This window comes from Streptomyces spectabilis (assembly GCF_008704795.1).
GTDB classification, from domain to species: domain Bacteria; phylum Actinomycetota; class Actinomycetes; order Streptomycetales; family Streptomycetaceae; genus Streptomyces; species Streptomyces spectabilis.
The window spans coordinates 3,936,518-3,990,950 of record NZ_CP023690.1 but is presented as its reverse complement, the minus strand read 5'-3'; the positions used below and the strand labels follow the sequence as shown (position 1 = coordinate 3,990,950).

Annotated in this window: 55 protein-coding genes, 1 tRNA gene and 2 riboswitches (2 of these 58 cut by a window edge); of the genes, 30 read left to right on the top strand and 26 right to left on the bottom strand. The window is 71.2% G+C overall.

Annotated elements, in window-relative coordinates; all coding sequences use genetic code 11:
- Positions 1-631, bottom strand: the start of a protein-coding gene (locus CP982_RS17300; RefSeq protein WP_150511367.1) for a tetratricopeptide repeat protein. Its footprint begins 932 nt before the window's first position; the window shows 631 of its 1,563 coding nt (coding positions 1-631); its start codon is at positions 629-631; its stop codon lies off the left edge, out of view.
- 97 nt (positions 632-728) lie between these two features.
- On the opposite strand from CP982_RS17300, the gene CP982_RS17295 reads away from it, so the two are divergent.
- Complete coding sequence (locus CP982_RS17295; protein ID WP_150511366.1) at positions 729-2,099, top strand: FAD-binding oxidoreductase; 1,371 nt, start codon at positions 729-731, stop codon at positions 2,097-2,099.
- A gap of 52 nt (positions 2,100-2,151) precedes the next feature.
- Here the strand turns inward: CP982_RS17295 and CP982_RS17290 are convergent, their stop codons facing one another.
- Positions 2,152-2,631, bottom strand: a complete 480-nt coding sequence (locus CP982_RS17290) for an SsgA family sporulation/cell division regulator (RefSeq protein ID WP_144003692.1) — start codon at positions 2,629-2,631, stop codon at positions 2,152-2,154.
- Positions 2,632-2,948: 317 nt separating this feature from the next.
- Here CP982_RS17290 and CP982_RS17285 point away from each other — a divergent pair, with 317 nt between their 5' ends.
- Positions 2,949-4,367 carry an RDD family protein gene (locus CP982_RS17285; RefSeq protein WP_150511365.1) on the top strand — a complete coding sequence of 473 codons (1,419 nt, stop codon included), beginning with the start codon at positions 2,949-2,951 and terminating at the stop codon, positions 4,365-4,367.
- A gap of 150 nt (positions 4,368-4,517) precedes the next feature.
- Positions 4,518-5,168, top strand: a complete 651-nt coding sequence (locus tag CP982_RS17280; protein ID WP_150511364.1) for an RDD family protein — start codon at positions 4,518-4,520, stop codon at positions 5,166-5,168.
- Positions 5,169-5,312: 144 nt separating this feature from the next.
- Here the strand turns inward: CP982_RS17280 and CP982_RS17275 are convergent, their stop codons facing one another.
- Complete coding sequence (locus CP982_RS17275; RefSeq protein WP_150511363.1) at positions 5,313-5,621, bottom strand: hypothetical protein; 309 nt, start codon at positions 5,619-5,621, stop codon at positions 5,313-5,315.
- Between the two features lie 530 nt (positions 5,622-6,151).
- Between CP982_RS17275 and CP982_RS17270 the strand changes: the two genes are divergently transcribed.
- Positions 6,152-8,587, top strand: a complete 2,436-nt coding sequence (locus CP982_RS17270; protein WP_150511362.1) for an immune inhibitor A domain-containing protein — start codon at positions 6,152-6,154, stop codon at positions 8,585-8,587.
- 135 nt (positions 8,588-8,722) lie between these two features.
- Positions 8,723-9,043: a hypothetical protein gene (locus CP982_RS17265; RefSeq protein ID WP_150511361.1), complete on the top strand. Its 321-nt coding sequence runs from the start codon at positions 8,723-8,725 to the stop codon at positions 9,041-9,043.
- 101 nt (positions 9,044-9,144) lie between these two features.
- Here the strand turns inward: CP982_RS17265 and CP982_RS17260 are convergent, their stop codons facing one another.
- Positions 9,145-9,729 (bottom strand): isochorismatase family protein, encoded by a 585-nt coding sequence (locus tag CP982_RS17260; protein ID WP_150511360.1) that lies wholly within the window; start codon positions 9,727-9,729, stop codon positions 9,145-9,147.
- A gap of 86 nt (positions 9,730-9,815) precedes the next feature.
- Positions 9,816-11,150, bottom strand: coding sequence for a nicotinate phosphoribosyltransferase (locus CP982_RS17255; RefSeq protein ID WP_150511359.1), 1,335 nt, complete (start codon positions 11,148-11,150; stop codon positions 9,816-9,818).
- A gap of 80 nt (positions 11,151-11,230) precedes the next feature.
- On the opposite strand from CP982_RS17255, the gene clpS reads away from it, so the two are divergent.
- Both clpS and CP982_RS17245 read left to right on the top strand, forming a co-directional pair.
- Positions 11,231-11,548: an ATP-dependent Clp protease adapter ClpS gene (clpS, locus tag CP982_RS17250; RefSeq protein ID WP_150511358.1), complete on the top strand. Its 318-nt coding sequence runs from the start codon at positions 11,231-11,233 to the stop codon at positions 11,546-11,548.
- Positions 11,549-11,559: 11 nt separating this feature from the next.
- On the top strand, positions 11,560-12,168 hold the full coding sequence (locus CP982_RS17245) for a DUF2017 domain-containing protein (protein WP_150511357.1): 609 nt from the start codon (positions 11,560-11,562) through the stop codon (positions 12,166-12,168).
- Positions 12,169-12,426: 258 nt separating this feature from the next.
- Here CP982_RS17245 and CP982_RS41760 read toward each other — a convergent pair whose 3' ends face one another.
- On the bottom strand, positions 12,427-12,582 hold the full coding sequence (locus tag CP982_RS41760; protein WP_161624867.1) for a hypothetical protein: 156 nt from the start codon (positions 12,580-12,582) through the stop codon (positions 12,427-12,429).
- Here CP982_RS41760 and CP982_RS17240 point away from each other — a divergent pair.
- From CP982_RS17240 to CP982_RS17210, 8 genes are all read left to right on the top strand, one after another.
- On the top strand, positions 12,581-14,074 hold the full coding sequence (locus CP982_RS17240) for an amino acid permease (protein ID WP_150511356.1): 1,494 nt from the start codon (positions 12,581-12,583) through the stop codon (positions 14,072-14,074). The two genes, CP982_RS41760 and CP982_RS17240, sit on opposite strands and share 2 nt — an antisense overlap.
- Positions 14,075-14,254: 180 nt before the next feature.
- A complete protein-coding gene (locus CP982_RS17235) occupies positions 14,255-14,677 on the top strand; it encodes a M67 family metallopeptidase (protein ID WP_144003682.1) in 423 nt (140 codons plus the stop codon).
- A gap of 2 nt (positions 14,678-14,679) precedes the next feature.
- A riboswitch (cobalamin riboswitch) is annotated at positions 14,680-14,797 on the top strand.
- 45 nt (positions 14,798-14,842) lie between these two features.
- Positions 14,843-15,805: an ABC transporter substrate-binding protein gene (locus tag CP982_RS17230; protein WP_150511355.1), complete on the top strand. Its 963-nt coding sequence runs from the start codon at positions 14,843-14,845 to the stop codon at positions 15,803-15,805.
- Between the two features lie 53 nt (positions 15,806-15,858).
- Positions 15,859-16,860: a FecCD family ABC transporter permease gene (locus CP982_RS17225; protein ID WP_150515538.1), complete on the top strand. Its 1,002-nt coding sequence runs from the start codon at positions 15,859-15,861 to the stop codon at positions 16,858-16,860.
- Positions 16,857-17,702: an ABC transporter ATP-binding protein gene (locus tag CP982_RS17220; RefSeq protein ID WP_150511354.1), complete on the top strand. Its 846-nt coding sequence runs from the start codon at positions 16,857-16,859 to the stop codon at positions 17,700-17,702. The genes CP982_RS17225 and CP982_RS17220 overlap by 4 nt, the downstream gene beginning before the upstream one ends.
- Positions 17,703-17,794: 92 nt before the next feature.
- Positions 17,795-17,899: a putative leader peptide gene (locus CP982_RS43115; protein ID WP_311775236.1), complete on the top strand. Its 105-nt coding sequence runs from the start codon at positions 17,795-17,797 to the stop codon at positions 17,897-17,899.
- 169 nt (positions 17,900-18,068) lie between these two features.
- Entirely contained in the window at positions 18,069-18,356 is a 288-nt protein-coding gene (locus CP982_RS17215; RefSeq protein ID WP_150511353.1) for a MoaD/ThiS family protein, read from the top strand.
- A 16-nt stretch (positions 18,357-18,372) separates the two neighbouring features.
- Positions 18,373-19,323 (top strand): PLP-dependent cysteine synthase family protein, encoded by a 951-nt coding sequence (locus tag CP982_RS17210; protein ID WP_150511352.1) that lies wholly within the window; start codon positions 18,373-18,375, stop codon positions 19,321-19,323.
- 191 nt (positions 19,324-19,514) lie between these two features.
- On the opposite strand, the gene CP982_RS17205 is transcribed toward CP982_RS17210, so the two are convergent.
- The gene (locus CP982_RS17205; RefSeq protein ID WP_150511351.1) at positions 19,515-19,955 is read right to left on the bottom strand and encodes a type II toxin-antitoxin system PemK/MazF family toxin; all 441 of its coding nucleotides are present in this window, start codon (positions 19,953-19,955) and stop codon (positions 19,515-19,517) included.
- Positions 19,956-19,980: 25 nt separating this feature from the next.
- Complete coding sequence (locus tag CP982_RS17200) at positions 19,981-21,060, bottom strand: hypothetical protein (RefSeq protein WP_150511350.1); 1,080 nt, start codon at positions 21,058-21,060, stop codon at positions 19,981-19,983.
- Between the two features lie 219 nt (positions 21,061-21,279).
- Between CP982_RS17200 and CP982_RS17195 the strand changes: the two genes are divergently transcribed.
- Entirely contained in the window at positions 21,280-22,032 is a 753-nt protein-coding gene (locus CP982_RS17195; protein WP_150511349.1) for an MBL fold metallo-hydrolase, read from the top strand.
- A gap of 94 nt (positions 22,033-22,126) precedes the next feature.
- On the opposite strand, the gene CP982_RS17190 is transcribed toward CP982_RS17195, so the two are convergent.
- The gene (locus CP982_RS17190) at positions 22,127-23,377 is read right to left on the bottom strand and encodes a PTS transporter subunit EIIC (protein WP_150511348.1); all 1,251 of its coding nucleotides are present in this window, start codon (positions 23,375-23,377) and stop codon (positions 22,127-22,129) included.
- 229 nt (positions 23,378-23,606) lie between these two features.
- On the bottom strand, positions 23,607-24,920 hold the full coding sequence (locus CP982_RS17185) for a PTS transporter subunit EIIC (RefSeq protein WP_150511347.1): 1,314 nt from the start codon (positions 24,918-24,920) through the stop codon (positions 23,607-23,609).
- Positions 24,921-25,142: 222 nt separating this feature from the next.
- Between CP982_RS17185 and CP982_RS17180 the strand changes: the two genes are divergently transcribed.
- The 4 genes from CP982_RS17180 (at position 25,143) to rdgB (ending at position 27,447) form a co-directional block, all read left to right on the top strand.
- Positions 25,143-25,376 carry a PTS sugar transporter subunit IIB gene (locus CP982_RS17180; protein ID WP_107417711.1) on the top strand — a complete coding sequence of 78 codons (234 nt, stop codon included), beginning with the start codon at positions 25,143-25,145 and terminating at the stop codon, positions 25,374-25,376.
- A 144-nt stretch (positions 25,377-25,520) separates the two neighbouring features.
- Complete coding sequence (gene rph, locus CP982_RS17175; RefSeq protein ID WP_150511346.1) at positions 25,521-26,252, top strand: ribonuclease PH; 732 nt, start codon at positions 25,521-25,523, stop codon at positions 26,250-26,252.
- A gap of 124 nt (positions 26,253-26,376) precedes the next feature.
- On the top strand, positions 26,377-26,775 hold the full coding sequence (locus tag CP982_RS17170) for a hypothetical protein (protein WP_144003670.1): 399 nt from the start codon (positions 26,377-26,379) through the stop codon (positions 26,773-26,775).
- Between the two features lie 69 nt (positions 26,776-26,844).
- Positions 26,845-27,447 (top strand): RdgB/HAM1 family non-canonical purine NTP pyrophosphatase, encoded by a 603-nt coding sequence (gene rdgB / locus CP982_RS17165; RefSeq protein WP_150511345.1) that lies wholly within the window; start codon positions 26,845-26,847, stop codon positions 27,445-27,447.
- Between the two features lie 96 nt (positions 27,448-27,543).
- Here the strand turns inward: rdgB and CP982_RS17160 are convergent.
- From CP982_RS17160 to bcp, 3 genes are all read right to left on the bottom strand, one after another.
- Positions 27,544-27,627: transfer RNA gene (locus CP982_RS17160), tRNA-Leu, on the bottom strand.
- 47 nt (positions 27,628-27,674) lie between these two features.
- Positions 27,675-29,201, bottom strand: a complete 1,527-nt coding sequence (proP, locus tag CP982_RS17155; protein ID WP_150511344.1) for a glycine betaine/L-proline transporter ProP — start codon at positions 29,199-29,201, stop codon at positions 27,675-27,677.
- A 120-nt stretch (positions 29,202-29,321) separates the two neighbouring features.
- Positions 29,322-29,789, bottom strand: a complete 468-nt coding sequence (gene bcp / locus CP982_RS17150; RefSeq protein WP_150511343.1) for a thioredoxin-dependent thiol peroxidase — start codon at positions 29,787-29,789, stop codon at positions 29,322-29,324.
- Between the two features lie 143 nt (positions 29,790-29,932).
- On the opposite strand from bcp, the gene CP982_RS17145 reads away from it, so the two are divergent.
- From CP982_RS17145 to CP982_RS17135, 3 genes are all read left to right on the top strand, one after another.
- The gene (locus CP982_RS17145) at positions 29,933-30,259 is read left to right on the top strand and encodes a DUF3618 domain-containing protein (protein ID WP_150511342.1); all 327 of its coding nucleotides are present in this window, start codon (positions 29,933-29,935) and stop codon (positions 30,257-30,259) included.
- Positions 30,260-30,356: 97 nt separating this feature from the next.
- The gene (locus CP982_RS17140) at positions 30,357-30,659 is read left to right on the top strand and encodes a GroES family chaperonin (RefSeq protein ID WP_051707732.1); all 303 of its coding nucleotides are present in this window, start codon (positions 30,357-30,359) and stop codon (positions 30,657-30,659) included.
- Between the two features lie 42 nt (positions 30,660-30,701).
- Positions 30,702-30,772: riboswitch (guanidine-III (ykkC-III) riboswitch) on the top strand.
- 30 nt (positions 30,773-30,802) lie between these two features.
- Entirely contained in the window at positions 30,803-31,123 is a 321-nt protein-coding gene (locus CP982_RS17135) for a DMT family transporter (protein ID WP_150511341.1), read from the top strand.
- A gap of 75 nt (positions 31,124-31,198) precedes the next feature.
- On the opposite strand, the gene CP982_RS17130 is transcribed toward CP982_RS17135, so the two are convergent.
- On the bottom strand, positions 31,199-34,162 hold the full coding sequence (locus CP982_RS17130; protein ID WP_372503372.1) for a transglycosylase domain-containing protein: 2,964 nt from the start codon (positions 34,160-34,162) through the stop codon (positions 31,199-31,201).
- 203 nt (positions 34,163-34,365) lie between these two features.
- Here CP982_RS17130 and CP982_RS17125 point away from each other — a divergent pair, with 203 nt between their 5' ends.
- The 4 genes from CP982_RS17125 to CP982_RS17110 all read left to right on the top strand — a co-directional run bounded on the left by CP982_RS17125 (position 34,366) and on the right by CP982_RS17110 (position 37,923).
- On the top strand, positions 34,366-35,187 hold the full coding sequence (locus tag CP982_RS17125; RefSeq protein ID WP_150511340.1) for an ABC transporter permease: 822 nt from the start codon (positions 34,366-34,368) through the stop codon (positions 35,185-35,187).
- Between the two features lie 64 nt (positions 35,188-35,251).
- Positions 35,252-36,073, top strand: a complete 822-nt coding sequence (locus CP982_RS17120) for an ABC transporter permease (RefSeq protein ID WP_229879171.1) — start codon at positions 35,252-35,254, stop codon at positions 36,071-36,073.
- Between the two features lie 7 nt (positions 36,074-36,080).
- Positions 36,081-37,049, top strand: a complete 969-nt coding sequence (locus tag CP982_RS17115) for an ABC transporter ATP-binding protein (RefSeq protein WP_150511339.1) — start codon at positions 36,081-36,083, stop codon at positions 37,047-37,049.
- Between the two features lie 10 nt (positions 37,050-37,059).
- Entirely contained in the window at positions 37,060-37,923 is an 864-nt protein-coding gene (locus CP982_RS17110; protein WP_150511338.1) for a DUF1707 SHOCT-like domain-containing protein, read from the top strand.
- Positions 37,924-37,954: 31 nt separating this feature from the next.
- Here the strand turns inward: CP982_RS17110 and CP982_RS17105 are convergent, their stop codons facing one another.
- From CP982_RS17105 to CP982_RS17090, 4 genes are all read right to left on the bottom strand, one after another.
- Entirely contained in the window at positions 37,955-38,329 is a 375-nt protein-coding gene (locus CP982_RS17105) for a hypothetical protein (RefSeq protein ID WP_150511337.1), read from the bottom strand.
- Positions 38,330-38,385: 56 nt separating this feature from the next.
- Complete coding sequence (locus CP982_RS17100; protein ID WP_372503371.1) at positions 38,386-38,772, bottom strand: roadblock/LC7 domain-containing protein; 387 nt, start codon at positions 38,770-38,772, stop codon at positions 38,386-38,388.
- Between the two features lie 85 nt (positions 38,773-38,857).
- Complete coding sequence (locus tag CP982_RS17095; protein WP_229879150.1) at positions 38,858-39,685, bottom strand: transcriptional regulator; 828 nt, start codon at positions 39,683-39,685, stop codon at positions 38,858-38,860.
- The gene (locus tag CP982_RS17090) at positions 39,682-40,104 is read right to left on the bottom strand and encodes a hypothetical protein (RefSeq protein WP_150511336.1); all 423 of its coding nucleotides are present in this window, start codon (positions 40,102-40,104) and stop codon (positions 39,682-39,684) included. The genes CP982_RS17095 and CP982_RS17090 overlap by 4 nt, the downstream gene beginning before the upstream one ends.
- Positions 40,105-40,509: 405 nt before the next feature.
- On the opposite strand from CP982_RS17090, the gene CP982_RS17085 reads away from it, so the two are divergent.
- Complete coding sequence (locus CP982_RS17085; RefSeq protein ID WP_150511335.1) at positions 40,510-40,884, top strand: roadblock/LC7 domain-containing protein; 375 nt, start codon at positions 40,510-40,512, stop codon at positions 40,882-40,884.
- A gap of 30 nt (positions 40,885-40,914) precedes the next feature.
- Here CP982_RS17085 and CP982_RS17080 read toward each other — a convergent pair whose 3' ends face one another.
- The 3 genes from CP982_RS17080 to CP982_RS17070 all read right to left on the bottom strand — a co-directional run bounded on the left by CP982_RS17080 (position 40,915) and on the right by CP982_RS17070 (position 44,394).
- Positions 40,915-42,600, bottom strand: coding sequence for a DEAD/DEAH box helicase (locus tag CP982_RS17080; RefSeq protein WP_150511334.1), 1,686 nt, complete (start codon positions 42,598-42,600; stop codon positions 40,915-40,917).
- 89 nt (positions 42,601-42,689) lie between these two features.
- On the bottom strand, positions 42,690-42,893 hold the full coding sequence (locus CP982_RS17075; protein WP_007502648.1) for a cold-shock protein: 204 nt from the start codon (positions 42,891-42,893) through the stop codon (positions 42,690-42,692).
- A gap of 166 nt (positions 42,894-43,059) precedes the next feature.
- Positions 43,060-44,394 carry an SGNH/GDSL hydrolase family protein gene (locus CP982_RS17070; RefSeq protein ID WP_150511333.1) on the bottom strand — a complete coding sequence of 445 codons (1,335 nt, stop codon included), beginning with the start codon at positions 44,392-44,394 and terminating at the stop codon, positions 43,060-43,062.
- A gap of 237 nt (positions 44,395-44,631) precedes the next feature.
- Here CP982_RS17070 and CP982_RS17065 point away from each other — a divergent pair, with 237 nt between their 5' ends.
- Together CP982_RS17065 and CP982_RS17060 are read left to right on the top strand one after the other, a co-directional pair.
- Positions 44,632-45,996, top strand: coding sequence for a DUF445 domain-containing protein (locus CP982_RS17065; RefSeq protein WP_150511332.1), 1,365 nt, complete (start codon positions 44,632-44,634; stop codon positions 45,994-45,996).
- Positions 45,997-46,113: 117 nt separating this feature from the next.
- Positions 46,114-46,572, top strand: a complete 459-nt coding sequence (locus tag CP982_RS17060; RefSeq protein WP_150511331.1) for a hypothetical protein — start codon at positions 46,114-46,116, stop codon at positions 46,570-46,572.
- A 14-nt stretch (positions 46,573-46,586) separates the two neighbouring features.
- Here the strand turns inward: CP982_RS17060 and CP982_RS17055 are convergent, their stop codons facing one another.
- From CP982_RS17055 to CP982_RS17035, 5 genes are all read right to left on the bottom strand, one after another.
- Positions 46,587-46,895: a hypothetical protein gene (locus tag CP982_RS17055; protein WP_150511330.1), complete on the bottom strand. Its 309-nt coding sequence runs from the start codon at positions 46,893-46,895 to the stop codon at positions 46,587-46,589.
- Between the two features lie 133 nt (positions 46,896-47,028).
- The gene (drmB, locus tag CP982_RS17050; RefSeq protein WP_150511329.1) at positions 47,029-48,861 is read right to left on the bottom strand and encodes a DUF1998 domain-containing protein; all 1,833 of its coding nucleotides are present in this window, start codon (positions 48,859-48,861) and stop codon (positions 47,029-47,031) included.
- A complete protein-coding gene (locus CP982_RS17045) occupies positions 48,858-52,085 on the bottom strand; it encodes a helicase-related protein (protein WP_150511328.1) in 3,228 nt (1,075 codons plus the stop codon). Before CP982_RS17045 ends, drmB begins: the two co-directional genes overlap by 4 nt.
- The gene (locus tag CP982_RS17040) at positions 52,082-53,992 is read right to left on the bottom strand and encodes a UvrD-helicase domain-containing protein (protein WP_150511327.1); all 1,911 of its coding nucleotides are present in this window, start codon (positions 53,990-53,992) and stop codon (positions 52,082-52,084) included. The genes CP982_RS17045 and CP982_RS17040 overlap by 4 nt, the downstream gene beginning before the upstream one ends.
- Positions 53,989-54,433 carry the 3' portion of a DEAD/DEAH box helicase gene (locus tag CP982_RS17035; protein ID WP_150511326.1) on the bottom strand. It continues 4,328 nt past the right edge of the window, so only the last 445 of its 4,773 coding nucleotides appear in the window; the start codon falls outside the window, past its right edge — the gene reads right to left on this strand; the stop codon is at positions 53,989-53,991. The genes CP982_RS17040 and CP982_RS17035 overlap by 4 nt, the downstream gene beginning before the upstream one ends.

The window sequence follows — 54,433 nt, the reverse complement described above, 5'->3', positions numbered from 1 at the left end:
GGCCCCGGTAGGCCTCGACGAGCGCCGGATACGTCGTCCACCGCTTCGGCGCGAGCCGCGCCGCCCGCTCGCCCCAGGTGCGCGCCGCCCGGTAGTCGTGCCGCGCGTTGGCGAGCGCCGCGAGCCCGGCGAGGGCGTCCACGTTCCCCTCGGGCCGCGCCTTCAGGGACGTGCGCAGCGCGTGCTCGGCCTTCGGATAGGACATGAAGTCGCCCGTGCGCGCGCCGCGTTCGACGTACGCGGAACCGAGCACCGCCCACGACTGGTCGTCGCCGGGGTGCGCCCGCAGATGGGCCTCGCGCTCGCCGATGAGGGCGGCCAGATCGGGCAGCGAGGCCGGGACGCCGGTGCCCGCCGCGGCCAGGGCCCGCCCGGCGGGACCCGGGGCGGGCGGCGCCGCCCGCTCGCCCGAGCGCGGCACCAGGACGAGGAGGCCGCCGAGCACGAGGGCGCCCGCCACGGACGCGGCGACGGCCCAGTGGAGTCCGCGCCGCCGCGGCCGCCGCTCCTCGGCGAGCCCGTCGAGCAGCCGGGCCACGGACGCGGCGGGCCCGAGGGCCCGGGCCCCCGCGGGGGTCTCGGCGGGTCCCTCGGCCGGATCCTCGGACGCGCTGAGCTTCTCCGTCTCCATGGCGCTCACTGTGCGTCAATACGAAGATCGCGTCGCGGCACGCGAAGGGCGTCGCACACGGGTTCACACCGATGGCCCCGAGTGCGAGGCTGTGATCATGAGCAGCGCCCTCATCGAAGCCCTCCGGGCGGGCCTCCCCGCCGACGCGGTCCTCACCGACCCGGACGTCACGTCCTCGTACGCGCACGACATGGCGAGCTTCTGCGCGGCGGGCAGTCCGGCCGCGGTCGTCCTGCCCCGCACCGTCGAACAGGTCCAGCACGTCATGCGCACGGCCACCGAGCTGCGCGTCCCGGTCGTGCCGCAGGGCGCCCGCACCGGCCTGTCGGGCGGGGCCAACGCCAGCGACGGCTGCGTCGTGCTCTCGCTCGTCAAGATGGACCGCATCCTGGAGATCAACCCCGTCGACCGCGTCGCCGTCGTCGAGCCGGGCGTCGTCAACGCCGCCCTCTCCCGCGCGGTCGCCGAGCACGGCCTCGCCTATCCGCCCGATCCCTCCAGCTGGGAGACGTGCACCATCGGCGGGAACATCGGCACCGCGTCGGGCGGCCTGTGCTGCGTGAAGTACGGCGTGACGGCCGAGTACGTCCTCGGCCTCGACGTCGTCCTCGCCGACGGCCGCCTCCTGCGCACCGGCCGCCGCACCGCCAAGGGCGTCGCCGGATACGACCTGACGCGCCTGTTCGTCGGCTCCGAGGGCAGCCTCGGCATCGTCGTCCGCGCGATCCTCGCGCTCAAGCCGCAGCCGCCGCAACAGCTCGTCCTGGCGGCCGAGTTCGCCTCGGCGGCCGCGGCCTGCGACGCCGTCTGCAAGATCATGGAGGGGGGTCATGTGCCCTCGCTCCTGGAGCTGATGGACCGCACGACGATCCGGGCCGTCAACTCCCTCGCCCACATGGGCCTGCCGGAGACCACGGAGGCCCTGCTCCTCGCCGCCTTCGACACCCCGGACCCGGCCGCAGACCTCGCCGCCGTCGGCGCCCTGTGCGAGGCGGCGGGCGCCACCCAGGTCGTCCCGGCCGAGGACGCGGCCGAGTCCGAACTCCTGCTCCAGGCCCGCCGCCTGTCCCTCACCGCCCTCGAAGCGGTCAAGGGCACCACGATGATCGACGACGTCTGCGTGCCGCGCTCCCGGCTCGGCGACATGCTCGACGGCGTGGAGCGCATCGCCGACAAGTACGCCCTGACCATCGGCGTCTGCGCGCACGCGGGCGACGGCAACACACACCCCACCGTCTGCTTCGACGCCGCCGACCCCGACGAGTCGCGGCGCGCCCGCGAGTCCTTCGACGAGATCATGGCCCTCGGCCTCGAACTCGGCGGCACCATCACCGGTGAGCACGGCGTCGGCGTCCTCAAGAAGGAGTGGCTGGCGCGCGAACTCGGACCCGTCGGCGTCGAGATGCAGCGTGCCGTCAAGGCCGCCTTCGACCCGCACCACCTCCTCAACCCGGGCAAGCTCTTCTGAGAGCCCTCGCTCTCACCCACCTCCGCGGTGGGCACCCCCGTGACGCCCGTGCTCACTCACCGTCCTTGGACTCGTCAGAGGGCCACGGGTCCCGCAGCCACAGCTCGTCGGCGCGGCCGGGGGTGGGGGCGAGCAGCTCGGCGAGGCCGTCGTCGATGCCGAGCCGCTCGGCCTCAGAGCCCGGAGGGACCACCCGCAGGGTGCGCTCCAGCCAGGCCGACACGGCGGGTGCCGGCGCCTCCAGGAGGGCGTCCCCGTCCGGGGAGCTCAGCGCCATCAGGACCACGGACCGCCCCTCGACCTTCGTCGGCCACACCCGCACGTCGCCGTGGCCGCACGGCCGGAACACCCCCTCCACGAGCAGCTCCCGGGCGAACGTCCAGTTCACCGGGTTCTCGGAGCCGATGTGAAAGGCGATGTGGATGGCGTACGGGTCGTCGGTCCGGTAGCTGAGCCTGGCCGGGACGGGGATCGACCGCTCCGGCGAGAGGACGAGTTTCAGCTCCAGCTCGCGTTCCACCACAGTGTGCATGTCGCTCGCGCTTCCTTCCTCTGTTCTGTGTTCCGTGCGGACCCGGAACAGGCCCGCAGAGAGTCAGAGCGCGAGGAGCGCCGGGCATTACGCGACTTCGGGAAAGTTTTTCGGAGAACTTTCGAAGGGGTTCGTACGGGCTCGTGCGGGATCCCGGTTCGAGGGCCGCGCGAGGCCCCCGCACCGGCTCCGCGTACGAGGCCGGGGAGGAACCGTGCACGGAAGGGGGCGGTGCGGCGGGACCCACCCGGCGGGGCGCGCCGGTCTGATAGATGTGGAGCCTCACACGACCCCCGAGCAGATACGGGACGACGGACATGAGCGCCCCAACCCCGGCCCCCGGCGACGACAGGCCCCGCGAGGGCTACTACCCCGATCCGTCCATCCCCGGGTACGTCCGGTACTGGAACGGCGCCGCCTGGGTGCCCGGCACGAGCCGTCCTGCGCCGTCCGACGGCGAACCCCTGCCCGCGCCGCCGCGCTCGGCGACGGCCGCGGTGCCCGCGCCCGCCCCGCCGGTCGAGGAGACCGGGCCCGTCTTCTTCGACGAGGAGCCGGAGGGCGTCGCCCAGTCCGAGGAGGCGGGACCCGACGCGGGGCCCGAGCCCTCGTCGGCCTGGGGCGCGGACGCCGCCCGGCAGAGCGGGCTCGGCGGCGAGCAGGACAAGCGGGTGTCGTGGGGCGCGCCCGGGCAGCGCGACCCCAGGCTGCCGGTCGAGGCCGAGGCGCGCCCCGAAGCGGCCGCGCCGGGCGCCGCCCAGGGCACCGCGCACCGCGTGCCCGCGCAGCCGCGGCCCGAGGACGCGGCGCAGCCCCCCGGCGTCAAGCAGGGCGCCCCGCTGTCCCCCTCCGGCGAGGGAACGGTCACCTTCCGGCGCCCCACCGGACCGGTGAAGCCCGGGGGCCCCGGCACGTCAGGGCCGGACGGCGGCACCGAGGGCACGATGTCGATCAGGGCCCTGCGCCCCAAGCCGGCGCCGGGGTCCGCCGCGTCCGCTGCGCCTTCTGCGCCCGCCGCGCCTTCTGTGCCTTCGCCTTCTGTGCCTTCTGCGCCTTCCGTGCCGCAGCAGGGCGGTGCCGCCGGAAGCGGGGGAGTCGTGACCTCCGGGCCCGGCGGCGGCTCCGCCTCCTGGGCCCAGCAGGTGCACCAGCTCGCGCAGCCGCCCGCCGCCGCCCCGCAGGGCGACGTACCGGTCGTGCCGTGGAAGCCGGTGGCCACCGACCCGTTCGCGGCGGCGGCCCAGGCGCAGGCCGAGGCGCGGCCCGCCGCGCTCGGCAAGCGGCTCGTGGCACGGCTCATCGACACCGTCGTCCTCGCCGCGGTCACCGCGGGCGCCGCGCTGCCCCTCGGCACCCGGGCCGCGGACCACATCGACAGCAAGATCGACGCGGCGAAGCTGTCCGGCGAGAAGGTCACCGTCTGGCTGCTCGACGGCACCACGGCGGGCTACCTGGGGATCGTCCTCGGGGTGCTGCTGCTGTTCGGCGTCCTGTACGAGGCGGTGCCGACGGCCAAGTGGGGCCGCACGCTCGGCAAGAAGCTGTGCGGCATCGAGGTGCGGAGCATCGAGGGGAACGGGGCGCCGTCCTTCGGGGCGGCCCTGCGGCGCTGGCTCGTGTACGCCGTGCCCGGGATCCTGGCGGTGGGCGTGGTCGGGGTGCTGTGGTGCCTGGTCGACCGGCCGTGGCGGCAGTGCTGGCACGACAAGGCCGCGAAGACCTTCGTGGCGTCCTGACCGGGAGCGCCTCGCACGGGGCACGGGGAACCGCGCGCCCAGCCACGACGGACTCCCACCCACCGGACGCCATGGTGCGGCACTCTGGTGGGTAACCCGGACAGCCGCTCATCACATGCAGGGACTTCCACTTCGAGGTGCACTCACCCCATGAGCACCGAACCGCCGCCCTACCCGACCGGACCGGACCCCGACGACAACGATCCGTTCAAGAAGCAGCCGCCCCCGCCGGGCAGCGGCGCGGGGTCCCCCTACGACACCCCGCCGCCGGGCGCCGGAGGCCCGGGCGGCGGCGCCCCGCCCCCGCCGCCCTACGGCGGCGACCCCTACGGCGGCCAGGACCCGCTCTCGGGCATGCCCCCGCTGGCGGACAGCGGCAAGCGCGTCCTCGCCCGCATCATCGACATGGTCCTCGTCGGCATCGTCGTCTGGGCGCTCTCGTGGCTCTTCGGCACGCACGAGTACGACCTGGACCCGGACAAGGTGGACGCGGGCAAGTCGTTCGGCCAGTCGCTGCTCGCCGCCGTGCTGTACATCGCGTACGACAGTTACTTCATCTCCAAGTCCGGCCAGACGCTGGGGAAGAAGTGGCTGGGCATGCGGGTGGCGAACCTCAACGACGGGGCCACGCCCACCCTCCAGTCGGCGCTCGCCCGCGCCGCGGTCCTCTGGGTGCCGTTCGCGTTCTGCTGCGCGTGCGTCTGGACGGCGATCTGCGGCGGCTGGAGCTTCTTCGACAAGCCGTACAAACAGGGCCTGCACGACAAGGCGGCCAAGACCGTGGTGGTCAGCACGGGCTGAGCGGCCCGCGGCGGCGGGTCGGACGCGAGGCCGCCGGGCAGGCGGAGGCGACGCCCGCGCGGCAGGGGCGCTCGTCAACCGGCGGGTTCGTGAGGGTGGTTCACGAACCCGCCGGTTCTGTATGCGTTTGTCCGTGGGGAGCCGTCAGGGTCCGGCGGGTTCCCGTACGGAGGCGGAGGCCGTGGCGGCCCGGTCCCGCGCCGGCCCGGGCGCGATGACCGTGCGCCGGGCCGGGACCTGGTGCGCGGCCGGGGCGGCGGCGGTGGCCCCGCCCCGCGCCGGTTTCGGCAGCGGAACCGTTAAGGCGACGAGCAGTCCCAGCCCGAGCGCGGCAAGGGCTATGACCGCGATTCCCGGTGGTGACGTCGCCTGCGAGAGCAGCAGCATGGCGAGGGTGGAACAGATGACGGTCGCGGAACCATACGAGAGCTGTGCGACGGTCGGACGAGGCATGGGGCGAGACATGGCGTGATCCGTCCTCGGGACAGCGGATGCGGGGGTGATCCTGGGGCTATGGGGGTTGTGGGTGGGGCATAGCGGAACGTATACGAATCGAAGGGGGCCTTTTGGCGTCAGCTTGGATGCCTTGCTGAGCACCCGCGCCTGCCGTTGATTTGGCGCCGTTCTCCAGGGTCTGGCTCTATTTGCCTGCATGCCCGAGGCGACCGTGTGGTAAGCGTGACCTTACCCACGGTGCCGAGGCACGGGGGGCGCATAGATTCATGCATTCCATCAACTGGACGGTCGCACGCGCCGGTTGACGATGCAATATGCCGCTCGGTCGTGCCGCGGCCACACGCCGCATGCGTCCGGATACTGGACAAGCGGGTCTGCATAGAGCATTTGGCCTGTTCAAGTCAAGGTCTGTCTTTTCTCTTCACCCTCCGGTCGAATGTCGTCACTTATGACGCGCTTACCGCGCGCGGACCTCCTTGACCGGGACCCCTCCGGTCCGCGGCGGGCGCGGGGGAGGAATCCATCAAGTGAGACTCAAGAGACGGACGTTCCGTGCGGCGGCTGCCGCGGTCGCGGTGGCCGCGGCCACCGCGACGTTCTCGGCATACGGGGTGGCGGCTGCCGACGACGGCGCGAAGGCGCCCTCGGCCAAGGACGGGCAGGCCGTTGACCGCCGCGACCCGGCGGACGCCAAGACGGGCGTCGACCACGACCTGGACGGGCCCTTCAGCAAGCAGCAGGCCCAGCAGCGCAGGGCGGCCCTCGAACAGGTCGTGTCGGGCGAGGCCGAGGTCGAGAAGCGCGGCGGATCCAACGTCGTCAAGCTCGACGACAAGAAGTACGTCGAGCTGGGTCGCGAGAAGACCGACAAGATCTTCACGATCCTGGTGGAGTTCGGGGACAAGGTGGACGACACCACCCTGTACGACCCGGACGGTCCCGACGGCCCCCAGCAGCCGGTCAAGAAGTACGGCGGCGAGCCCGGCCCGCAGCACAACAAGATAGCCAAGCCGGACCGTGCGAAGGACAACAGCACGGCCTGGCAAGCCGATTACAACCGCAAGCACTTCCAGGACCTGTACTTCGGCAAGGGCAAGGACAGCAAGGGCAAGACCAAGCACTCGCTGAAGACGTACTACGAGAAGACCTCCTCCGGGCGCTACTCCGTCGAGGGCACGGTCTCCGACTGGGTCAAGGTCGACTACAACGAGGCCCGTTACGGCTCGAACTACTGCGGCGACACCAACTGCGCCAACGTCTGGGACGCGGTGCGCGACGGCGTCACGGCCTGGGAGAAGGACCAGAAGGCCAAGGGCCGCACGGACGCCCAGATCAAGGCGGACCTCGCGAAGTACGACAAGTGGGACCGCTACGACTTCGACAACGACGGCAACTTCAACGAGCCCGACGGCTACATCGACCACTTCCAGATCGTCCACGCCGGTGAGGACGAGTCCGCGGGCGGCGGCGCCGAGGGCACGAACGCCCTGTGGGCGCACCGCTGGTACGCCTACGGCGACGACGCGGGCAAGACGGGCCCCGGCAACAACAAGTCGGGCGGCACCCAGATCGGCAAGTCCGGCATCTGGGTCGGCGACTACACCATGCAGCCGGAGAACGGCGGCCTCGGCGTCTTCGCCCACGAGTACGGCCACGACCTCGGCCTGCCGGACCTGTACGACACCACGGGCCCGGGCGCGGCCGGTGAGAACTCCGTCGGCTTCTGGTCGCTGATGTCGGCCGGCTCCTGGCTCGGCACCGCCAAGGACGCGATCGGCGACCTGCCCGGCGACATGACCGCCTGGGACAAGTACCAGCTGGGCTGGCTCAACTACGCCAAGGCGAAGGCCGCGACGAAGTCCACGCACAAGCTGGGCGTCGCCGAGTACAACACCCGCAACAAGCAGGCGCTGCTCGTCAAGCTGCCCAAGAAGTCGGTCACCACGACGGTCGTGAAGCCCACCGAGGGCGCCAACCAGTGGTGGAGCGGCCAGGACGACGACCTCAGGAACACCCTGACCCGGTCCGTCGACCTCACCGGCAAGTCCAAGGCCGAGCTGTCCCTGGACGGCTGGTGGGACATCGAGCGGAACTACGACTACCTCTACGCCGAGGTCTCGACGGACGGCGGCGCCTCCTTCACGCCGGTCGACGGCACCGCCGACGGCAAGCAGATCACCCGTGACGGCGGCGACAAGCCCGCGCTCACCGGCTCGTCGACGAAGTACCAGAAGCTCGTCTACCCGCTCGACGCCTACGCGGGCAAGAAGATCGACGTCCGCTTCCGCTACGCCACGGACGGCGGCACCTCGCTCAAGGGCTTCACCGCCGACCAGGTCACGCTGACCGCGGACGGCGCCAAGCTGTTCACCGACGGTGCCGAGAACGGCGACAACGGCTGGAAGGTGAAGGGCTTCTCGCGCATCGGCGAGTCCTTCACGAAGAAGTACGACCAGTACTACCTCGCCGAGAACCGCCAGTACGTGTCGTACGACAAGACCCTCAAGGCCGGTCCGTACAACTTCGGTTTCGCCTCGCGCCCCGACTGGGTGGAGCACTACCCGTACCAGACCGGCCTGTTGGTCTGGCAGTGGGACACCTCCCAGAAGGACAACAACGTCAGCAAGCACCACGGCAAGGGTCTGATCCTGCCGGTGGACGCGCACGCCAAGCCGCTGAAGTGGAAGGACGGCTCGCTCCTGCGGAACAAGATCCAGCCGTACGACGCGCCGTTCTCGAAGTACCGCACCGACGCCTTCACGCTCCACAACGCGGACGTCGCGCTGAAGCTGAAGTCGCGCGCGGGCGTCTCGGCCTTCGACGACCACAAGGGCACCTACTGGTACCCGGAGAACCCCACGGGCAGCGTCAAGGTCACTGACACCAACACCAAGATCCAGATCGTGAAGCAGCCGAAGGACGGCTCCTCGATCACGGTCCGGGTGGGCCCCTCCGTGCGATAGTTTCGCATTCGCCCAGGTCAGAGGCGTATTTCTGACCGGACGGCCGTCGCCCTCTAGCGGGCGGCGGCCGTTCGTGTTTAGGTGCGTGCTGTGGATTCCTTATTGACGCGACGTCTCACGGGGGTGTGACACAGCATGGCCGCAGGAGGCTTCTGCAAGCTGCCGAACGGCAGTGTGGTGGTGGCGCTGACCCTTCCGAGCCCGGGCCCCTCGGCGGGCGCGCGGGTCCGGGTCCTGGTGCACGCCGTGAACCGGGCGCGGGCCCTGACCCGGCTGCGGAACCTCGGCCTGCGGGCGGTGTACCTCCGCGGCAACGCGGAGCCCCCCACGCCGGACGAGGTCACGGCGGTCCTCCACCACCCCGACGGCCTCATATGGCGCACGGCCCCCGCCCAGGGCGCGCAGGAGCTGTGGCACCCGATCAGGGCCCTCCTGCGCCGGGGCGCTGCGGCATAGCCCTGGCGGGCGGCACCCGGCTTGATCGGCCTTCGGCCTCGTCCTCAAACGCCGGACGGGCCGAAAGATCTCCGGTGCGGGCCTGGGGCGCCCCGCGTGGGCTACACCACCGGCTTGCCCGTCAGCTCGACGCCCGCGGCGCGGAGCTCCTCCAGGGCCCGTTCCGTGGTGGCCTCGGCGACCCCGGCGGTGAGGTCCAGCAGGACGTGGGTCCGGAAGCCCTCCCGCGCGGCATCGAGCGCGGTGGCCCGCACGCAGTGGTCCGTGGCGATCCCCACCACGTCCACCTCCCGCACCTGCCGCTCCCGCAGCCACCGCGCCAGCGGCATCCCGTTCTCGTCGGTCCCCTCGAAGCCGGAGTACGCCGCCGAGCGCTCCCCCTTGGAGAAGACGGCGTCGACGGCCCCGGAGGCCACGGCGGGCGCGAAGTTCGGGTGGAAGCCGACGCCCTCGGTCCCGGCCACGCAGTGCGGCGGCCAGGAGTCGACGTAGTCGGGCTCGGCGGAGAAGTGGTCGCCCGGGGCGATGTGGTGGTCACGGGTGGCCACGACGTGGCGGTAGCAGGCCGGGCTCTGGCCGATGAGGTCGGTGATGGCGGCGGCCACGTCCGCGCCGCCCGCCACCGCGAGGCTGCCCCCCTCGCAGAAGTCGTTCTGTACGTCTACGACGATCAGGGCGCGGCGCATGGCGGGTGTCCTTCGTTAGCTGGATGAACCGAGCGTAGAGACTTCACGACCGTTGCGGGAGGGGGCGTCGGCGCCCGGACCCGGGCTCACACGAACTCCGTGGGGATGACGGCCTCGCCCCGCGACAGCTGGGTGGCCGACAGCGGCAGCGAGGCCCGCGCCGCCGCGTGCCGGTCGCGGACGGTGTCCAGGGGCTCACGGGCGAGCACCTCGCCGCCCTTGATGAGCTCGACGTGCAGCTGGTGGTCGACGAGGTCCGCGGGCACCGGGCCGGTGCCGACGACCTCGGCCTCGGCGGCCCCCTGGGCGTCGGGGCGGCGCGCGGCCCACTTGCGGCCGCCCAGGGACGACTTGGCGCCGAGCGACTTCTTCGCGACCGGTTCGAGGGGCGCCTTCGGATCGGCGGAGCGGGCGCGGGCGACCAGCTTGTAGACCATGGAGCAGGTGGGGTGCCCGGACCCGGTGACGAGCTGGGTGCCCACGCCGTACGCGTCCACGGGCGCCGCCGCGAGCGAGGCGATGGCGTACTCGTCCAAATCGGAGGTGACGACGATCCGGGTGTCGGTGGCCCCGAGCTCGTCCAGCTGCTGCCGCACCCGGTGCGCGACCAGGAGGAGGTCGCCGGAGTCGATGCGGACGGCGCCGAGGTCCGGGCCCGCGATCTCGACGGCCATGCGGACGGCCTCGCCGACGTCGTAGGTGTCGACGAGCAGCGTCGTGCCGCGGCCGAGGGAGTCCACCTGGGCGCGGAAGGCGTCGCGCTCGCTGTCGTGGACGAGGGTGAAGGCGTGTGCGGAGGTGCCGACGGTCGGGATGCCGTAGCGGAACCCGGCGGCGAGGTCCGAGGTGGTGGTGAAGCCGCCCACGTAGGCGGCCCGGGAGGCCGCGACGGCGGCCAGCTCGTGGGTGCGGCGCGCGCCCATCTCGATCAGCGGCCGCCCGCCCGCCGCGGAGGCCATCCGGGACGCGGCCGCCGCGATGGCCGAGTCGTGGTTGAGGATCGAGAGGATCACGGTCTCCAGGAGCACGCACTCCGCGAAGCTGCCCTCGACCCGCAGGATCGGGGAGCCGGGGAAGTACACCTCGCCCTCCGGATAGCCCCACACGTCCCCGCTGAAGCGGTAGGAGGCGAGCCACTGGAGCGTCGGCTCGTCGACGACGCCGCGCTCGCGCAGGAAGGAGAGGACGTCCGCGTCGAAGCGGAAGTTCTCGACGGCGTCCAGGACCCGGCCGGTCCCGGCGACCACTCCGTAGCGGCGGCCCTCGGGCAGGCGGCGCGTGAACACCTCGAAGACCGAGCGGCGGTGCGCGGCACCGGACTTGAGGGTGCCCTGCAGCATCGTCAACTCGTAGTGATCCGTGAAGAGCGCAGTCGACGGCACGTCGACCGGAAGCCCCAGATCATGCTCCCCAGAGTTCATATGACGGATGCTACCCCTCATCTCGTCACTCTGACGATTTCGGGGGTCCGTTTGTGCGATGGGGCCCGGCGGGTGGCAGCATGGGACAAGTGAGTAGCGCGGCTCCTGCAGAGATCACCCGCCCGGACGCGGACGAAGAGACCTTCGCCGTCCCCGAACCCGACGTCCCCTGGATCACCCTGGTGCACAACGACCCGGTGAATCTCATGAGCTACGTGACGTATGTCTTCCAGACGTACTTCGGGTACTCCAAGGACAAGGCGACCAAGCTCATGCTCGACGTCCACCACAAGGGCCGCGCCGTCGTCTCCGCGGGATCCCGCGAGGAGATGGAGCGCGACGTGCAGGCGATGCACGGGTACGGACTGTGGGCGACCCTCCAGCAGGACCGGAAGTAGCGACGCGACCCATGCCAGGACACTTCGAACCGATCCCGGGGGGCGGCGCGGCCGTCGCGCTCGACGAGGTCGAGATCTCCATCATCCGCTCCCTCGCCGTGCAGCTCCTGGAGCTGATCGGCCCCGGCGACGAGCCCGCGGGCGACGACGGCGACCTCTTCGCCGAGCTGTTCGCGCCGGGCCCGAGCGAGCCGCCCGCCGACCCGGTGCTCAAGCGGCTGCTCCCGGACGCGTACGGCGGCCCCGGCAGCGAGGGCGCCTCCGAGGCGCAGGCCGCCGAACTGCGTTCGTACTCCGCGGAGTTCCGCCGCTTCACCGAGAACGACCTGCGGGCGCGCAAGCGGGAGGACGCCCTCGCGGTGATCCGCTGCCTGGACGCGCTGACCGTCGCGGGCGAGGGCGGCGCCGTCCTGAAGCTGTCCGTCGACGACTCGCGCCGCTGGCTCGGCGCGCTCAACGACCTGCGGCTCGCGATCGGCACCCGCCTGGAGGTGACCGACGAGGAGGACACCGACATCCTCTACCGCCTTCCGGACTCCGACCCGCGCAAGCCGATGGTGATGGCGTACCTCTGGCTGGGAGGCCTCCAGGAGACCTTGGTCGACACCCTGACCGGGTGAGGCGCGATCCGGCCGGGCGTGAAGTTCTTCCGATGGCCGGTGTGAAGGTTTTCTGTCGGACCGGGTGACGGTTTCCCGGCGTCCGTGTGACCTCTTCTTGAAGATCGTGGACGTTCGCTCAACGGACGCTCAAATCCGGATAACGATCGCGTCACCACACTGTCCGTGTATGCAGGCCAATGGGAGCTTTGTCCGCTTCTTCCTGTGGTGTGCACCACAACTGACTCATTCGATCACTGTGACGGTCGTGATAAATGTTCACGACCGCTCGGTGACGCCACCCATGTCGCCGACGGCACGCCAGGGGCCGACAGACCGTCGGCGGCACTCCATCACCATTCGGGGGATCACGACCTGGTCCGCGGCGAAACCGCAGTTCGCGGCGCGGATCAGCATGGAGAAAGGCGTCACCATGACCTCAGTGCAGGTCGAAGAACACGGCGACGGGCACGTCGGCAACGAGGCCGTGGCGGGCGCGGACGCGTCCGGCGAGAACGAGGGCTATCAGCGCGGGCTCGGTGCCCGGCAGATCCAGATGATCGCGATCGGCGGTGCCATCGGCACCGGCCTGTTCCTCGGCGCGGGCAAGGCCATCCACAAGGCCGGTCCGAGCCTCATCCTGGCGTACGCCATCGCGGGCCTCGTCATCTTCTTCATCATGCGCGCGCTCGGCGAGCTCCTGATGTACCGGCCCGTGTCGGGCTCGTTCTCGGAGTACGCCCGCGAGTTCGTCGGCCCCTTCTTCGGGTTCGTGACCGGTTGGACGTACTGGCTCTTCTGGGTCGTCACCGGCATCACCGAAGTCACGGCGGCCGCCCAGTACATGCAGTACTGGACACACGGCTCCGTTCCACAATGGGCCTACGCGCTGATCTTCACCGTCATCCTGTACGGCGCCAACCTCATCTCCGTGAAGCTCTTCGGTGAGCTGGAGTTCTGGTTCTCGATGGTCAAGGTCACGGCCATCATCGGCATGATCCTGATCTGTGCCGGCATCCTCACCATCGGCTTCTCCGACGCCGGTGACACCGCGTCCGTCTCGCACCTGTGGGACAACGGCGGCTTCTTCCCCAACGGCATCGGCAACACGCTGATGACCCTCCAGATCGTGATGTTCGCCTTCCTCGCCGTGGAGCTGGTCGGCGTCACCGCGGGTGAGTCCAAGGACCCGAAGAAGACCCTGCCCAAGGCGATCAACACCGTGCCGTGGCGCATCGCCGTCTTCTACGTCGGCGCCCTGATCATGATCCTCTCGGTCGTGCCGTGGACGCACTTCCAGCCCGGTGTCTCCCCGTTCGTCGCGGCCTTCGAGAAGATGGGCCTCGGCATCGGCGCCGCGATCGTGAACTTCGTGGTCCTGACGGCCGCGCTCTCCTCCTGCAACTCGGGCATGTACTCCACCGGCCGCATGCTGCGCGACCTCGCGCTCAACGGCCAGGGCCCGAAGTTCTTCACCAAGCTCACCAAGAACGGCCTGCCGCTCGTCGGCACCACCGCCTCCGCCGCGCTCATGCTCGTCGGCGTGTGGATCAACTACCAGTGGCCGGGCGAGGCGTTCAACTACGTCGTCTCCTTCGCCACGATCTCCGGCATGTGGGCCTGGATCATGATCCTGGTCTCCCAGATCAACTACCGCCGCAAGGCCGACCGCGGCATCGTCCCGCAGTCCACCTTCCGCGCCCCGGGCGCCCCGTACACGAGCTGGTTCGCGCTCGCCTTCATCGGCATGGTCATCGTGATGATGGGCATCGACAAGGACGCGCGGATCTCCCTGTACTGCGCCCCGATCTGGGCCGCCATCCTGTGTGTGTCCTACCTGGTCCTCAAGAGCCGCAACCCTGAGGCTGCGGCCTTCAAGAAGCGTGAGCATGGCGCCGCTGCCGCGACGCCTGTCACCAAGGACTGACCTCTCAGCGCTTCGCTGGATCTGCGGGCCGTCTGTGGCTGGTCGCGCCCACGCGGCGGAGCCGCATGGAGACGCAGTCCCGCGCCCCTTCGGGGCGCTGCCCACGATGCGGGCCGTCGTGTACCACATGGTGGTACGCGGCGGCCCTTTCGTACGTCCGTGCTGCTTATCCTGGCCCACATGCTGACCATCACCCAGGCCCTGCGCGACGAGATCGTCGCGCACGCGCGCAAGGACCACCCCGACGAGGCGTGCGGCGTCGTCGCGGGCCCGGCGGGCACGGACCGCCCCGAGCGGTTCGTGCCGATGCTGAACGCGGCCCGCTCGCCCACGTTCTACGAGTTCGACTCGTCGGACCTGCTCAAGCTCTACCGCGACCTGGACGACCGCGACGAGGAGCCCGTCGTGATCTACCACTCGCACACGGCCACGGAGGCCTACCCCTCCCGCACGGACATCTCGTACGCGAACGAGCCCGGCGCCCACTACGTCCTGGTGTCCACCGCCGACGCCGACGACGCGGGCCCCTTCCAGTTCCGCTCGTTCCGCATCGTGGACGGGGAGGTCACCGAGGAGGACGTCCAGGTCGTACAGGCATACTGATCCCGACCTTCGAGGCGGCAGGACCCCAGGAAGCCGGTGTGAGTCCGGCGCGGTCCCGCCACTGTGACCGGCACGCGCGCGTGCCGGGAGTCAGGAACTGACCTGCCGCCTCCTCCCACTTGACGCAGGGGACGCGGAAATCCCCTGGAGGAGGACCGCACAGTCATGCGCATCCGCGTGCTGCTCGTCGCCGCGGCGACCCTGCTCCCGCTCACGGCCTGCTCGTCGTCGTCCGGCGACGACGACCCGGCCGGGAAGCCCAAGGCGGCCGGATTCCCGTACACCGTCACCAACTGCGGTGTGAAGACGACGTACCAGGCGCCCCCCGAGCGCGCCGTCCCCATGAACCAGCACGCCACGGAAGTCCTCCTGGAACTGGGCCTCAAGGACCGCATCGCCGGGACCGCCTACCTCGACGACAAGGTGCTCCCCGCCTACGAGAAGGCCTACAAGGCCCTGCCGGTGCTCGCCAAGGAGTACCCCTCGTACGAGAAGCTCCTCGCCGCGAACCCCGACTTCGTCTACGGCGGCTACGCGAGCGCCTTCGCCGCGGGCCAGGGCCGCTCCCGCGAGGCCCTCGCCAAGTCCGGCGTCAAGAGCCGTCTGAACATCGAGGGCTGCGCCAAGAAGCCCGTCACCATGGACGACGTCTACCGCGAGGTGCGCGAGACCGGTGCCACCTTCGGCGTCCGCGACCGCGCCGAGAAGTGGGTGCGCGCGGCCGAGGCCGAGCTGGCCGGCGCCGCGAAGAGGGCCAAGGGCGCCAAGGCCCCGTCGGTCTTCGTCTACGACAGCGGCGACAAGACCGCCTTCACCGCGGGCGGCAAGGGCATCGGCAACGACATCATCGAGCGCGCGGGCGGCCGCAACGTGATGGCCGACCTCGACAAGCCCTTCGGCGACGCCTCCTGGGAGACGGTGGTCGACCGCCGCCCCGACGTCGTCCTCATCTACGACTACGGCGCGATGACCGTGGCCCAGAAGAAGAAGCGCCTCCTCGACGACCCCGCCCTCAAGGACGTCCCCGCCATCAAGAACAAGCGCTTCGCGGTCCTTCCCCTGTCGGACGTGGTCCTCGGCGTACGCGCACCAGGGGCGGTGAAGAAGCTCTCGGAGCAGCTGCGGTGACCCCCGCCGAGAGGCTTGCCGGGCCACCCGGCAAGGTCCGCTACACCACCCTCATGGCCGTGCTCGTCCTCGCCCTCGCGGCCGCAGGTACCGCCGCGCTGACATACGGCTCCGTCAAGATCCCGTACGCCGACGTCTTCGACATCCTCACGGGCCGGGCCGAGGACCCGTCCCCGTTCCGCACCATCGTCCTGGACGTCCGCCTGCCCCGGGTCCTGCTCGGGGCCGCCGTGGGCGCGGGTCTCGCCGTCATCGGCACCGCCCTCCAGGCCCTGGTCCGCAACCCGCTGGCCGACCCCTTCCTGCTCGGCGTCTCCTCCGGCGCCTCCGCGGGCGCGGTCGGCGTGATCGTGCTCGGCTGGGGCGCGGGCCTGGCCATCACGGTGACGATCCCGGCGGCGTCCTTCGTGGGCGCGTTCCTCGCCCTGGTCGTGGTGTACGCGCTCGCCCGCGAGCCCGGCGGCGGCTTCACCACCGGCCGCCTGGTCCTCGCGGGCGTGGCCGTCTCCTACATCCTGTCCGCCCTGACCAGCCTGATCCTGGTGGTCTCGGCCCGCGCCGACCACCTCCAGGAAGTCCTGTACTGGACCCTCGGCGGCCTCGGCAGCGCCCGCTGGGACACGCTCGCCGTGCCCCTGACCGTGCTCGCGCTCGGCACGGCCGTGCTTCTGGCGCTCGCCCGGCCGCTCGACCTGCTGCTCGTCGGGGAGGAGGGCGCCACCGTCCTCGGCCTGGACACGGCCCGGTTCCGCGCGGGCGTCTTCGTGCTCGCCTCGCTCCTCACCGGCGTCCTCGTCGCGCACAGCGGGGCCATCGGCTTCGTCGGCCTGATGGTGCCGCACGCGGCCCGGATGCTGGTCGGCGCAGGACACCGGGCGCTGCTCCCGGTGGCGGCCATGATGGGCGCGGTGTTCCTGGTCGTCGCCGACCTCGCGGCGCGCACCCTTGCGGCGCCGCAGGACATCCCCGTGGGCGTGCTCACCGCGCTCACCGGCGGCCCGTTCTTCCTGTGGCAGCTGCGCCGGGGCCGGGCGCGCGAGGGAGTGACGGCATGACGGACACCCGGCGGCCGCCGGCCGACGAGCGGGGCGCGGTGCCCGGCGCCGCGTGGCTGCGCGTCGAGGACCTCACGTACGACGCCCCGTCCGGCCGCCGTCTCGTCGACGGCGTCTCGCTCGCCGTCCCGGCGGGGGAGACGGTCGGCCTCGTCGGCCCCAACGGCAGCGGCAAGACGACGCTGCTCCGCTGCGTCTACGGCGCGCTCGCCGCCACCGCGGGGCGGGTCCTGCTCGACGGCGTGGACCTGGCCGAGGCCGGGGTCAAGGCGCGGGCCCGCCGCGTGGCCACCGTGCCGCAGGACGGACACGCGGGCTTCGAGCTCACCGTCCGCCAGGTCGTGGCCATGGGTCGCTCCCCGCACAAGCGCTTCTGGGAGGCCGACAACGCCGCCGACCGGGCCCTGGTGGCCGACGCCCTGGAGCGCGTCGGCGCGGCGGGCCTCGCCGACCGCCCCTTCGGCCAGCTCTCCGGCGGCGAGCGCCAACGCGCGCTGCTCGCCCGCGCGCTGGTGCAGGAGCCCGCCGTCCTCGTGCTCGACGAGCCCACCAACCACCTCGACATCCGCTACCAGCTGGAGATCCTCGGCCTGGTCCAGGAGCTCGGCACGGCGAATCTGCTGGCCCTGCACGACCTGACCCTGGCCGCGTACTACTGCGACCGCCTGTACGTGCTCGACGGCGGCCGCGTCGTCGCGTCAGGGCCTCCGACCGAGGTCCTGACCAGCGAACTCCTCGCGGAGGTGTACGGCGTCACCGCCGAGGTGGCCGTCCATCCGGCCACCGGAGCGCCCACCGTCACCTATCTGCCGGGCCCCTCGCGGCGCGTTCCCGCGCCCTGAGCGGCCATCCCGTGTCCGGGTGCCGAGCCGGATCCGTCCGGTATCCGAGATCACATTCCGGGACCCGGACCGGGAATCGATACGATGACCCCATGGTTTCGAACGACGTGAGCATCCATACGACGCCGGGCGCCCTGCTCGTCGGCCGGCTGCACGTCGACCTGTGCCGTCTCGCCAGCGCCATCTGTCGGCGCTGAGGCGCCGCCGCGCCCCGCTCCGCCGAGCCGGAGGCGCCGCTCGCCCGGGCGCCGGGCGCCCCGACGCCCCGCGCTCCACGCGGCTCTCGCACCTCTCGCAGTTCCCGCACCACCCGGGCCCCGCCCCGGAACGCGTCCGAACCGACCCTCCCGACAGGAGCCCATCGCCATGGCCATCGAGGTCCGCATCCCGACCATCCTCCGCACCTACACCGGCGGCGAGAAGGCCGTCGAGGGCAACGGCGACACCATCGCCGCCCTCTTCGCCGACCTCGAGACCCGGCACGCGGGCATCCAGGAGCGCCTCGTCGACAAGGACAAGGGCAACGGACTGCGCCGGTTCGTGAACGTGTACCTGAACGACGAGGACGTCCGCTTCCTGGACGGCGTGTCCACCAAGCTCACCGACGGCGACAGCGTCACGATCCTGCCCGCCGTCGCGGGCGGCATGGTCTGACGGCCGCGGCCGCCGCATGCGTTACGACTCCCCGCTCGCGGCCGTCGGCAACACGCCGCTGGTCCGCCTCCCGCGCCTGTCCCCGTCCGCCGAGGTCCGCGTCTGGGCCAAGCTGGAGGACCGCAATCCGACCGGCTCCATCAAGGACCGGCCCGCGCTCCACATGGTCGAACAGGCCGAGAAGGACGGCCGGTTGACGCCCGGCTGCACCATCCTCGAACCGACCTCGGGCAACACCGGCATCTCCCTCGCCATGGCGGCCGGGCTCAAGGGCTACCGCATCGTGTGCGTCATGCCGGAGAACACCTCCCGTGAGCGGCGCGACCTGCTCACGATGTGGGGCGCCGAGATCATCTCGTCGCCCGCGGCGGGGGGCTCCAACACCGCCGTGCGCGTCGCCAAGGAGCTGGCGGCCGAGCACCCCGACTGGGTGATGCTCTACCAGTACGGCAACCCGGACAACGCGGGCGCCCACTACGCCACCACCGGCCCCGAGATCCTCGCCGACCTGCCCTCGATCACCCACTTCGTGGCCGGGCTCGGCACCACCGGCACCCTCATGGGCGCCGGCCGCTATCTGCGCGAGCACAAGCCCGACGTGAAGATCGTCGCGGCGGAGCCGCGCTACGACGACCTGGTCTACGGCCTGCGCAACCTCGACGAGGGCTTCGTCCCCGAGCTGTACGACGAGTCGGTCCTCACCACCCGCTTCTCGGTCGGCTCCGCCGACGCGGTGACCCGCACGCGCGAGCTGCTCAGGGAGGAGGGCATCTTCGCGGGCGTCTCCACCGGCGCGGCCCTGCACGCGGCCATCGGCGTCGGCCGCAAGGCCCTCAAGGCGGGGGAGCAGGCCGACATCGTCTTCGTCGTGGCCGACGGCGGCTGGAAGTACCTCTCGACGGGCCTGTACACGGCAGCCACGACGGAGGAGGCCATCGCAACGGTCCAGGGCCAACTCTGGGCGTAGCCCGGGGGGGCGCCCTGGAACCGGTCGATCGGCCTTCGGCCTCGTCCTCAAACGCCGGACGGGCTTGAATCGTTGCCGGTGCGGACCGGATCCCGTCTGCGGCCCGCAGGGGACCTCCGGCCCGCACCGGAGAATTCCAGCCCGTCCGGCGTTTGAGGACGAGGCGCGGAGCGCCGAAAGGGCGGGAGGGATCAGCCGCCCAGGTACCGGACCTGGTCCCACAGCGTCGGGTCCACCACTCCCGCCCGCCGCCGGAAGTCCCCGGCCCACAGCTCCCGCACCCCCTCCGGCTCCAGGAAGCTGGCCCGCCCCCGCACGTCCCCGACGGCCCCGGGCGGCAGCGGAATCACCCCGGCCTGCTCCTCGTGGAACCGCGTGGTGATGGTCGCGACGCGCACGACGTCACCGCGTACGGACAGGACGAGGAAGGGCCGCTCGGCCTCGTCGGCCACGGCCCACCAGATCTCCGCCGCCCGCGGCAGGCCCGGGGCGTCCGAGGTGTCCGGCGCGGGGCGCCGGGGACTCCGCCCCGCCCCGCGCGAGCGGCGCCCGCGCCCCCACCCGTCGACCACGGCGGCCACGAGCGCGAGCACGACGACCGCGGCGAGCGCCGGCCACCACGACGTGTCCATGGCACCGACGGTACCGGCGCGCGCCTCAGCCCGCCGCCCGCGCGGACTCCCGGAGTGCGCCGAGGACCACGGGAGCGTCCTCGCGGGCGAGGGCGAGGAGCACCGTCGCCTCACCGTCGCGGCACTCGATGACGACGGTGTCGTACGTGCCGCCGCCTCCCCAGAGCCCGGGGTCGTCGGGGAGCGGCGCCCGCACCCCGCACACGGTCAGCGACGGCGGCAGCGGCCTGCGGGCGACGCGCCCGTCGGGGTCGGGCGTCACCGCGGGCGGCCCGTCCCCGACGACCAGATGGTCGAAGCCGTCCACGCGGTAGGGCACGTCCCCGAGCACGGCCGCGCGCACGCACCGCCTCCCGGCGGGCGGCACCGCGACGATGTCGCTGGTGTCGACGGCACGCCGCTCCCGCCGCCGCGTCAGCCACGCGACCAGGCCGGTCAGCACCGCCACCGGGGGCACCCCGAAGGCCGTGACCAGCAGGGCGGCGGGCACGGACGGGCAGACCTGGCCCGCGACGAACCCGGTGCAGCCGAGCAGCGCCCCGGCCACCAACCCCACCCCGAGCTGCCAGGGGCTGGCGTGCGCCGCGGCGGCGTAGCTCCGGCGCCACCACCAGACCGTGCCCAGGACGCCGAGCCCGATGGGCAGCCCCAGCAGGCCGATGCCCAGGGGCAGCCGCCAGTCGTCGGCGGGCGAGGCGTCGGTCTCCTCGGCGGCGGACCCGAACCGCACGGTGCGGATCTCGCCGCGCCAGTACGTCAGGGACACCCGGTCCCCGGCGCGCACGACGTCGTAGAGGCGCGATCCGGACATGTGCACGCGCCGGGTCCGGCCGTCGCCCCGCTCGGTGACCCGGAGCCAGTGGTCGACCTTCCGGCCGCGGCCCTCCTCCTCGGTGCCCGCGACGGTCGCGGCCACCGTCGTCGTGCACGAGTCCGGCCGGGCCCCGGCCGTGCAGGCGGGCGCTGAGGCATAAGCGTCGCCCCGCGCGAGCGCGCCCGGCACGGCGGCCAGGAATCCGGCGGGGACCAGCAGGAGCACCAGGCCGGAGCAGACCGCGAGCACCGCCCGCCACCGACCGGGTCCCGTCCCCGTCCGCCCCGCCATCCCCGACACTTCCTCAGCCCTCCGGAACACCGCCAAAACCTTCCCGCCCATTGTCCCCCGCCACCCCACGCCCGCCCGGCCCCCCGAACCGGTGACAGCCCAGGTGAGTTCGCCCACAACGGCCCACGACGGAGGAGCGGGGTGCCGTTTCGCGCCTTACGCTCGTCGGACCGCACGCCCCTGAATTCCCCCGACCGCCAGCGCGGAGGTTCCAGCTATATGAAGCTCACCGTCGTCGGCTGCTCGGGGTCGTTTCCGTCCGCGGACTCGGCCTGCTCGAGCTACCTCGTCGAGGCCGACGGCTTCCGGCTGCTGCTCGACATGGGCAACGGCGCCCTGGGCGAGCTGCAGCGCCACATCGGTCTGTACGACCTCGACGCGATCTTCCTCAGCCATCTGCACGCCGACCACTGCATCGACATGTGCGCGTACTTCGTGGCCCGTTACTACCGGCACGAGGGCGGCCGCTGCGCGCCCATCCCGGTGTACGGCCCCGAGGGCACCGAGCAGCGCCTGACCACGGCGTACGCCGACACGCCCTCCGCGTCGTCGATGAGCGAGGTCTTCGACTTCCACACGGTCAAGCCGGGCACCTTCGACATCGGCCCGTTCTCGGTGCGCACCGAGAAGGTCTGCCACCCGGTCGAGGCGTACGGCGTGCGCGTCGAGCACGGCGGCAGATCGCTCACGTACTCCGGCGACACGGGGCCCTGCGAGGCGCTCGACGAGCTCGCCACGGGCACCGACCTCTTCCTGTGCGAGGCCGCGTTCACGCACGGCAAGGAGGACATCCCGGACCTGCACCTCAACGGCCGCGAGGCGGGCGAGTCCGCCCGGCGCGCGGGCGTCGGGCGCCTGGTCCTCACCCACATCCCGCCGTGGACGGACCCGGCGGTGAACCTCGCGGACGCCCGCGCCGTGTTCGAAGGACCCACGGAGCTGGCCGCGCCCGGAGCGTCGTACCAGCTCTGAGGCGCTGTATCGATACGCCCCCGCGGCGCCCGCAGGCACCACGACGAAGGCCCCAGAACCAAGCGGTTCCGGGGCCTTCGAGCGGTCCGAGAGGCTACGCCTTCGTCAGGTCCTCGATCTCCTCCTCGGGCTCACGGCCCGGGGTGGGGATGTTGAACTTGACGATCGCGAAGCGGAAGACCACGTAGTAGACGGCCGCGAAGACGAGGCCGATCGGGATGATCATCCAGGGCTTGTCGGCGAACTTCCAGTTCAGGACGTAGTCGATGGCACCGGCGGAGAAGGTGAAGCCGTGGTGCACGCCGAGCGCCCAGGTGACCGTCATGGCGACGGCGGTGAGGACCGCGTGGATCACGTACAGGGCCGGGGCGATGAACATGAACGCGAACTCGATCGGCTCGGTGATGCCGGTGACGAACGAGGTGAGCGCGAGGGACATCATCATGCCGCCGACGACCTTGCGGCGCTCGGGGCGTGCGGTGTGCGTGATGGCGAGCGCGACGGCGGGCAGCGCGAACATCATGATCGGGAAGAAGCCGGACATGAACTGACCCGCGGTCGGGTCGCCGTGCATGAAGCGCTGGATGTCGCCGTGCCAGACGGCGCCCGCGGAGTCGGTGAAGGAGCCGATCTCCTGCCAGGCGACGGTGTTCACGAACTGGTGCATGCCGACCGGGAGCAGCCCGCGGTTGACCACGCCGAAGACGCCGGCGCCGATGGAGCCGAGGCCGGTCATCCACTCGCCGAAGTTGGTGATCGCGTCGCCGACCGGGCCCCAGCACAGGCCGAAGAAGACGCCCAGGGCGGTGCCGATGAAGGCCATGATGATCGGCACCAGACGGCGGCCGTTGAAGAAGCCGAGCCAGTCCACCAGCTTGGTGCGGTGGAACTTCTGCCACACCACGGCCGAGATCAGACCCATGATGATGCCGCCGAAGACCTTGGGGTCGTTGTACGTCGCGGCGACGTCGGCCCCCTTGGTGATCTTCAGTTCGGTTACCGGGAACGCCTTCAGGACGTTCGTGTAGACCAGGAAGCCGACGAGCGCGGCGAGGGCTGTGGAGCCGTCCGCCTTCTTCGCGAAGCCGATCGCGACACCGATGCAGAACAGCATCGGCATGTTCGCGAACACGGCGTCACCGGCGTTGGCGAACACCGTGGCGACCTTGCCCCAGCCCAGGCCGTCCGCGCCGAACACGTCCGGCTGGCCGAGGCGCAGCAGGATGCCCGCGGCGGGCAGCACGGCGATGGGCAGCTGCAGGCTGCGGCCGACCTTCTGCAGACCCTGCAGAAGGCCGGCGCTCCGCTTCTTCGCGGGCGCCGCCTTGGCGGTGGCCGTACTCATGACTTCCTCCATGTACGGGTGCTGTCAGGGGACAGTTCGGGGGGTGCGACAGCATCCAGGTGGTCTACACCACTCAGTGGTGTAGACCTGTTGTAACACGGTCAAGGCGGCATAAGGAACCCGCGATTCCTGTGGGCTGGGCCATACCGTCACAAGCATGGCGAAAGGCCCCGGGACCAGAGGGTCCGAGGGCCTTTCAGGAGGCTCTGAGCGGGGTTCCGCTTGAGTCCTACGCCTTGGTCTGTTCTGCGTCCAACGCCTTTGCCTCTTCTTCCGGTTCGCGGCCCGGGGTGGGCAGGTCGAACTTGTGGATGACGAAGCGGAACAAAGCGTAGTAGACGACCGCGAAGACCAGACCGATCGGGATGATCAGCCAGGGCTTGGTGGCCAGGCTCCAGTTGATGACGTAGTCGATGAGGCCCGCCGAGAAGCTGAAGCCGTCCTTCACACCGAGCGCCCACGTCACCGCCATCGAGACGCCGGTGAGCACCGCGTGGATCGCGTACAGGACCGGGGCGATGAAGAGGAAGGAGTACTCGATCGGCTCGGTGATGCCGGTGACGAAGGAGGTCAGGCCGACCGAGAGCATCATGCCGCCGACGACCTTGCGGCGCTCGGGGCGGGCCGCGTGCGTGATGGCGAGCGCGGCGGCGGGCAGCGCGAACATCATGATCGGGAAGAAGCCCGAGGTGAACTGGCCCGCCGTCGGGTCCCCGGCGAGGAAGCGGTTGATGTCGCCGTGCACCACGGTGCCGTCGGGCTTGGTGAAGTCGCCGAACTGGAACCAGACGAACGTGTTCAGGAACTGGTGCAGGCCGATCGTGAGCAGCGCGCGGTTGGCCACGCCGAAGATGCCCGAGCCCAGCCAGCCGAGGTCCACCAGCCACTTGGAGAAGCTGGTGAGCCCGTCGCCGATGGGCGGCCAGACCCAGACGCACAGGCCCGCGAAGACCAGGCCGATGAAGGCCATGATGATCGGCACCAGGCGGCGGCCGTTGAAGAAGCCGAGCCAGTCCACCAGGCGCACCCGGTGGTAGCGCTGCCAGAACCAGGCCGACAGCAGGCCCATCACGATGCCGCCGAAGACCCCTGGGTTCTGGTACGCGGCCTGCGCCGAGGTGCCGTCCTCGGCCACGCACACCCCGCTCCACATCCCGGCGCCCGCGAAGTCGGCCCCGGCGGCGCAGTCCTCGGGGAAGGCGCGGAGCACCGCGTAGTAGACGAGGAAGCCCGCGACGGCGGCGAGCGCGGTGGAGCCGTCCGCCTTCTTCGCCATGCCGATCGCCACGCCGATGCAGAACAGGAGCGGCAGGCCGAGCGAGGAGTCGAGCAGGGCGCCGCCCGCGGCCGCGAAGACCTTGGCCACGTTCGTCCAGCCCAGGCCGTCGTCGCCGAAGACGTCCGGTTGGCCGAGCCGGTTCAGGATGCCGGCGGCGGGCAGCACGGCGATGGGCAGCTGGAGGCTGCGGCCCATTTTCTGCAGGCCTTGGAAGAGGCCGTTCCACCACTTCTTCTGCGGCACCGCGGCGGCGTCCGAACTCATCGGCGTTCCTCCTGGAACCGGCCAGTTTGGCGGTCGTTGAAAACTGGTGTAGACCAGTTGCGGGCGAGTGTGCGGCGGCCCCCTGGTCAGGGACGACACCTTGATCGTCATGATGGGGTGCGGCTGCCGTGACCGCCCGCGAAGATGGGCCAACCGTGCGTTACCGTGACAAAGCGGACCTACGGTGTCGTGGCCGCGTCCTTTCACAGCAGGGAGTAAGCAATGGCCAGCAAGGCTGAGAAGATCGTTGCCGGGCTCGGCGGCATCGACAACATCGAAGAGGTCGAGGGCTGCATCACCCGTCTCCGCACGGAGGTCAACGACCCGGGCCTGGTCGACGAGGCGGCCCTGAAGGCCGCGGGCGCGCACGGCGTCGTGAAGATGGGCACGGCGATCCAGGTCGTCATCGGCACGGACGCGGACCCGATCGCGGCGGAGATCGAAGACATGATGTGAGACCGGGCCCTGCCGGTCCCGTGAAGGCCCCGTTCCCCCTGACCGGAACGGGGCCTTCACGCTGTCGCGGGGCGCCGCCGACCGCCGTTTCGACGAGGCCGCAGGCCGATGAACGGGGGCCCCGGCGCCGGATAGGCTCACCGCATGTCTCGATTCGACGGTCGCACCCCCGAACAGCTTCGTCCCATCTCCATCGAGCGGGGGTGGAGCAAGCACGCCGAGGGCTCCGTCCTCGTCTCCTTCGGTGACACCAAGGTCTTCTGCACGGCCTCCGTCACGGAGGGCGTGCCCCGCTGGCGCAAGGGCAGCGGCGAGGGGTGGGTCACCGCCGAGTACTCGATGCTGCCGCGCTCCACCAACACCCGCGGCGACCGCGAGTCCGTCCGCGGCAAGATCGGCGGCCGCACCCACGAGATCTCCCGCCTCATCGGCCGCTCGCTGCGCGCCGTCATCGACTACAAGGCGCTCGGCGAGAACACCATCGTCCTCGACTGCGACGTCCTCCAGGCCGACGGCGGCACCCGCACCGCCGCCATCACCGGCGCGTACGTCGCGCTCGCCGACGCCGTCACCTGGGCGCAGGGCAAGAAGCTCATCAAGCCCGGCCGCAAGCCGCTGACCGGCACCGTCAGCGCCGTGTCCGTCGGCATCGTCGGCGGCGTGCCGCTGCTCGACCTCGCCTACGAAGAAGACGTGAAGGCCGACACCGACATGAACGTGGTGTGCACCGGCGATGGCCGGTTCGTCGAGGTGCAGGGCACCGCGGAGGCCGAGCCGTTCGCGCGCGACGAGCTGAACGCCCTGCTCGACCTGGCCGTCGGGGGCTGCGCGGAGCTGACCGCGCTCCAGCTTCAGGCACTGGATTCGGCCAAGTAGCCGTCGATGTAAAGGGGTTCGTCTCCCGGCGAGCAACCGTCCCGCCGACCACGGGCGTTCTATGAGGTGGAGCGTGCGGGTACGACCGCGCGCTCGCACACCGCATAACGGGAGGGAACCATCCATGGCCGTGCGCCACCGCCGTGTCACCGTCGCCATAACCACCGCTCTCATCGCCGTCCCCGCGACGCTCGGCCTGGTCGCCTGCGACCCGAAGGACGCCGTCGACTGCGTCAAGGCAGCCGACGCCGTCTCGGACGGCGCCGATGCCCTGCGGCAGGCGGCCCAGGACGCGGTCCTCTACCCGGACCGGAAGTCCGAGAAGCGCTTCGACAAGATCAGGGGCGACCTCGACGACATCCGCAGGGACCACGAGGACGACGAGGACATCAGCGAAGCCGTCGACGAGATGCAGAAGGCCGTCGACAACGTCGAGAAGGCCGTCGACAACGGCGACAAGACGCCGGACCTCCGCCCGATGGCGAACGCCGCGGGCAAGGTCACCAAGGCCTGCACGAGCTGACGCGGCGGGGCGGCGGGGCACCCGCCGGCCGTGCGACCGGGTCCCGGCGACGGGACGGATACTGGTCCCATGACCCGTCTCATCCTCGCCACCCGCAACGCCCACAAGGTCACCGAGCTGCGGGCGATCCTCGCCGCCGCGGGCCTCGACCACGAACTCGTCGGCGCGGACGCCTACCCCGAGATCCCCGACGTCAAGGAGACCGGGGTCACCTTCGCCGAGAACGCCCTGCTCAAGGCGCACGCCCTGGCGCAGGCCACCGGTCTGCCCGCGGTCGCCGACGACTCCGGGCTCTGCGTCGACGTGCTCGGCGGGGCGCCCGGCATCTTCTCCGCGCGCTGGGCCGGACGCCACGGCGACGACCGGGCCAATCTGGACCTGCTGCTCGCCCAGCTCGGCGACATCGACGAGGCCCACCGCGGCGCGCACTTCGCCTGCGCCGCGGCGCTCGCCCTGCCCGACGGCACCGAGCGGGTCGTCGAGGGCCGGCTGCGCGGCACCCTGCGCCACGCCCCCGCGGGCACCAACGGCTTCGGCTACGACCCGGTCCTCCAGCCCGAGGGCGACACCCGGACCTGCGCCGAGCTGACGCCCGACGAGAAGAACGCGATCAGCCACCGCGGCGAGGCGTTCCGCGCCCTCGTGCCGGTGGTGCGGGAACTGCTCGGCTGACCGGCGCGCACAGACGGCGAAAGGGCGCCCCCGCGTGCGGCGGGGGCGCCCTTTCGTACGTCTGCGTCCGATGGGCCCGTCGGCCCTTCGCGTGAGTGCGGCCGGAGGGACTCGAACCCTCACGGGTGTTACCCCACTGGGACCTAAACCCAGCGTGACTGCCAATTCCACCACGGCCGCGTGCCGCCCCATCGTAATGGGCGCCCGCCCGCGGTCGCCGGGCGGAGTCAGAACTTGGGCACCGCCGCCCGCGCTTCGACCAGGTCGGCGGCCTCCTCCTGGGTCTCGACGCACGGCGGCGAGCCGCTGAGCGGCCGCTGCGCCGTCTCCTTCATGCAGGCGACCGCGACGATGCCGACGGCGGCGGCCGCCATCGAGTAGTAGGCGGGCATCATGTCCGAGCCCGTGAGGCTGATCAGGGCGGTGATCACCAGCGGCGCGGTGCCGCCGAACAGCGAGGCGGAGAGGTTGTAGCCCACCGAGAGCGAGCCGTAGCGCACCGGTGTCGGGAACAGCGCCGGCAGCGTCGCGGACATGGTGCCGAGCAGACACACCAGGGACAGGCCGAGCATCAGCATGCCCGCCGCGACCGCGATCAGCGCACCCTGCTTGATCAGCAGGAACGCCGGGGCTGAAAGCACCAGGAAGCCCACCATTCCGGTCATCAGCAGCGGCTTGCGGCCGAAGCGGTCGGACAGGACACCGACCCGGTTGATCACCAGCATCAGCACCAGCATCGTCACGATGAGGATCACGAGACCGTGCGTGTCGTCGTAGCCCAGCTCGTCGGTGAGGTACGTCGGCATGTACGACAGGAGCATGTAGTCGGTGACGTTGTACGCGCCGACCAGGGCGACGCACAGGATCAGCGTCGGCCAGTGGTCGCGGAAGATCTTGGCCAGATCCCCCTTGGCGGAGGTCTCGACGGCGGACGCGGCGTCCGACGCGGAGTGGTAGCTCTCGTCCGTGAGCTTCTGGAACGCCGGGGTCTCGTCGAGGCGCAGCCGCAGATACAGGCCGACCAGGCCCAGCGGGCCCGCCACCAGGAAGGGCACGCGCCAGCCCCACGCCTCCATGGCGCCGTCGTCGAGCGTGGTGGTGAGGATCGTGACCAGGCCCGCGGCGCCCACGTACCCGGCGAGCGTGCCGAACTCCAGGAAGCTGCCGAAGTAGCCGCGCCGCTTGTCCGGCGCGTACTCGGCGATGAACGTGGACGCGCCGCCGTACTCGCCGCCGGTGGAGAAGCCCTGCACCAGACGGAAGAGGATCAGCAGGACCGGGGCCCAGAAGCCGATGGCGGCGTAGCTCGGGATCAGGCCGATGGCGAAGGTGCCGATCGCCATCAGGATCATCGTCAGGGCGAGGACCTTCTTGCGGCCGACCTTGTCGCCCATCGGCCCGAACACCATCCCGCCCAGGGGCCGCACCAGGAACGAGACCGCGAAGGTGGCGAACGACGAGAGCAGCTGGACCGTGCCGTTCCCGGACGGGAAGAAGACATGTCCGATGGTGACGGCCAGATAGCTGTAGATGCCGAAGTCGAACCACTCCATGGCGTTGCCCAGCGACGCCGCCTTCACCGCGCGGCGCACCGCCGCGTCGTCGGTGACGGTGATGTCGGTGCGCCGCAGGGGTGGGTTCCGGCGCCGTCTGACCGTACGGAAGAGGAGGCGGTGACGCTTCACCGCCTCCGGGTCGGCGCCGGGAGCGAGGGGGTCGGCCTCGGGGTCGGCCGGGTGCCTGGTGGCCGCCATGGAAGGAGTCCTTTCGGAGCGGGTGGTCCTCCAGGACGCCTACTCCGAGCCCGCGATCGCAAACGAGGGACCCCGTTCGGAGGGGGCTATCTCACACTCACCGGCACCTGGCCCCGGCCGTCAGATGCCGAGGTCGCGGATGATCTTGGCGACGTGCCCGGTGGCCTTCACGTTGTAGAACGCGTGCTCCACCTTGCCGTCCTCGTCCACGACGACGGTCGAGCGGATCACACCCGTCACCGTCTTGCCGTACAGCTTCTTCTCGCCGAAGGCGCCGTACGCCTCCAGGGTCTCCTTGGAGGGGTCGCCGACCAGCGTGACCTTCAGGTTCTCCTTCTCGCGGAACTTCGCGAGCTTCTCCGGCTTGTCCGGGGAGACGCCGATGACGTCGTAGCCGGCGGCCGCCAGGGCGTCCAGATTGTCCGTGAAGTCGCAGGCCTGCTTGGTGCAGCCGGGGGTCAGGGCGGCCGGGTAGAAGTACACGATCACCTTGCGGCCCTTGTGGTCCGCGAGGGAGACCTGCCGGCCGTCGGCGTCGGGCAGGGAGAAGGCGGGGGCGGTGTCGCCGGGCTGCAGTCGCTCGCTCATTCTTGGGCTCCTCACGGTGCGCGTACGCACCAAGCTGTGGTGACGGAGACGAGCGTAATAGGGGTGCCGTGGGGTGCGGAGCGGGCGAAGCTGACAGACTGTGGAGGTCCGAGTACAAGTACACACCCCACGGAGGCAGCCCGGTGTCGGATGCGGATGCCAGGACCCCTGCGCAGATCGAGGCGGACATCAAGCTCCGGCGCGAGCAGCTCGCCGAGACCCTCGACGAGATCGGGGTGCGGGTCCACCCGAAGACGATCGTCGGCGACGCGAAGGCGAAGGTCGCGGCGAGCGTGGACAACACCCTCGGCCGGGCCTACGTGGGGGCGAACCGCTTCGTCTCCGACGTGCGCGGCCAGCTCGTCTCGCCGGACGGCCAGCCGCGCCTGGAGCGGATCCTGCCGGTGGCCCTGGTGGTCGTGGGTCTCGTGGGGCTCGTCGCCGTCGGCTCCCGCCGTCGCAAGGGCTGACCCGGGGGCGTACAGGGCGCGTGCGGGCAGGTAGGTTCGGGGCGTGAGCGCCAAGACACAGGAATCAAGCACCCACGACGACAAGCTGCCGATCCGGATGCTGCACGACCGTGTGCTCGTGCGCCAGGACACCGCCGAGGGCGAGCGCCGCTCCGGCGGCGGCATCCTGATCCCCGCGACGGCGGCCGTCGGCCGCCGACTGGCCTGGGCGGAAGTGGTGGCCGTCGGGCAGAACGTGCGCACGGTGGAGCCGGGCGACCGGGTGCTCTACGACCCGGAGGACCGGGCCGAGGTCGAGGTGCGGGGCACCGCGTACGTGCTGATGCGCGAGCGCGACCTGCACGCGGTGGCCGCGGACCGCTTCGAGGGCTCGGAGGACTCGACGGGGCTCTATCTGTAACCGGGGCTTTCAGGGCTGGTGACCAGTGTCACCAGCCCTTTTGTCTGCCCTTTGCTACCGTGGAGGGACCCCGACGAGACGCGCCGTACCGGGCCCCGCAAAGACGACGCACCCCTTGAAGTCTCGTTCTCGGAGGTGCCGTCATGGCCTGGGTCCTGCTCATCGTCGCCGGTCTGCTCGAAGTCGGCTGGTCGATCGGCATGAAGTTCACCGAGGGGTTCACCCGTCTGTGGCCGAGTGTGTTCACCGGCGCGGGCATCGTCGCGAGCATGATCCTGCTGTCGTACGCGGCCAAGACGCTCCCCATCGGCACGGCCTACGGCGTGTGGGTCGGCATCGGCGCCGCGGGCGCCGCGGTGGTCGGCATGGTCGCCCTCGGCGAACCGACCACCGCGGCCCGGATCTTCTTCGTGTGTCTGCTGCTGGTCGCGGTGGTGGGCCTGAAGGCGACCAGCGGTCACTAACCGGGAGGGGCGCGGGGCCGTGTCTATGTGCGGCTCCGCCGCGTGGGCGCGCCCAGCCCCCACGCACCGGCACTGTCAATCGGAGCGGGCCCGCCCACTGGGCCCCACGGTGAGCTCACCAAGGGCCCCCTGGGCGGCCCCGCCCTGGTCCCCGCCGCCGTCCGCGGCCCCGCCGTCGGCCCCGCCGCCATCCGCGGCGCCGCCCCCGTCGGCCGCGCCGCCGTCGGCAGCGCCGCCCTGGTTCTGGCCCTGGTTCTGGCCGTCCTGGTCGCCGCCGCCCTGCTGGCCGCCTTGCTGGCCGCCCTGCTGGCCACCGTTCTGGCCGCCCTGCTGGCCGCCGTCCGCGGCACCACCGTCGGCCTGACCGCCGTCGTCACCGTCACCGCCGCCGGTGTCCGCGTCCTCGTCCGGCTCCTGGGCCGACTGCGCGGGATCCGGCGCGACCGGCTCCTCCGAGCCCGGCTCCAGCTGGAGCTCGAACTCCTTGGCGGGCTTGCCCTCCAGGGCGTCCCTGGTGAACTGCGCCCACACCTTCGCCGGGTAGCCGCCGCCGTTGATGCGGGCCTCGCCGAGCGCCCCGTACAGCGGCGTCTGCGCCGCCGTGACCGGGTCCTGGCCCATCACCGCGACCACGGTGGCGAGGTCGGGGGTGTAGCCCGCGAACCAGGCCGCCTTGTCGTTCTCCGCCGTACCGGTCTTGCCCGCAGCCGGACGGCCCGCGTTCAGCGCCTCGCGGCCGGTGCCGGACTGCACCACGCTCTGCAGGATCGACGTCGTCGTGTCGGCGGCCTCGCGGCTCACCGCCGTCTTCGTCTTCCGCTGCGGAAGCGCGATGTCCTGCCCGTCCTTGCTGATCTTGTCGACGAGCGTGTACGTGCCGTGCTTGCCGTGGTTGGCGAGCGTGGCGTACGCCTCGGTCATGTCCAGGACGGACGCCGTGGACGGGCCGAGCGCGATCGACGGGGACGCGGTCAGGTCCGGCGTCTTCGCCGGGACGCCGAGGGCGACGGCGGTGTCCTTGACCTTGTCCGAGCCGACGTCGACGGCCATCTGCGCGTACACCGAGTTCACGGACTTGTCCGTGGCCTCGCGCACGCTGATGTCGCCGTAGTTGACGTCGTCCTCGTTCGCGGGCGCGTACGAGCCGCCGCTCCAGCCCTGCACCGGGCGGCGGTTGTTGCCGTCGTACAGGGTGTTCGGCGTGATCTGGGCGCCGGACTGCGTGACCGAGCCGTTCTCCACCGCCGAGGTGAACACGAACGGCTTGAAGGTCGAGCCGACCTGGTAGTCGCGCCGGGTCGCGTTGTTCACGAACTGCTTGGTGTAGTCGATGCCGCCGTACATCGCGACGACCTTGCCGGTGTTCGGGTCCACCGAGGCGCCGCCCACGCGCACGTTCTTGTCGATCTTGCGGGCCTTCTTGTCGACCTTCGACATCACCTGCTCGTCGACGGCCTTGACGAAGGCGTCCTGGCGGGGCTTCTGGAGCGTGGTGGTGATGCGGTAGCCGCCCGTGCTGAGGGCGTCCTCGTCCACGATCCGGTTCTCGATCAGATAGTCCTCCACGGCCTTCACGACGTAGCCGCGCTGGCCGGACAGGCCCGGCGCGCCCTTCGCCTGCTCCGGCATCGGGAACTTGACCTTGTCCCGCTCGGCCTTGTCGAGCCAGCCCTCCTTGACCATGCCGTCCAGGACGTAGTTCCAGCGCCCGACGGCGCGCGGCTTGTTCTCCGGGTGGGTCGCCACGTCGTACGCGTTGGGGGAGTTCACCAGGGTCGCCAGGTACGCGCCCTGGCCGACGCTCAGGTCCTCGACGTCCTTGCCGTAGTACGCCTGCGCGGCGGCCTGCACGCCGTACGCGCTGCGGCCGAAGTAGCTGGTGTTCAGATAGCCCTGGAGGATCTCGTCCTTGCTCACCTCGCGGTCCAGCTTGATCGCGATGAAGAACTCCTTCACCTTGCGGGAGACCGTCTGCTCCTGCGCCAGGTAGTAGTTCTTCACGTACTGCTGGGTGATCGTCGAACCGGACTGCTTGCCCTTGCCGGTGAGCGTGTTCCAGCCCGCGCGGAGCATCGCCTTCGGGTCGACGGCGGACTCACTGTAGAAGTCCCGGTCCTCGGCGGCGAGGACCGCGTGCTGGACCTCCTTGGGCACCTTCGAAAGGGGCACGTTCTCGCGGTTGACCTTGCCGTCGCGGGCGATCTCGGTGCCGTCGGAGTACAGGTAGACGTTGCTCTGCTTGGTGGCCATGGCGTTGGCCGGCGGGATGTTCACGAGGAAGTAGCCCGTCATGAACGCGCCCACGCCGAGCAGGATGAACAGGATGAAGGCGCCGAGCACCATCCGCCAGGTCGGGAACAGGCGCCGCCAGCCCTTGCGCTTGGGCCGCTTCGCCTTCTTGCCCTTCTTGCCCTGCTGGCCGGGTGCCGCGGGCCCGGCGGGGCTCGCGCCGTCGCCGTCCCCCGCGCCGCCTTCATCGGGGTCGCGGGGCGCCCAGCCCCGCGGCTCGCCGTTCCCGGGCTCCTGGTGCCGGGCGCCGGGTCCGCCGGGCGGCACGGGCCGCAGCCGGGTCGTGGCGGGGCCTGCCGCGGCGGCCGTGGCCGCCGCCGCGCCCTTCGCGCCCTTGGCGCTCTTGCCACCGGCGGGGACGGGGCGGATCTGCTGGGTCGCCGGGTCGTTCGCGGGAGCGGCCGGGGTGCCCCCGGGCGTCGCCGCGGAGCCGTTCTTGCGCAGGGCCGCGGAGCCGCCCTTGCCGCCCGGCGGCGCGGCGGGCCCTTCGCGGTCCGTGACCGGCCGGATCTGCTGGGTGGCGGGGTCGGGCGCGCCCTGGCCGCGGGCCGCGCCGGGGTCACCCCGGCGTGCGGCTCCGTCACCCTCGCCGGGGACGCCCGGACGGCGCTCGGCGGCGGGGCGCCGGGTCCCTTGGGGGCCGTCCTGGCGCGGGGCCGCAGGCCCGTCCTCGGGGGCGGCGGGCTCCCCGGGCCCGTCAGCGGGCCCGCGCCCGGGGCCACGCTGCTGCTGCGGCTCGTCGCTGCTCATGTCTCGCGGAACTCCCAGTTCGCGTCGTACGCCTCGTACGACCCATTGCACACTGTCTCCGCATGCCCTTCTGACCAGGCACGCGCCGCGCGGCGAAATTGCCTGGCACGGACGGCCCCGCTCACATTAGGCTCCTGCGCTTCGGTCCGGACACGCGGTCCGGGCCGCTCGGCCTGGAAGCGGGACGAGGCTCTCTGAAAGGGATGTGCGTGAGAACAGGACGGTTCCGCTTGTACGCGGCCGTCGCCGGAGGAAACTTCCGGAGATTCGCCACATACCGGATGGCGACGCTGGCGGGTGTGTTCACCAACACCGTGTTCGGGGTGATCCTGGCCTACACCTACAAAGCCCTCTGGGACGAGAGACCCGGACTAGGAGGATACGACCAGGCGCAGGCGCTCACGTACGTCTGGCTCGGTCAGGCCCTCCTGATGGCCGTCGCGGCGATGGGCGGCGGCTTCGAGGCGGACCTGATGGAGCGCGTCCGCACCGGCGACATCGCCACCGATCTCCACCGGCCCGTCGACCTCCAGGCGTGGTGGCTCGCGAGCGATCTGGGCCGGGCCGCGTTCCACCTTCTGGGCCGTGGGGTGGTGCCGATGACCTTCGGGGCGCTCGCCTTCCAACTCGCGCTGCCGACATCTCCGTTGACCTGGCTCGCGACGCTCCTCGCGGTGCTGCTCGGCGTCGTCGTCAGCTTCGCCCTGCGCTATCTGGTGGCGCTCAGCGCCTTCTGGCTCCTGGACGGCGCGGGCGTGGCCCAGATCTCCTGGCTCGCGGGCATGTTCTTCTCCGGCATGCTGCTGCCCCTGAACGTCTTCCCCGGCGCCCTCGGCGAGGTCGCCCGGGCCCTGCCCTGGTCGGCGCTGCTCCAGGTGCCCGCGGACGTGTTCCTCGGCAAGCACACGGGCACCGGGCTCCTGGCGATCTACGCCTTCCAGGCCGCCTGGGCGGCCGGGCTGCTCGCCGTGGGACGGCTGCTCCAGGGCGTGGCGACCCGCCGGGTGGTGGTCCAGGGTGGCTGAGCTGCTGCGGGACCAGGACCAGGACCAGGACCCGGGCACGGAGCGCGGCGGCCTCGGCGCCCCGCTGGGGCCCCTCGCCAGGACCCGCGAGGGCGTGCGCGCCTACCGTCTGATCACCGCCATGTGGATCCGCTCCACGCTGGCCTACCGCGCCTCCTTCGCGCTGACGGCCTTCGGGAACTTCGCCGCGACCGGCCTCGACTTCGTCGCGATCCTGCTGATGTTCTCCCAGGTGGACCGGCTGGGCGGCTACGGCCTCGGCGAGATCGCCTTCCTGTACGGGGCGGCGTCCACCGCCTTCGGCGTGGCCGACCTCGCCTTCGGCTCCATGGAGCGGCTCGGCACCCGGGTCAGGGACGGCACGCTCGACACCCTCCTGGTCCGTCCCGTGCCGGTGCTCGCCCAGGTCGCGGCCGACCGCTTCGCGCTGCGCCGCCTCGGCCGGATCACCCAGGGGCTGCTCGTGCTCGCGTACGGCTTCTGGAGCGTGGACATCGCCTGGACGCCCCTGAAGGCCGCGGTCGTCCCGCTGATGCTGATCAGCGGCGCCGGGATCTTCGCGGCCGTCTTCGTGCTCGGCGCGGCCTTCCAGTTCGTCGCCCAGGACGCCTCCGAGGTGCAGAACTCCGTCACGTACGGCGGCAACACGCTGCTCCAGTACCCGCCGACCGTCTTCGCCGACGAACTGGTGCGCGGGGTCACGTTCGTCGTCCCGATCGCCTTCGTGAACTGGCTGCCCGGACTGTACGTCCTCGACCGCGCCTATCCGCTCGGCCTGCCGCGCTGGGCCGCCTTCGCACCGCCGCTGGTGGCCCTCGCGTGCCTGGCGCTCGCGGGCCTCGCCTGGCGCGCGGGACTCCGTTCGTACCGCAGCACAGGGAGCTGACTCTTTCGTGGACAGCGACGCGTTCATCACCCTCGACGGCGTCGAGAAGGTCTTCGACGTCCGCAAGAAGACCGGCTTCCTGCGCCGCGAGCGGCACGAGGTGCGGGCCGTCGACGGCATCACCTTCCAGGTGCCGCGCGGCGAGATGGTCGGCTACATCGGCCCGAACGGCGCGGGCAAGTCGACCACGATCAAGATGCTCACCGGCATCCTCACGCCCAGCGGCGGCCGGCTGCGGGTCGCGGGCATCGACCCGGCCCACGAGCGCACCCGCCTCGCCCGGCACATCGGCGTCGTCTTCGGCCAGCGCACCACGCTCTGGTGGGACCTGCCGCTCGTCGACTCGTACCGCCTGATGCACCGCATGTACCGGATCCCGGACGCCCGGTTCGCCGAGAACCTCGACCGGTGTGTCGAACTCCTCGACCTGGGCGCCCTGTTGGACGTCCCCGTACGGCAGCTCTCGCTGGGCCAGCGCATGCGCGGCGACATCGCGGCCGCGCTCCTGCACGACCCGGAGGTCCTCTACCTCGACGAGCCGACCATCGGCCTCGACGTGGTCAGCAAGGCGAAGGTGCGCGGCTTCCTGCGCGATCTGAACGCCGAGTCGGGCACCACGGTCCTGCTCACCACGCACGACCTCACCGACATCGAGCAGCTGTGCAAGCGCGTCATGGTCATCGACCACGGGCGCCTGATGTACGACGGCCCGCTCGACGGCCTTCACGAGGTGGGCCAGAGCGAGCGCATGCTGGTCGTCGATCTGGAACACGAACTTCCGCCCCTGGAGGTCGAGTCGGCGCGGGTCGTGCGCGTCGAGGGCCCCCGGCAGTGGCTGGCCTTCCCTGCGGCCGCCTCCGCGGCACCGCTGGTCGCGGCGGTCGCCGAGCGCTATCCGCTGCTCGACCTCTCCGTGCGCGAGCCGGACATCGAGGCCGTCATCGCCAAGATGTACGCCGACAGAGGGACCTCGTAGGCTTCGGGGTATGACGGACGCCGAGTCTTCCCAGCCACCCGCGTCGCCCGCGTCGCCGCCGGCCGTCCCCGGCTCGCCGAGCCCCGAGCTGCGCGCATCCGACGCCGACCGCGAGCGTGTCGCCGAGGTCCTGCGCGAGGCCATGGCCGAGGGCCGCCTGGACATGGACGAGTTCAACGAACGGGTGGACGCGGCCTACCGGGCCCGTACGTACGGCGACCTGGCGCCCCTCACCCGGGACCTGCCCGCGGCGGGCGCGGTCGCCCCGAAGACCTCCCTGGTCAAGCGGTCCGCCGACGACGGGTCGACGGAGATCGACTGGGCGGAGCGCGTGGTCGAGGGCACAGAGCCCACCTCCGGCGGCGCCTTCGCCTTCTGGAGCGGCTTCAACCGCAAGGGCGGCTGGACCGTCGGGCGGCTCTTCACCTCGTTCGCGATGTGGGGCGGCGGCGAGATCGACCTGCGCGAGGCCCGCTTCGCCGACCGCGAGGTCGTCATCCGCTGCTTCACGATCATGGGTGGCATCCAGGTCACCGTGCCGCCCGAACTGAACGTCTCCGTCAAGGGCTTCGGCATCATGGGCGGCTTCGGCGACGACGCCACCGGCGAGGGCACGCCCGGCTCCCCGCGCGTGACCGTCACCGGCTTCGCCCTCATGGGCGGCGTCAACGTCGAGCGCAAGCTCCGCAAGGCGGAGCGGCAGCGCCTGAAGGAGCAGCGCCGCCAGGAGAGGCTGGAGGAGCGGGAGAGCCGGCGTCTCGAACACCGGGAGCGGCACCAGGAGCGGCACGAGCGGCACAAGGAGCGCCACGAGCTCCACCGCCGCCGGGCGGAGGACAACCACCACGGCATCCACGGCGGGGACGGGCAGTAGCCCGCCCGCCCCCGCCGGGCCGCCGCGGCGGTCAGACGTCCAGCTCCGTCTCGATGCGCCGGAGCTGGTGCCGGGCCATCGCGAGGTTCGCCTTGCCCTTGTCGAGTGCCAGATAGAGGAAGAGGCCGCTGTTGTTGCGGGACTTCAGCAGCCGGATCAGGTGGTACTGCTCGCTGAGGGTGATCAGAATGTCCTCGATCTCGCCCTTGAGGCCGAGCATTTCCATGGTGCGCACCTTGGCGCGGACCACGTCGGTGTTGCCCGCGGCGGCCACGGAGAGGTCGAGTTCCTTGCTGCCGCCCAGGGTGCCGAGGGCCATCCCGCTGCTGTAGTCGACCAGGGCCACACCGAGGGTGCCGTCGATGGCGGTCATCGCCTCTTTGAGAGCCGTTTCGGTGTTGAACATATGACTCGCACTTCCTTTTCGTCTGTTGGTGGAGCGGGCTGTGGGAGGAGTCATGGTCAGGAGTTCTCCAGTCGTTCGAGCGCCCCGTCGAGCAGCTCGCCGATGCGGGCGCTGGACCGGCGGCCCTCCAGCTGGAGCCGGCCCACGTTGACGCCCGGCTCCGCGAGGAGGGTCAGGACGGCGGTGGGGCCCGCCGCGTACGCCGCGACGTAGCCTCCTTCGCCATGGATGAGGAGTTCCCCCGCGAGCCCCTGGCCCGCGGCGTCCGCGAGCCGCAGGGCCGCCTGGAGGGCGTCCGCGGTGAGGGCGGCGAGGTGCTGTGCCCCCATGTCGGTGGTGTCCCGGGCGAGGACGCGGCCGCCGGTGTCGGCCGCGAGGGCGCCGGTCAGCCGGGGGATCCGGGCCCGCAGCCGTCCGAGTTCGTCGAGCACGTCGGGTTCCACCGCCGTCAGCTGCCTCCTCCAGGCGCGGCGCCATGCGGACCGCCCCCTCACGGGGCACTCACGCCCGGGGCCGTGCCGCGGGGCGTCACAGGGCCTCCAGGGCGTCGCGGACCCGGCGGAGCAGGGCGGTGTCGGGCGAGGTGAAGCCGTCCGCCGCGAAGGGGCGGGCGGCGGGGGAGTCCCGGGGCGGGACGTCGGGGACGTCGGGTCCGGACGGCGGCGGGCGCGGCGGGTCGATCAGACCCGCGACGGCCAGGCGGCGCACTTCGAGCAGGACGTGGAAGACGGGACGGCCGAGCAGCCGCGCCAGGTCGGCCGGTGTGCGGCGGCCGTCGGCCAGGTCGAGCAGCGCGCGCTGGCGCAGCGGCACGCTCCCGCCACCGCAGGGCGGTACCCGCCGCCGGACCAGGGGCGCCGTGTCGATGGCCGGGCCGGGCCAGGCGCTGTCCAGCAGCCGTCTGCGGCGGCGGGCCTCCCGCTCCACGGCGTCGGCGGGCACGGGCCGCACCGTGCCGATGCCGTGGCCGACGCCGCGCCGGAAGCGGGTCGGCCCGCCGCCCGGTGCCAGGGCGAAGAGGGCGGCGTCGTACAACGCGGTCAGCAGGCAGATCTCCAGCTCGCCGGAGGTGAGGTGCCCCTCGGTGACCAGGTGTCCGCCGACCTGCCGCCGGGGGCCCGCGCGGCCCGCCGCCTCGTCCCAGACCGCGCGCGGCAGCCGCCCGCCCGCGACGAGCAGGACGTCGACGCCGGGGGCCGAGGCGCTCTCGGCGTGGCTGACCATGCCTTTCGTGAGGTAGATCGTCCCGGTGTCGCGCAGCAGCGCGCCGGTGGCGCCCTCCGCGGCCAGGCGCAGCAGGGGCGAGGACCGGGCGGGCAGGGCCGTCCGCACGGTCGGCGGCGCGGGCGCGTTCACTCCAGGACCAGTCGTCGGGCGGCGTCCCTGAGGCACAGGCGCGCCACGGCCAGGTTCCCCGTGTCGCGGTCGAGCCACAGATGCAGGAACACGCTGCTGTCGTGGCCGGTCTCGACGAACCGCAGCAGGTGGTAGGCGGTGCGGGTGGTGACGATCAGGTCCTCGACGGCCCCGGTCGCGCCGGGGCCCGGCGGTGCCTCGCCGTCCGTCGGTGTCTCGCCGTCCGGCGACCGGAAGGTGCCGTACTCCATGGACAGACGGGCCAGCTCCGCCGCTTCGACGGCGGCCGACTCGGGCTCTCCGCGCGGCGGTTCGCCCGCCGAGCCGAGCGCGAGACCGCACGTCCAGTCGACGAGGGCGGCGCCCCGCGCACCCGGCAGGGCCATGACTTCGTACAGACACACGTCGATTCCGGACACCCGGGCTCCCCTCCCCTCGCGGCGCGGCGGCTCGCGTGCCGTGCTGCGGTGACGCGGAGGTTATGCACCTTCACAACATCTGCGGAAGGACCTGGCGCATTCCATCGGAACCTGTCCGGGAACGACAGGACCGTGCCGCAGGGCGTCCATTCCCTGACGCGTTTCGGCGGTACTCCGGGCGTATGAGCGAATGTCTCCCCGGAATGGGTGAAGCAGAAGTAAACAGTCGCTCGATCGAAAGGAAAGCGATTCCCGATCCGCGGGCCGGGCCACATTCCGTCACATTGTGCGAATGCGGCGGGAGGGCGCACGCCGGTTGCTAGACATGCCCCCGATGCCGTGCCGGCGGGCCGCCACCGGCCAGGTGCGCGCACCGCGCACCGTACGCGCGAGGGGGGCCGGAGAATGAACCACGAGGCATTGACGAGGGAGATGCGAGGGCTGCGCGAGCAGCTCGCGGGCGTCACGGACACGGCCGTGGCGGCGGTGGACGGACTGCTCATCGTGTCCGACACCGACCAGGAAATCGACGCCGACAGCCTCGCCGCGCTCGCCGCGGCCAGCCTGGGCCTCTCCCGGCGCATGGTCGCGATGACCGAGCGGGGCACGCTGCGCGGGGCGGTGTCGTACGGCAGCCGCGGCTGCGCGGCGGTGTACGCGGTCGGGGACCATGCCCTGTTCGTCGTCCTGGGAGACGAAGGCCTCGACCTCGACCGGCTGCACCGGGAGTCCCAGCCGGTCCTGAGGCGGATCGACACCATCCTGACGGGCGGGGGGTGACGGCCGGAGCCCCCCCCGCCCGTACGAGGACTAGGCCGCCGAGCCCCGGCGGCCGCCCTGGCGGTCGGCGCCGCGGCGGCCGGTGCCCGCGCCTGCGCTCTTGGCCCCGCCCGCGGTCGTACGCCGACCGGAGCCGCGGACGGCCTTGCCGGAGGCGGCACCGGCAGCGGTACCCGTACCGGCACTCGTACCGGACGCGGTCCGGCGGCCGGAGCCACGGCCGGTGCTCGCGCCCGTCGTCGTACCGCCGGCGGCCGTCGTGGCCTTGGCGCCGCCGCCCCCGCGGCGTCCGCGCCCGGACCGCCTGCGCGGCTCGGAGCCGGACGTCCGGCCGGAGCGGGCGGCCGCCGGTGCCGTCGGCTGGGGCACCTCGATGGTGACCGCCACGCCGGAGGGCTCGCGGGCGCCGGTGATGTCGGCCAGCTCCGCGTCGCTCGACGTCACACGGGCCGTCCGGGGGCGGATGCCCGCGTCCGACATGAGCCGGGTGACCTCCCGCTTCTGCTCGGGCAGGACCAGCGTGACCACGCTGCCGGAGTCACCGGCGCGGGCCGTGCGGCCGCCGCGGTGGAGGTAGTCCTTGTGGTCGGCGGGGGGATCGACGTTCACGACCAGGTCGAGATCGTCGACGTGTATGCCCCGGGCTGCGACGTTCGTCGCCACCAGGGCGGTGACCTGCCCGTTCTTGAACTGCTCCAGGGTGCGGTTGCGCTGCGGCTGGGAACGGCCGCCGTGCAGCGCGGCCGCGCGGACGCCGACGGCCAGGAGCCGCTTGGCGAGCCGGTCGGCGGACCGCTTGGTGTCGAGGAAGAGGATCACCCGGCCGTCACGGGCGGCGATGCGCGTGGTGACGGCCTTCTTGTCGGTCTCGTCCTGCACGTGCAGGACGTGGTGCTCCATGGTGGTCACCGCGCCCGCGGACGGGTCCACGGAGTGCACCACGGGGTCGGTCAGGAAGCGCTGCACCAGCCGGTCGATGTTGTGGTCGAGGGTGGCCGAGAAGAGCAGCCGCTGACCGCCGGGCCGTACGCGCTCGACCAGCTTGGTGATCTGCGGCAGGAAGCCCATGTCGGTCATCTGGTCGGCTTCGTCGAGCACCGTGATGCGCACGTCGCCGAGTACGCAGTCCCCGCGCTCCACGAGGTCGTTGAGCCGCCCGGGGGTGGCCACCAGGACCTCGGCGCCGCGCCGGATCGTGGCGGCCTGCTTGGTGATGGAGAGCCCGCCGACCACGGTGGCGAGCCGGAGGTTCACGGCCGTCGCGTACGGGGTCAGCGCGTCCGTGACCTGCTGCGCGAGCTCACGCGTGGGGACGAGGACGAGGGCGAGGGGCGCCTTGGGCTCGGCGCGCAGGCCGGCCGTGCGGGCGAGCAGCGCGAGGCCGAACGCGAGCGTCTTGCCGGAGCCGGTGCGTCCGCGGCCGAGCAGGTCGCGCCCGGCGATCGAGTTCGGCAGCGTGGCGGCCTGGATCGGGAACGGGGTGGTCACCCCCTGCGCGGCCAGGGTCTTGAGGAGCCCCGTGGGCATGTCCAGGTCAGCAAAGTCCTCGACGGCGGGAAGCGCGGGGGTCGTGTTCTCGGGCAGCCGGAATTCCTTCACGGACGGCGCCTTGGACGCCGACGGCTTGGAGGTCCTGGCCGGCCGGGCGGACCGGGACGACGTGGTCGCCGTGGACGACGACGCGCGCCGATTCGGCTTCTGGGGCCTGCGGGACATGCGGGTACTTGCCTTCCTGGAAAAAGCACAAACCGGGGTCCGCACCGTGACGGTACGGACCCCGGCCAGCGGATACGCGTCCGGCGCGATTAGGCGGGGACGATGTTCTCCGCCTGCGGGCCCTTCTGGCCCTGCGTCACGTCGAAGGAGACGCGCTGGCCTTCCTGGAGCTCGCGGAAGCCCTGGGTGGCGATGTTCGAGTAGTGGGCGAAGACGTCAGGGCCGCCGCCGTCCTGCTCGATGAAGCCGAAGCCCTTTTCCGAGTTGAACCACTTCACGGTTCCCTGTGCCATGACATTCTCCTTGCTGTAGGCAGAGGCCCCATCCGGAGATGCCGGAAACACAAATAATGCGCCCGATGGATAGCATTCCCGTCAGGCGCACATAGGTTCATGGGTACCACAACTGCAACGCGGCCACATTAGCACAGCCCGACGCCGATCGCGTGTGACCGTGCTCTCAGAGCTCGGCCGCGCCCGACCCCTTCAGGTCCGAAAGGTCGAAGGTCTCGCCCATGCGGCGGAAGCCCGCGTCGCTTGGGTGGAGGCTGTCGCCCGAGTCGTAGCGGCCGAGGAGCTTGCGGGGGTCGTACGGGTCGCGCAGGGCCTTGTCGAAGTCCACGAAGTCGTCGAAGACCGCGCCGGAGCGGATCTCGGCGTTGACGGACTGCCGCACCGCCTCCAGGGCCGGGGTGTAGCCGCGGTGGCCGCCGAAGGGCATGAGCGTGGCGCCGACGACGCGCAGGCCGCGGGTGTGGGCCTGGCGGGTCAGCTCCCGAAGCCCGTCGAGGATGCGCCGGGCGTCGGCCTGGCGCGGGTTGCGCAGGATGTCGTTGATGCCGAGGGCGATGACGACGGCCTTGGCGCCGCTGCGGCCGAGCACGTCGCGGTCGAAGCGGGACAGGCCGCTGGGGTTGCCCGCGAGGGCCTCGGCCGACCGGCCGGGACGCCCGTCGGACAGGACGCGGTTGCCGCTGATGCCCTGGTTCACGACGCTGTAGCGCGGCGCGCCGGTCTCCTGGCGCAGCCGGTCCGCGAGCACGTCGGTCCAGCGGCGGTTGGCGCCCATGCTGGACGTGATGCCGTCGGTGATGGAGTCGCCGATGACGACGACCGTGCCGTTGGTGTCGCTGCTGAGGACGTCCACGGCGGAGACGTACCGCCAGTACGGGCTCTGCTCGTGGTACGCGGAGCCGACCGCGTCCTCGGTCCGGTCGCCGTCGGCCACGTACGAGATCTGGCGCGCGTGCGGGTGGTACGTCACCGGCCCCGAGGGCGTCGGAGAGTACGTGGTGACCAGCAGGTCCGCGTCGTGCGGGACGCGCAGGCGCGCCGCGTCGCTGACGATCTGCCGGCCGGGCGGGACGACGACGGACGTCTCGCCCCGGAAGGTGAGGCGGCGCAGCGTGCCGGGGGCCGCGTCCGGCGTGTTGGTGGCGGCGGCCACCGCGAGGGAGGCGTGCGTGATCGTCAGCGGCCGCGTGCCGTACAGGTTCGAGAGGGTGACGCGGGCGCTGTCGCCGCCGACGCTGGTGTGCACCACGTTGCGCACGGAGCGGCCCGCCAGGCCGTTCGCCTCCGTGCCGGGCTCGGCGCCCGCCGGTGACGCGGACCAGGTGCCGACCCAGGTGCCCGCGGAGGCGGGGGCCGCGGAGTTGCGCGGTGCGCGGGGGCTCGCGCCGAGCCCGTCCTTGGTGTCGTCGGCGCCCGTGACGCCGAGGTATATGGCGGCCGAGACGACCAGGGTGACCGCGAGCAAAGCGGCCAGCAGTGCATAACCGTGACGCTTGGTCATGCGGCCTTTTTCTCCTCGGGCAGAGGGAGCCCGAGGCTCCGGTGTGATGACCCCATGATGCGTCATGGGCCGCGAGGAAGCCGACACTGCCCCCCTCCGCCCACTCAGACGCCGGGAACTCACGGTTCGTTCCGGGAGTCGGTCTGTGGGGGACCCGGTACTCGCTCTGAAGGGGCCCGGGAAGGTCCCTGAAGGGACAATGCGTACGACGAACCACGTGAGACGGGGCGCTGCGGAATGGAAAGCACGAAGGGCACGGACCGGTCCGAAGCGGTCACAGAGCGGGACGCCCCTGCCACGGGTGTGACGCCCCCGGCAGCGGGCGCCACGGGCGCGGGCGCCTTCACCTACAGCGCGGCGGACGAGGAGAAGCGGCGCGGCGTGCGCCGGATGAAGCTCACGGCGACGGGCCTGCTGCTGTTCGTCGCGGTCGTCTACGTCCTCGCGAAGTGGGCGCAGCACGAGGGCGCGGGCGCCTGGGCCGGATACGTCGCGGCCGCGGCGGAGGCGGGCATGGTCGGCGCGCTCGCCGACTGGTTCGCGGTCACGGCCCTGTTCCGCCACCCGCTGGGCATCCCCATCCCGCACACCGCGATCATCCCCAAGAAGAAGGACCAGCTCGGCGCCTCTCTGGGCGACTTCGTGGGCGAGAACTTCCTCTCCCAGTCCGTCGTGCGCCAGCGGCTGCGCGCCGTGGGCATCGGCAGCCGCCTCGGCGCCTGGCTCGCCGAGCCGGAGCACGCCGACCGCGTGACGGCCGAGCTGGCCACGGCCCTGCGCGGCGCCCTGACCGTGCTGCGCGACTCGGACGTCCAGGCCGTCGTCGGCGAGGCCATCACGCGCCGCGCGGACGCGCAGGAGATCGCGCCCGGCATGGGGAAGATGCTGGAGAAGGTCGTCGCGGACGGCGGCCACAAGCGGTTCGTCGACCTGGTGTGCGTCCGCGCCCACGACTGGCTGGTCGTGCACGCGGACCAGGTCATGGACGCGGTGCAGGGCGGCGCGCCCGGCTGGACCCCCCGCTTCGTCGACAAGAAGGTCGGCGAGCGCGTCTACCGTGAGCTGCTCCGCTTCGTCACCGAGATGCGCGACATGCCCCAGCACCCGGCGCGCGGCGCCCTCGACCGCTTCCTCACCGACTTCGCCGCCGACCTGCAGTCCGACTCGGACACCCGGGCGCGCGTGGAGCACCTCAAGCGCGAGGTCCTGGCCCGCGGCGAGGTGCAGGACGTGATCGCCTCCGCCTGGTCGGCGGTCCGCCAGATGATCGTGGCCGCCGCCGAGGACGAGCGCAGCGAGCTGCGCCTGCGGGTGCGGGCGGCGCTCCTTTCGCTGGGCGCGCGGATGGCGGGGGACGCCCGGCTCCAGGAGAAGGTCGACGGCTGGGTGGAGGGCGCCGCGGTGTACGTCGTGACGACGTACCGCGACGAGATCACGTCCCTCATCACCGACACCGTGGCCGGCTGGGACGCCGACCACACCTCGAAGAAGATCGAGGCGCACATCGGCCGCGACCTCCAGTTCATCCGCATCAACGGCACGGTGGTGGGGTCGCTCGCGGGCCTGGCGATCTACTCGGTGTCGCGGCTGTTCGTCGGCTGACGGTGCCGCCGGCCCCCCGGCGGAGGGGGCGTGGCGCGGGGAACTGTGCTCACGCGGAAGGGAATTGAGTACGAGTACTCAGGCGGAGCCCACCGCCCGCGCACCATCGTCGTACACATGAACGCACTGAGCCCCTTGCCCGCCCGCCCCCTCCTGGAGCGCGGGATGGTCCGCCTGCTCGGCGCGGGCCTGGCGGCCGCCACGTATCTCCTCTTCCTGCCCTGGGACCTGCGCAACCGCGCCGCGTCGCCGGGCGACATCGACGAGACGTCCCCCGTCACGGACGCGGGCATCACCGGTGTCGTCGTCACGGTCCTGGCCCTCGCGGCCTACTTCGGCTACCGCGACCGCCTGTACTGGGTCCTCCCGGTGGTGGCCACGCCCCCGGCCGGCCTCCTCCTGGCCTCGTTCCTGACCCACGAGTCCCCGGACGCGTCACTGTGGCCGGTGGCCTGGGTGGTGTTCGTGGTGGCTGGTGGGGGTGTGGTGCTCGCGGTGGCGGGGTTCGTACGACAGTTCCGGCCGCAGCGGCGGTCTCGGCCGCGGGCGGGTCGGCGTACCGGGAGCGGCGCGTAGGCGGCGCCGCCCTCCTAACGCCGCCGGTCGGCCACGACCCACGAGGCGAGCCCCACGGCACCCGCGACCCCGAACACGGCGGGCCAGGCGCCGACCTTCTTGGCGAGCGGGTGCGACCCGGCGAAGGCCGCGACATACGCCGCCCCGAGCCCGGCGGCGACCTTGCCCCCGGCCCGCTCCCGCCACCCCTTGACGGCCACGGCCCCGGCAGCGGCGAGCACGACCCCGCCGAGGGGCCGCTTCTTGGTGAGGCGGGCGGTGGCGTACCCACCGACGAGCCCACCCGCCGCGACGGCTGCCGCGGGTACCTGGACCTTCGCCATGCTTGCCTCGCCTTCGGGCTGTCTTTGGATGCTTTCTATGGCCTGAGGGTAACGGGCGGTGAATCCCGGGCGTGGCCCGGAACGGGCCCAGGGGCACACCTGGCACCGAGGGAAACGCAGGGAGTTCCGTCGGTCAGCGATCCGGGGTGCCGCGGAAGAATCCTGTGGACGGATCCTCCGGGGTTCCCACGAGTAGGGCACGATCGAGCAAGCCGTTGTTGTGCTCGCAGCTCGTCTCGGGCAACAGGACACAGGAGTGGCACGCCGCGAGATTGACACTGCCCGCTCCGCTCGCCTCCGACTCGATGCAGAGAGGGTCGGCGGAACACCATTGCGCACGGTCCAGGGCGGACCGCAACGTGAGGGCCAGACGTTCGGGCTCGCCCTGCGCCACCACACCACCGAGGCTTCCGGCCGAGTCGCTGGTCGCTGTGTAGATGAGGACTCCCGCCATGGTGTCGTCCGAGTAGAGACGCTCCCGGAGTGCCGCGGCGGGGTAGCCGCCGTCCAGGCTCCATTCGTTGATGAGTACGTGCGCCAGGGTGTGGAGCAGCACCATTCGGGGAGTAGCGGGAGAGTCGGGTGCATTTCTCGCGTCCGAGGCCCGCTCCCGGAGTTGACGCCGATGGTGCGTCCGCATGCGTTCCACCCGGGCGGAGACCGCCACGCTCCGGGACCACGAATCGATCCGTTCCTCGTCGAGGCGGAGGAACACCCCCTCGCCCTCGACCTCCATGGCGGGTAGCCAATCGAGGTCGGCAAGTGACAACCCGGCCTCGTGGACTTCCGTGTTGACGTCAGGGGCCTCCACACGGGAGAAGGCCTTCAGAGCCCGGACCTCGCGCAGCCGTCTGACGAGCATGGGACGTGCCAGGCCGATCCGCGTCAGTCTGGTCGAATCGGTGGTCGACGGCTCGCAGACGAACTCTTGGTCCCGCCCTCCGTCGCGCTCGACAGTTCCGTTGCGCAAGTGTGCGTACTCCTGCTTGCGCAGCGCGAGATACGCGCCTCCCCCCACTTCCGCCTTCTGCCCTGGACTCTCCGACTGATCTGCGTCGAGGAGGGCGAGCACCCCTTCGGTGGAGAATTCACCACCGCCCCGCATCGTGAGGACCTTCAGGAAAATGGGGATCTCGGAGCGGTCGAGGCTGCGGAGATCGGCCCAGTGCGGTGCGAGACGGTCGGCCAGATCGTTCTCCTCCGGCGGGATCGAGAGCGCCGACCTGATGATCGGATGCCAGGCCGCGGATGAACCGCGCTGGAGGGTGCGGGGTGGCTCGGAGCAGAACTCCGGGGACGCGAGCTTGAGCCAGGGCCGCTTGCCCTCGCACCGTACCTTGAGGTTGACCAATGCCGAGCGTCGGAAGGCCCCTTCCATCGAGACCTCCGGAATGCCACAGGTGCATGAGATGAGGACGGATCGCAAGGAGGCGGTTCGGCCACTCGTGCGCATGCGCATTTCGCCCTTGCAGTGGCCCGACGCGTCCTCGGTTCGATTGTCGCGGTGGGCCCACTTCCAGTAGGGGAAATCGTCGATGTGCCCCTGGGCACACGCCATGACGAAGCGGGAGGGAACCAGGTCCTCCTGGCAGTCACCGCATTCGTTCCTGCCCGGCGGGGAGTTGAAATCCCGCACGTGCTGCAAGGTGTTGCAGTTCGGGCACGAGTGCCACAGTGGGAAGCGGCGTACATGTACGCCGTCCCTGCTGGTGTCGCTCGAAGCGGGAGGCAGGAGGAAGTGACGCACGCCGAGGAGCCGTGCGAGCCGGTCCTCGCGGATCACTGAGGCATCGCTGATGTTCCACGAGTCCGTGCCGGCGACGATGAACGACTCGTTCTCGACCGCGATCAGTGAACCGACTCCGTACGTCGTGATCATCTGTGAGCGCCGGACGGATCCTCGTCGGGGAAAGCTGCGCTCGGGAGCACCGGCGCCTCGGCGTCGGCGAGCGGGCTGCGGGGTCATCGTGATGCCTCCATGAACAGAGCGGTCTCCGCGTCCACATCGCGCAGACTCCACAGGGTCGGCCAGGCCCCGTCGTTCGACTCGTCGTCGAAGCTGCGGAGCAGGGAGGGGGTCCTCCTGCCGCGTACAGGCTCGTAGTGGAGGCCGCCATGGGCGTCGGCCTCGTCCGCCCACCGGTCGACGAACGCGTCGAAGTCACGGGCCGTCGCCTCGTACGCGTCGCTGTCGACGGCGCCCACACGTTCGAGCAGGGCCGGCCTGACCAGTTGCCTGAGTTCGTCACGGAACTCATCGATACGTCCCGCGCCCTCGTTGGGGCGAGCCGCAGGGATGAGGATCCGGGCGAGCGCGACCACCACCGCGTGCAGTCCGCGGTCGCGGGAGCGGGCGGAGAACGGAGTCACCGATGTCGACTCCACCTCGCGATAGAGCGCGGAGTGATAGTGCAGAAAGTTCTCGTAGTGCGAGCGGTCCCTGGACCGCATCGAGTTCAACATGACGGTGACGAGGCCCGGATGGCTGCGACCGACACGGCTCGTGGCCTGGATGTACTCGGCCGTGGTCTGAGGCTGACCCATGACGGCCATCAGCCCGAGTCGATCCACGTCGACACCGACGGAGATCATGTTCGTGGCGAGCAGGACATCGACCGTCTCGGGGTGCGGGAGCCGCAGTTCGATCTGCTTCAGTCGCGCGGGGACCTCGCTGGAGGTGGCCCGGCTGGTCAGCTCAGTCACCTCGACGACGCGCCGTCGTTCGGTGCCGTCGCGTTCGGCCAAGTGCTCCAGATACGCCTCGACGTCGTCCTTGACCTGAAGGTCCGCGGCGGCCAGCAGCCGCAGACTGTTGAAGTAGCCGACCAGCGTCCAGTAGGCGTCACGCACCTCGGGGGAGGTCTCGGCCTGCACGGCTTGGTGCAGCAGCGTGGCGTACGTGCGGATGAGCAGGGTCGATTGACTCATGCTCGGGGTGAGCAGTCCGACGTACTGGCGACTGGCCTGGCGTTCTCGGGGCGCCTCCACGGCGAACCAGGAGTCGCGCGAGTCCAGTCCGGCCGGAGGGAACTGGGAGACACTGCGGGCGAACAGTGCTTTGCCCTGGTCGCCCGCCCTGCGGATGGTCGCGGTCGACGCGATCACCTTCGGACGGTCGGCGAGCAGGTCCACCGCGGTTTCGTAGAGGCCGGTGAGGGTCCCGAGCGGTCCTGAGATGAGATGGAGCTCGTCCTGGACGATCAATTCGGGGGGAGGCGTGTCGTCCGCGCGATCCCGGTTGAAGAGCGCCGCGGTCTTCTCACGCCACGGCATGGAGGCGAACTTGTCCACCGTGGCGATGACCAGGGTGGGGCGGGCCTCGTAGACGGCGTCGTCGACCAGGTGGACCGGTAGTCCGTCACGAAAATCGCAGGAGGAGTCCGGGCACCGCACGCGCAGCCTGCGTGCCTCCTCGTCCACCTCGTACTGGTAGGCATCGAGACGGGAGCCGCACCAGGGGCACGCGTGGAGTTGGACGGGGTTCTTCTCCTGGAGGGACTTCCCCTTACGGAGCTCGAGGAGACTGTTCGCTGCGGCACTCAAGGTGTTCGGGGTGGCTGACTGGCCGACCCACATGCCGATGGAGATCGGCTCGCTGCCGAGCAGCTTCTCGTCGGAGAGCCGCATCCGTTCCATGGCGCAGATGAGCAGGGCAGCGCGCTCGAACTGCTGCAGGGTGAGCAGCCGTAGCGTGTAGCGCATCAGCACGGTCACCCCGGCCCCGCGGGTCCCCAGGCGCAGTCGACGGAGGAAGGTGGTGAAGGCGATCAGGCCGAGGTACGCTTCTGTCTTGCCGCCACCGGTCGGGAACCAGAGAAGGTCGGCGACCTTCCGGTCCTCGTGTTCCGGGTCGACGACCCCTTCGAGGCAGAGAAGCATGAAGGAGATCTGGAACGGTCGCCATCGTCCCGCGGCCGGGTCGGGCAGACCCTCCCGGCCGCTCCTCACCCAGGAGCTACGGGCTCGCTGCTGGGCCATGGCCTCATTGGTGAGCCTGAAGGCGTGCATGATCTCGGGCCGGTCGTGATCGGCCAGGAGACCGATCCCACGGCGCATACGGCCGAGGGCCGAACGACACAGCTCGATCTGCTCCTGGGCGGGAGGACCGAAAGGCGTACCGGCCAGCCCGTCCGCCTCGACCTCCTTCCGGTCGATCCATTCCTCGTACCCGGCCAGGAGGCGTTCGAGCGCCGACAGGATCTCGGAGTCGGGGCGATGAGCCATCCCGTGCATGGCGAGGGCCGAGGCATCGATCTCCGGGTTGGAGTCGGTCAGCAGCACTTCGTGCGTGGGCACGAACTCGGTCCTGACCCGGTCGACCGCAGCGCGTCCCACGGCCGGGGAACCGACAGCGGGCGGTTCCCACTCCCAGTCGGCAGCGCAGCCGTGGCCGGTGGCAAAGGTCGGAGCGTGTCGGTGGAGCAGCCTGCTCAAGGCCTGCTCCTCATCGACGGCCCCCGAGGTGGGATGCCGTTCGACCAGCGCCCGCTCACCCGAGGGGCTGCTCACGGTGAGACGGCACTGGAACAGGCTGAAGGCGTCCTGCAGTTCACGTTCGCCGACCCGGTTCTCGTTGATCAGAGTGACGGTGACGGTGACGGTGCCGTCGTGCGACGTCTCCCGGACCAGGGCGCGGATGCTCACACCGTCTGCGAGGGGGCCCGGGTGCTGCGTGCCGGGGCTGCGGACATCCACCGTGACCGCTGGGAGGTCCAGCGGCCGTCGCCGCCAGCGCTCGACCTGGTCGGCGGTGCTGCGTGCCTCGGCGCGTCTGGCGGTGACCGGGCGTCCGGAGGCGTCGACCGGGTCGTACACGGCGGCCTCGGCTGTGACGACGATCGTGGAGGAGACCTCGGGGTCCACCGCGAAGGTGAGTCCCATGGAGGAGGGGCGTCGGTCGTTGGCCGAGGAGGTGCCGAGGTCCGGGGTGGATTCCTCGATGTCACCCCGCCCGAGCACGGCGGTCTCGTCCAGTCCGTCGTTCTCCGCGACATCGGCAGCGAGTTCTTCCTCGGCCGTCCCGGACGCGGGCCGCGGGAACAGCACGCCGATCGGGTAGCTCGTGATCGGAGGATCCTGGACGAGGACCTCGTCGTCGGCCCGGGGGCCCAGCAGGTCCGTCCGCAGGCGGGCCAGCAGACTTGCGCGGACCGCGTAGTGCGCCGAGTGGTTTCTCGTGTCGCTCGTCATGCCTCATGACCTTCCTGGGTCTGTTCGCCCCACTTGTAGTGCCCCAGGCCGGACATGCGCGGTACCAGCCACACCCCGTGCTCGCCCAGCCCTGCTCGAGATCCTGAAGCCCTGCTGCCTGCCACCGCCTCCACGGTGTCGATCCGGAACCCGATGATCTCGGAGGGCCAGGAGACCTCCCACTTCCGGCTGATCCTGAGGGACGCACTCAGGTCCCGTCGGAAGGTCTCGGAGGTCATGCCGACGGGGGTCCGCCGGTGATGGATCACATAGGGAGGGCTCTGGTCGGCGTCCGGCTGAAGGCCATGGAGGCGCCGCAGGACGAGTGGATCACCACTGCGAGCAGTGGTGGCGAGCTGCTCCTGGACAGCCGCCGGGTCACGGTGGAAGCCGTCCGTACCCGGAGGATGTTCCCGGCAGACGTCACGGCCGGTGCTTTCGATACCTCGGCGCATGGATGCCTTCGGGCCGCCCACGTACCAACGACTGATGGCGCGATCACGGCGGATGTGCCGGGTGTTCGGAGCGGCGATCCGATAGAGGTCCTCCCGGGGGCGGGTCATCGCGACGTACAGCGCCCGCGCCTCGCCTGCCGAATCGATGTGACTGTGCTGTCTGCTCAACTCGGTGACGACCGGGGGCTCGACGATGATCACCCGGTCGAACTCGAGCCCCTTGGCGCGATGGATCGTGGAGACGACCAGAGACACGGGTTCGCCGGCCACCAGGTCGTCGGGGAAGCGACCCTCGGCGACGAGTCGCCGCACCGCGGACAGGTCCAGCAGGCCGCGCGAAGTGCGTGCTGCACCGCGCAGGGAGCGCCAGGCGCGCGCCGCATCGATGTCGCACGCATCACCGACCTCGGCAAGGAGGTGCCGGAAGCGCTCCTCGCCCAGGGTCGTGGATCCCGTCCGCCGCAGCAGGCCTGCCACCCAGGAGGGCACCGGGCGGTCCTGAAGGGATCGCTGGAGCTTGTGAGGCACGCGGTGCTCGAACAGAGTCTCCGACAGGATCAGTGCTTGCCGGTTGTCCCGACAGAGGACGGCGCACGTACCGGGGTAGTGGCGGAGCGAGTCGATGGCGAAGGCCTCCGAGAGCTCGCCGAAGTCGGGACAGGCCAACAGGCTCTCGCGCAGCGCTCGGTAAGAGGAGTCGCCGACCTTCGCCGCTTCACCGGTGTCGGAGCAGGAGCGCCGGAGCGCGGGTCCCAGAGGAAGCGCGGTGCGCGCTTCCTCGGTCCTGGCCCGGAAGTTGGTCGTCAGATGCAGCTCGACCAGGTCGTCGGCGTACGAGGCGCGCAGCCAGTCGAAGAAGTAGTTGTTCTCGGCGGCTCGCGCCCCGGGATCGGAGACCTGGAATCCGTACACGGACTGCGCGCCGTCCCCCAACACTGTGAACCCGCAGCTGTCCTGGAACCGGTCCAGCAGCGTCTCCACCATGTTTCGACGGGCCCCGACCAGGTCCTGTGCCTCGTCGATGACGACATGCGCCGGGGCACCGAGCTCTCCCGCCTCCACCGCCCCGCCGATGATCGCCTTCTCCGCCTCGTGAATGCGCTCGTCGAAGGAGCAACGGCTCCAGTCGTGTTCCGGCCAGGCGCTGTTCAGTAGCGCGTGTGCCCAGGAGTCGAACGTCTGGACACGGACCCGGCGGGCGTGCCGACCGTGACTGGCGATCCGCTCGCGCAGCTCCCGCACGGCGGCGCGGGAGAAGCTGAGTACCAGGATCTCACCGGACCGTAGAGCCTCCTCCTCGTGGCTCACCAGAGCATCGAGCCGCCGTACGACGGTATGGGTCTTGCCTGTGCCCGCGCCTGCCGTCACCAGGAGCCGGGCGTCCCAGGGTTGGGCGACCACAGCTCGCTGCTCGACCGTGAGTGTGGGGGTGCCTGAATGTGTGTCGATCATTTCGAACCCCAGAGGTGCTCGAATCGGGTGAAGGCCAGGGCCTTGCCGTAGTTGGTGATGTTGTCCCGTACGTTCAGGATCAGGCAGGTGTCCTTGCCGCCGTTGCGCGGCCCGCGCAGGCCGCGACCGATCATCTGCTGGTAGACGTTGGGGCTGTAGGTCGGACGGGCCACCACCACGGCGCGTGTGGCGGGAGCGTCGAAACCCTGAGTGAGCACGCCGTAGTTGGTGAGGACGCGGATGCGGCCACGCCGGAAGGCGTCGATGCGGCGGCGGCGTTCGATCGGAGAGGTCGCCGAATCCACGGCGGCCGCGGTGATCCCCTGGTCGTTGAGCTTCGCTGCGAGGAACTTGGCATGCCCGACGGACGTGGCGAAGACGAGGACGGGCCAGTCCCGCGGCATGGCCCGGATCTCGTCGATGATGCGCCGATTGCGATCG

What these genes read in the sequence shown, in the direction of transcription:
- CP982_RS17295 (WP_150511366.1), top strand. Translation starts at nt 729, where the DNA reads ATGAGCAGCGCCCTCATCGAAGCCCTCCGGGCGGGCCTCCCCGCCGAC.
- CP982_RS17290 (WP_144003692.1), bottom strand. Translation starts at nt 2,631, where the DNA reads ATGCACACTGTGGTGGAACGCGAGCTGGAGCTGAAACTCGTCCTCTCG.
- CP982_RS17285 (WP_150511365.1), top strand. Translation starts at nt 2,949, where the DNA reads ATGAGCGCCCCAACCCCGGCCCCCGGCGACGACAGGCCCCGCGAGGGC.
- CP982_RS17280 (WP_150511364.1), top strand. Translation starts at nt 4,518, where the DNA reads ATGAGCACCGAACCGCCGCCCTACCCGACCGGACCGGACCCCGACGAC.
- CP982_RS17275 (WP_150511363.1), bottom strand. Translation starts at nt 5,621, where the DNA reads ATGCCTCGTCCGACCGTCGCACAGCTCTCGTATGGTTCCGCGACCGTC.
- CP982_RS17265 (WP_150511361.1), top strand. Translation starts at nt 8,723, where the DNA reads ATGGCCGCAGGAGGCTTCTGCAAGCTGCCGAACGGCAGTGTGGTGGTG.
- CP982_RS17260 (WP_150511360.1), bottom strand. Translation starts at nt 9,729, where the DNA reads ATGCGCCGCGCCCTGATCGTCGTAGACGTACAGAACGACTTCTGCGAG.
- CP982_RS17255 (WP_150511359.1), bottom strand. Translation starts at nt 11,150, where the DNA reads ATGAACTCTGGGGAGCATGATCTGGGGCTTCCGGTCGACGTGCCGTCG.
- clpS (WP_150511358.1), top strand. Translation starts at nt 11,231, where the DNA reads ATGGGACAAGTGAGTAGCGCGGCTCCTGCAGAGATCACCCGCCCGGAC.
- CP982_RS17245 (WP_150511357.1), top strand. Translation starts at nt 11,560, where the DNA reads ATGCCAGGACACTTCGAACCGATCCCGGGGGGCGGCGCGGCCGTCGCG.
- CP982_RS17240 (WP_150511356.1), top strand. Translation starts at nt 12,581, where the DNA reads ATGACCTCAGTGCAGGTCGAAGAACACGGCGACGGGCACGTCGGCAAC.
- CP982_RS41760 (WP_161624867.1), bottom strand. Translation starts at nt 12,582, where the DNA reads ATGGTGACGCCTTTCTCCATGCTGATCCGCGCCGCGAACTGCGGTTTC.
- CP982_RS17235 (WP_144003682.1), top strand. Translation starts at nt 14,255, where the DNA reads ATGCTGACCATCACCCAGGCCCTGCGCGACGAGATCGTCGCGCACGCG.
- CP982_RS17230 (WP_150511355.1), top strand. Translation starts at nt 14,843, where the DNA reads ATGCGCATCCGCGTGCTGCTCGTCGCCGCGGCGACCCTGCTCCCGCTC.
- CP982_RS17225 (WP_150515538.1), top strand. Translation starts at nt 15,859, where the DNA reads ATGGCCGTGCTCGTCCTCGCCCTCGCGGCCGCAGGTACCGCCGCGCTG.
- CP982_RS17220 (WP_150511354.1), top strand. Translation starts at nt 16,857, where the DNA reads ATGACGGACACCCGGCGGCCGCCGGCCGACGAGCGGGGCGCGGTGCCC.
- CP982_RS43115 (WP_311775236.1), top strand. Translation starts at nt 17,795, where the DNA reads ATGGTTTCGAACGACGTGAGCATCCATACGACGCCGGGCGCCCTGCTC.
- CP982_RS17215 (WP_150511353.1), top strand. Translation starts at nt 18,069, where the DNA reads ATGGCCATCGAGGTCCGCATCCCGACCATCCTCCGCACCTACACCGGC.
- CP982_RS17210 (WP_150511352.1), top strand. Translation starts at nt 18,373, where the DNA reads ATGCGTTACGACTCCCCGCTCGCGGCCGTCGGCAACACGCCGCTGGTC.
- CP982_RS17205 (WP_150511351.1), bottom strand. Translation starts at nt 19,955, where the DNA reads ATGGACACGTCGTGGTGGCCGGCGCTCGCCGCGGTCGTCGTGCTCGCG.
- CP982_RS17200 (WP_150511350.1), bottom strand. Translation starts at nt 21,060, where the DNA reads ATGGCGGGGCGGACGGGGACGGGACCCGGTCGGTGGCGGGCGGTGCTC.
- CP982_RS17195 (WP_150511349.1), top strand. Translation starts at nt 21,280, where the DNA reads ATGAAGCTCACCGTCGTCGGCTGCTCGGGGTCGTTTCCGTCCGCGGAC.
- CP982_RS17190 (WP_150511348.1), bottom strand. Translation starts at nt 23,377, where the DNA reads ATGAGTACGGCCACCGCCAAGGCGGCGCCCGCGAAGAAGCGGAGCGCC.
- CP982_RS17185 (WP_150511347.1), bottom strand. Translation starts at nt 24,920, where the DNA reads ATGAGTTCGGACGCCGCCGCGGTGCCGCAGAAGAAGTGGTGGAACGGC.
- CP982_RS17180 (WP_107417711.1), top strand. Translation starts at nt 25,143, where the DNA reads ATGGCCAGCAAGGCTGAGAAGATCGTTGCCGGGCTCGGCGGCATCGAC.
- rph (WP_150511346.1), top strand. Translation starts at nt 25,521, where the DNA reads ATGTCTCGATTCGACGGTCGCACCCCCGAACAGCTTCGTCCCATCTCC.
- CP982_RS17170 (WP_144003670.1), top strand. Translation starts at nt 26,377, where the DNA reads ATGGCCGTGCGCCACCGCCGTGTCACCGTCGCCATAACCACCGCTCTC.
- rdgB (WP_150511345.1), top strand. Translation starts at nt 26,845, where the DNA reads ATGACCCGTCTCATCCTCGCCACCCGCAACGCCCACAAGGTCACCGAG.
- proP (WP_150511344.1), bottom strand. Translation starts at nt 29,201, where the DNA reads ATGGCGGCCACCAGGCACCCGGCCGACCCCGAGGCCGACCCCCTCGCT.
- bcp (WP_150511343.1), bottom strand. Translation starts at nt 29,789, where the DNA reads ATGAGCGAGCGACTGCAGCCCGGCGACACCGCCCCCGCCTTCTCCCTG.
- CP982_RS17140 (WP_051707732.1), top strand. Translation starts at nt 30,357, where the DNA reads ATGCTGCACGACCGTGTGCTCGTGCGCCAGGACACCGCCGAGGGCGAG.
- CP982_RS17135 (WP_150511341.1), top strand. Translation starts at nt 30,803, where the DNA reads ATGGCCTGGGTCCTGCTCATCGTCGCCGGTCTGCTCGAAGTCGGCTGG.
- CP982_RS17130 (WP_372503372.1), bottom strand. Translation starts at nt 34,162, where the DNA reads ATGAGCAGCGACGAGCCGCAGCAGCAGCGTGGCCCCGGGCGCGGGCCC.
- CP982_RS17125 (WP_150511340.1), top strand. Translation starts at nt 34,366, where the DNA reads ATGTGCGTGAGAACAGGACGGTTCCGCTTGTACGCGGCCGTCGCCGGA.
- CP982_RS17110 (WP_150511338.1), top strand. Translation starts at nt 37,060, where the DNA reads ATGACGGACGCCGAGTCTTCCCAGCCACCCGCGTCGCCCGCGTCGCCG.
- CP982_RS17105 (WP_150511337.1), bottom strand. Translation starts at nt 38,329, where the DNA reads ATGTTCAACACCGAAACGGCTCTCAAAGAGGCGATGACCGCCATCGAC.
- CP982_RS17085 (WP_150511335.1), top strand. Translation starts at nt 40,510, where the DNA reads ATGAACCACGAGGCATTGACGAGGGAGATGCGAGGGCTGCGCGAGCAG.
- CP982_RS17080 (WP_150511334.1), bottom strand. Translation starts at nt 42,600, where the DNA reads ATGTCCCGCAGGCCCCAGAAGCCGAATCGGCGCGCGTCGTCGTCCACG.
- CP982_RS17075 (WP_007502648.1), bottom strand. Translation starts at nt 42,893, where the DNA reads ATGGCACAGGGAACCGTGAAGTGGTTCAACTCGGAAAAGGGCTTCGGC.
- CP982_RS17070 (WP_150511333.1), bottom strand. Translation starts at nt 44,394, where the DNA reads ATGACCAAGCGTCACGGTTATGCACTGCTGGCCGCTTTGCTCGCGGTC.
- CP982_RS17065 (WP_150511332.1), top strand. Translation starts at nt 44,632, where the DNA reads ATGGAAAGCACGAAGGGCACGGACCGGTCCGAAGCGGTCACAGAGCGG.
- CP982_RS17060 (WP_150511331.1), top strand. Translation starts at nt 46,114, where the DNA reads ATGAACGCACTGAGCCCCTTGCCCGCCCGCCCCCTCCTGGAGCGCGGG.
- CP982_RS17055 (WP_150511330.1), bottom strand. Translation starts at nt 46,895, where the DNA reads ATGGCGAAGGTCCAGGTACCCGCGGCAGCCGTCGCGGCGGGTGGGCTC.
- drmB (WP_150511329.1), bottom strand. Translation starts at nt 48,861, where the DNA reads ATGACCCCGCAGCCCGCTCGCCGACGCCGAGGCGCCGGTGCTCCCGAG.
- CP982_RS17045 (WP_150511328.1), bottom strand. Translation starts at nt 52,085, where the DNA reads ATGACGAGCGACACGAGAAACCACTCGGCGCACTACGCGGTCCGCGCA.
- CP982_RS17040 (WP_150511327.1), bottom strand. Translation starts at nt 53,992, where the DNA reads ATGATCGACACACATTCAGGCACCCCCACACTCACGGTCGAGCAGCGA.